General features: G+C 71.9%; 53 protein-coding genes (1 of these 53 only partly in view). 26 read left to right on the top strand and 27 right to left on the bottom strand.

What is annotated here, in order from left to right; translation table 11 throughout:
• The 3 genes from ACZ59A_RS28375 to ACZ59A_RS28365 all read left to right on the top strand — a co-directional run.
• On the top strand, positions 1-48 hold the final stretch of the coding sequence (locus tag ACZ59A_RS28375; protein ID WP_470964001.1) for a winged helix-turn-helix domain-containing protein. 516 nt of this gene lie to the left of the window's left edge; the window shows 48 of its 564 coding nt (coding positions 517-564); the start codon falls outside the window, past its left edge; it ends in the stop codon at positions 46-48.
• 123 nt (positions 49-171) lie between these two features.
• On the top strand, positions 172-774 hold the full coding sequence (locus tag ACZ59A_RS28370) for a class I SAM-dependent methyltransferase (RefSeq protein ID WP_470963999.1): 603 nt from the start codon (positions 172-174) through the stop codon (positions 772-774).
• A gap of 45 nt (positions 775-819) precedes the next feature.
• Positions 820-1,491 carry a class I SAM-dependent DNA methyltransferase gene (locus tag ACZ59A_RS28365; RefSeq protein ID WP_470963997.1) on the top strand — a complete coding sequence of 224 codons (672 nt, stop codon included), beginning with the start codon at positions 820-822 and terminating at the stop codon, positions 1,489-1,491.
• Between the two features lie 16 nt (positions 1,492-1,507).
• Here the strand turns inward: ACZ59A_RS28365 and trxA are convergent, their stop codons facing one another.
• On the bottom strand, positions 1,508-1,846 hold the full coding sequence (gene trxA, locus ACZ59A_RS28360) for a thioredoxin (protein WP_470963995.1): 339 nt from the start codon (positions 1,844-1,846) through the stop codon (positions 1,508-1,510).
• Positions 1,847-1,851: 5 nt separating this feature from the next.
• Positions 1,852-2,322 (bottom strand): MerR family transcriptional regulator, encoded by a 471-nt coding sequence (locus ACZ59A_RS28355; protein WP_470963993.1) that lies wholly within the window; start codon positions 2,320-2,322, stop codon positions 1,852-1,854.
• 90 nt (positions 2,323-2,412) lie between these two features.
• Between ACZ59A_RS28355 and ACZ59A_RS28350 the strand changes: the two genes are divergently transcribed.
• The gene (locus tag ACZ59A_RS28350; protein WP_470963991.1) at positions 2,413-3,795 is read left to right on the top strand and encodes a serine hydrolase domain-containing protein; all 1,383 of its coding nucleotides are present in this window, start codon (positions 2,413-2,415) and stop codon (positions 3,793-3,795) included.
• 24 nt (positions 3,796-3,819) lie between these two features.
• Here the strand turns inward: ACZ59A_RS28350 and ACZ59A_RS28345 are convergent, their stop codons facing one another.
• Entirely contained in the window at positions 3,820-4,275 is a 456-nt protein-coding gene (locus tag ACZ59A_RS28345) for a GNAT family N-acetyltransferase (RefSeq protein ID WP_470963988.1), read from the bottom strand.
• A complete protein-coding gene (locus tag ACZ59A_RS28340; protein ID WP_470963985.1) occupies positions 4,272-4,838 on the bottom strand; it encodes a DUF2269 domain-containing protein in 567 nt (188 codons plus the stop codon). The genes ACZ59A_RS28345 and ACZ59A_RS28340 overlap by 4 nt, the downstream gene beginning before the upstream one ends.
• A 107-nt stretch (positions 4,839-4,945) precedes the next feature.
• On the opposite strand from ACZ59A_RS28340, the gene ACZ59A_RS28335 reads away from it, so the two are divergent.
• The 3 genes from ACZ59A_RS28335 to ACZ59A_RS28325 all read left to right on the top strand — a co-directional run bounded on the left by ACZ59A_RS28335 (position 4,946) and on the right by ACZ59A_RS28325 (position 8,440).
• Positions 4,946-5,578 carry an HAD family hydrolase gene (locus tag ACZ59A_RS28335; RefSeq protein WP_470963982.1) on the top strand — a complete coding sequence of 211 codons (633 nt, stop codon included), beginning with the start codon at positions 4,946-4,948 and terminating at the stop codon, positions 5,576-5,578.
• 351 nt (positions 5,579-5,929) lie between these two features.
• A complete protein-coding gene (locus tag ACZ59A_RS28330) occupies positions 5,930-7,450 on the top strand; it encodes a globin domain-containing protein (protein WP_470963979.1) in 1,521 nt (506 codons plus the stop codon).
• A 183-nt stretch (positions 7,451-7,633) separates the two neighbouring features.
• Positions 7,634-8,440, top strand: coding sequence for a pyridoxamine 5'-phosphate oxidase family protein (locus tag ACZ59A_RS28325; protein WP_470964443.1), 807 nt, complete (start codon positions 7,634-7,636; stop codon positions 8,438-8,440).
• Between the two features lie 30 nt (positions 8,441-8,470).
• Here ACZ59A_RS28325 and ACZ59A_RS28320 read toward each other — a convergent pair whose 3' ends face one another.
• From ACZ59A_RS28320 to ACZ59A_RS28300, 5 genes are all read right to left on the bottom strand, one after another.
• Positions 8,471-8,959, bottom strand: a complete 489-nt coding sequence (locus ACZ59A_RS28320) for an NUDIX domain-containing protein (RefSeq protein ID WP_470963976.1) — start codon at positions 8,957-8,959, stop codon at positions 8,471-8,473.
• Between the two features lie 60 nt (positions 8,960-9,019).
• Positions 9,020-9,916 carry a LysR family transcriptional regulator gene (locus ACZ59A_RS28315; RefSeq protein ID WP_470963973.1) on the bottom strand — a complete coding sequence of 299 codons (897 nt, stop codon included), beginning with the start codon at positions 9,914-9,916 and terminating at the stop codon, positions 9,020-9,022.
• Between the two features lie 261 nt (positions 9,917-10,177).
• Complete coding sequence (locus tag ACZ59A_RS28310) at positions 10,178-11,305, bottom strand: cystathionine gamma-lyase (RefSeq protein ID WP_470963970.1); 1,128 nt, start codon at positions 11,303-11,305, stop codon at positions 10,178-10,180.
• The gene (locus ACZ59A_RS28305; protein WP_470963967.1) at positions 11,302-11,886 is read right to left on the bottom strand and encodes a low molecular weight protein-tyrosine-phosphatase; all 585 of its coding nucleotides are present in this window, start codon (positions 11,884-11,886) and stop codon (positions 11,302-11,304) included. Before ACZ59A_RS28305 ends, ACZ59A_RS28310 begins: the two co-directional genes overlap by 4 nt.
• A 24-nt stretch (positions 11,887-11,910) precedes the next feature.
• A complete protein-coding gene (locus ACZ59A_RS28300) occupies positions 11,911-12,291 on the bottom strand; it encodes a phage holin family protein (protein ID WP_468043157.1) in 381 nt (126 codons plus the stop codon).
• 66 nt (positions 12,292-12,357) lie between these two features.
• On the opposite strand from ACZ59A_RS28300, the gene ACZ59A_RS28295 reads away from it, so the two are divergent.
• The 3 genes from ACZ59A_RS28295 to ACZ59A_RS28285 all read left to right on the top strand — a co-directional run bounded on the left by ACZ59A_RS28295 (position 12,358) and on the right by ACZ59A_RS28285 (position 13,885).
• Complete coding sequence (locus tag ACZ59A_RS28295) at positions 12,358-12,675, top strand: cupin domain-containing protein (protein ID WP_179935451.1); 318 nt, start codon at positions 12,358-12,360, stop codon at positions 12,673-12,675.
• A 148-nt stretch (positions 12,676-12,823) separates the two neighbouring features.
• The gene (locus ACZ59A_RS28290; RefSeq protein ID WP_468043160.1) at positions 12,824-13,039 is read left to right on the top strand and encodes a DUF5326 family protein; all 216 of its coding nucleotides are present in this window, start codon (positions 12,824-12,826) and stop codon (positions 13,037-13,039) included.
• A gap of 411 nt (positions 13,040-13,450) precedes the next feature.
• Positions 13,451-13,885 (top strand): SsgA family sporulation/cell division regulator, encoded by a 435-nt coding sequence (locus ACZ59A_RS28285; RefSeq protein WP_179935449.1) that lies wholly within the window; start codon positions 13,451-13,453, stop codon positions 13,883-13,885.
• Between the two features lie 36 nt (positions 13,886-13,921).
• Here the strand turns inward: ACZ59A_RS28285 and ACZ59A_RS28280 are convergent, their stop codons facing one another.
• Entirely contained in the window at positions 13,922-15,361 is a 1,440-nt protein-coding gene (locus ACZ59A_RS28280; protein WP_470963964.1) for a YibE/F family protein, read from the bottom strand.
• A gap of 180 nt (positions 15,362-15,541) precedes the next feature.
• On the opposite strand from ACZ59A_RS28280, the gene thiC reads away from it, so the two are divergent.
• Positions 15,542-17,308, top strand: coding sequence for a phosphomethylpyrimidine synthase ThiC (thiC, locus tag ACZ59A_RS28275; RefSeq protein ID WP_470963961.1), 1,767 nt, complete (start codon positions 15,542-15,544; stop codon positions 17,306-17,308).
• Between the two features lie 244 nt (positions 17,309-17,552).
• On the opposite strand, the gene ACZ59A_RS28270 is transcribed toward thiC, so the two are convergent.
• The 4 genes from ACZ59A_RS28270 to ACZ59A_RS28255 form a co-directional block, all read right to left on the bottom strand.
• Positions 17,553-18,158, bottom strand: a complete 606-nt coding sequence (locus ACZ59A_RS28270; protein ID WP_470963958.1) for an RICIN domain-containing protein — start codon at positions 18,156-18,158, stop codon at positions 17,553-17,555.
• Between the two features lie 293 nt (positions 18,159-18,451).
• Positions 18,452-19,300, bottom strand: coding sequence for a hypothetical protein (locus ACZ59A_RS28265; RefSeq protein ID WP_470963955.1), 849 nt, complete (start codon positions 19,298-19,300; stop codon positions 18,452-18,454).
• Positions 19,301-19,488: 188 nt separating this feature from the next.
• Positions 19,489-20,583, bottom strand: a complete 1,095-nt coding sequence (locus tag ACZ59A_RS28260) for a metallophosphoesterase (protein ID WP_468043180.1) — start codon at positions 20,581-20,583, stop codon at positions 19,489-19,491.
• A gap of 231 nt (positions 20,584-20,814) precedes the next feature.
• A complete protein-coding gene (locus ACZ59A_RS28255) occupies positions 20,815-21,915 on the bottom strand; it encodes a LacI family DNA-binding transcriptional regulator (protein ID WP_468043182.1) in 1,101 nt (366 codons plus the stop codon).
• A gap of 382 nt (positions 21,916-22,297) precedes the next feature.
• On the opposite strand from ACZ59A_RS28255, the gene hisC reads away from it, so the two are divergent.
• From hisC to ACZ59A_RS28225, 6 genes are all read left to right on the top strand, one after another.
• Positions 22,298-23,377 carry a histidinol-phosphate transaminase gene (hisC, locus tag ACZ59A_RS28250; RefSeq protein WP_470963951.1) on the top strand — a complete coding sequence of 360 codons (1,080 nt, stop codon included), beginning with the start codon at positions 22,298-22,300 and terminating at the stop codon, positions 23,375-23,377.
• Between the two features lie 224 nt (positions 23,378-23,601).
• Positions 23,602-25,197, top strand: a complete 1,596-nt coding sequence (locus ACZ59A_RS28245) for a cytochrome ubiquinol oxidase subunit I (protein ID WP_470963948.1) — start codon at positions 23,602-23,604, stop codon at positions 25,195-25,197.
• A 25-nt stretch (positions 25,198-25,222) separates the two neighbouring features.
• Positions 25,223-26,224 carry a cytochrome d ubiquinol oxidase subunit II gene (gene cydB / locus ACZ59A_RS28240; protein WP_470963945.1) on the top strand — a complete coding sequence of 334 codons (1,002 nt, stop codon included), beginning with the start codon at positions 25,223-25,225 and terminating at the stop codon, positions 26,222-26,224.
• Positions 26,225-26,255: 31 nt separating this feature from the next.
• Positions 26,256-30,110 (top strand): thiol reductant ABC exporter subunit CydD, encoded by a 3,855-nt coding sequence (gene cydD, locus ACZ59A_RS28235; RefSeq protein WP_470963942.1) that lies wholly within the window; start codon positions 26,256-26,258, stop codon positions 30,108-30,110.
• Positions 30,111-30,246: 136 nt separating this feature from the next.
• Complete coding sequence (locus tag ACZ59A_RS28230) at positions 30,247-31,914, top strand: sensor histidine kinase (RefSeq protein WP_470963939.1); 1,668 nt, start codon at positions 30,247-30,249, stop codon at positions 31,912-31,914.
• 157 nt (positions 31,915-32,071) lie between these two features.
• Positions 32,072-32,911, top strand: a complete 840-nt coding sequence (locus tag ACZ59A_RS28225) for a hypothetical protein (RefSeq protein WP_470963936.1) — start codon at positions 32,072-32,074, stop codon at positions 32,909-32,911.
• Positions 32,912-32,968: 57 nt separating this feature from the next.
• Here the strand turns inward: ACZ59A_RS28225 and ACZ59A_RS28220 are convergent, their stop codons facing one another.
• A complete protein-coding gene (locus ACZ59A_RS28220) occupies positions 32,969-33,862 on the bottom strand; it encodes a Cof-type HAD-IIB family hydrolase (RefSeq protein ID WP_470963933.1) in 894 nt (297 codons plus the stop codon).
• A gap of 100 nt (positions 33,863-33,962) precedes the next feature.
• Here ACZ59A_RS28220 and ACZ59A_RS28215 point away from each other — a divergent pair, with 100 nt between their 5' ends.
• From ACZ59A_RS28215 to ACZ59A_RS28185, 7 genes are all read left to right on the top strand, one after another.
• A complete protein-coding gene (locus tag ACZ59A_RS28215) occupies positions 33,963-34,874 on the top strand; it encodes an LLM class flavin-dependent oxidoreductase (RefSeq protein ID WP_470963930.1) in 912 nt (303 codons plus the stop codon).
• Positions 34,875-34,994: 120 nt separating this feature from the next.
• The gene (gene htpX / locus ACZ59A_RS28210) at positions 34,995-35,903 is read left to right on the top strand and encodes a zinc metalloprotease HtpX (RefSeq protein ID WP_470963927.1); all 909 of its coding nucleotides are present in this window, start codon (positions 34,995-34,997) and stop codon (positions 35,901-35,903) included.
• 6 nt (positions 35,904-35,909) lie between these two features.
• The gene (gene pspAB / locus ACZ59A_RS28205) at positions 35,910-36,500 is read left to right on the top strand and encodes a PspA-associated protein PspAB (protein WP_468043200.1); all 591 of its coding nucleotides are present in this window, start codon (positions 35,910-35,912) and stop codon (positions 36,498-36,500) included.
• A 70-nt stretch (positions 36,501-36,570) separates the two neighbouring features.
• On the top strand, positions 36,571-37,605 hold the full coding sequence (locus ACZ59A_RS28200; RefSeq protein ID WP_470963924.1) for an ABC transporter ATP-binding protein: 1,035 nt from the start codon (positions 36,571-36,573) through the stop codon (positions 37,603-37,605).
• Positions 37,595-38,494, top strand: coding sequence for an ABC transporter permease subunit (locus ACZ59A_RS28195; protein ID WP_470963921.1), 900 nt, complete (start codon positions 37,595-37,597; stop codon positions 38,492-38,494). Before ACZ59A_RS28200 ends, ACZ59A_RS28195 begins: the two co-directional genes overlap by 11 nt.
• Positions 38,491-39,417, top strand: a complete 927-nt coding sequence (locus ACZ59A_RS28190) for an ABC transporter ATP-binding protein (RefSeq protein ID WP_470963918.1) — start codon at positions 38,491-38,493, stop codon at positions 39,415-39,417. Before ACZ59A_RS28195 ends, ACZ59A_RS28190 begins: the two co-directional genes overlap by 4 nt.
• Positions 39,418-39,431: 14 nt before the next feature.
• The gene (locus ACZ59A_RS28185) at positions 39,432-40,157 is read left to right on the top strand and encodes an ABC transporter permease subunit (RefSeq protein ID WP_470963915.1); all 726 of its coding nucleotides are present in this window, start codon (positions 39,432-39,434) and stop codon (positions 40,155-40,157) included.
• Between the two features lie 18 nt (positions 40,158-40,175).
• Here ACZ59A_RS28185 and ACZ59A_RS28180 read toward each other — a convergent pair whose 3' ends face one another.
• The 5 genes from ACZ59A_RS28180 to ACZ59A_RS28160 all read right to left on the bottom strand — a co-directional run bounded on the left by ACZ59A_RS28180 (position 40,176) and on the right by ACZ59A_RS28160 (position 45,254).
• Entirely contained in the window at positions 40,176-40,388 is a 213-nt protein-coding gene (locus ACZ59A_RS28180) for a hypothetical protein (protein WP_470963912.1), read from the bottom strand.
• Between the two features lie 134 nt (positions 40,389-40,522).
• On the bottom strand, positions 40,523-41,809 hold the full coding sequence (locus ACZ59A_RS28175) for a CynX/NimT family MFS transporter (RefSeq protein ID WP_470963909.1): 1,287 nt from the start codon (positions 41,807-41,809) through the stop codon (positions 40,523-40,525).
• 57 nt (positions 41,810-41,866) lie between these two features.
• Positions 41,867-42,577, bottom strand: a complete 711-nt coding sequence (locus ACZ59A_RS28170; RefSeq protein WP_470963906.1) for a FadR/GntR family transcriptional regulator — start codon at positions 42,575-42,577, stop codon at positions 41,867-41,869.
• Between the two features lie 118 nt (positions 42,578-42,695).
• Complete coding sequence (locus ACZ59A_RS28165) at positions 42,696-43,448, bottom strand: hypothetical protein (protein WP_470963903.1); 753 nt, start codon at positions 43,446-43,448, stop codon at positions 42,696-42,698.
• A 261-nt stretch (positions 43,449-43,709) separates the two neighbouring features.
• The gene (locus tag ACZ59A_RS28160) at positions 43,710-45,254 is read right to left on the bottom strand and encodes an MFS transporter (RefSeq protein ID WP_470963900.1); all 1,545 of its coding nucleotides are present in this window, start codon (positions 45,252-45,254) and stop codon (positions 43,710-43,712) included.
• A 135-nt stretch (positions 45,255-45,389) separates the two neighbouring features.
• Between ACZ59A_RS28160 and ACZ59A_RS28155 the strand changes: the two genes are divergently transcribed.
• Together ACZ59A_RS28155 and ACZ59A_RS28150 are read left to right on the top strand one after the other, a co-directional pair.
• A complete protein-coding gene (locus tag ACZ59A_RS28155) occupies positions 45,390-46,406 on the top strand; it encodes an Lrp/AsnC family transcriptional regulator (RefSeq protein WP_470963897.1) in 1,017 nt (338 codons plus the stop codon).
• A gap of 199 nt (positions 46,407-46,605) precedes the next feature.
• A complete protein-coding gene (locus ACZ59A_RS28150) occupies positions 46,606-47,055 on the top strand; it encodes a phospholipase (RefSeq protein ID WP_468043221.1) in 450 nt (149 codons plus the stop codon).
• Positions 47,056-47,134: 79 nt separating this feature from the next.
• Here ACZ59A_RS28150 and ACZ59A_RS28145 read toward each other — a convergent pair whose 3' ends face one another.
• The 7 genes from ACZ59A_RS28145 to ACZ59A_RS28115 all read right to left on the bottom strand — a co-directional run bounded on the left by ACZ59A_RS28145 (position 47,135) and on the right by ACZ59A_RS28115 (position 55,289).
• Entirely contained in the window at positions 47,135-47,947 is an 813-nt protein-coding gene (locus ACZ59A_RS28145; RefSeq protein WP_470963894.1) for an HAD family hydrolase, read from the bottom strand.
• A complete protein-coding gene (gene serS / locus ACZ59A_RS28140) occupies positions 47,944-49,221 on the bottom strand; it encodes a serine--tRNA ligase (protein ID WP_470963891.1) in 1,278 nt (425 codons plus the stop codon). Before serS ends, ACZ59A_RS28145 begins: the two co-directional genes overlap by 4 nt.
• 598 nt (positions 49,222-49,819) lie before the next feature.
• Complete coding sequence (gene pheA / locus ACZ59A_RS28135) at positions 49,820-50,755, bottom strand: prephenate dehydratase (RefSeq protein WP_470963889.1); 936 nt, start codon at positions 50,753-50,755, stop codon at positions 49,820-49,822.
• 78 nt (positions 50,756-50,833) lie between these two features.
• Positions 50,834-52,111, bottom strand: a complete 1,278-nt coding sequence (gene efeB, locus ACZ59A_RS28130; RefSeq protein WP_470963886.1) for an iron uptake transporter deferrochelatase/peroxidase subunit — start codon at positions 52,109-52,111, stop codon at positions 50,834-50,836.
• The gene (locus tag ACZ59A_RS28125) at positions 52,108-54,156 is read right to left on the bottom strand and encodes a copper resistance CopC/CopD family protein (RefSeq protein WP_470963883.1); all 2,049 of its coding nucleotides are present in this window, start codon (positions 54,154-54,156) and stop codon (positions 52,108-52,110) included. Before ACZ59A_RS28125 ends, efeB begins: the two co-directional genes overlap by 4 nt.
• A 6-nt stretch (positions 54,157-54,162) precedes the next feature.
• The gene (locus tag ACZ59A_RS28120) at positions 54,163-54,630 is read right to left on the bottom strand and encodes a copper chaperone PCu(A)C (RefSeq protein ID WP_470963880.1); all 468 of its coding nucleotides are present in this window, start codon (positions 54,628-54,630) and stop codon (positions 54,163-54,165) included.
• Complete coding sequence (locus ACZ59A_RS28115; protein ID WP_470963877.1) at positions 54,627-55,289, bottom strand: SCO family protein; 663 nt, start codon at positions 55,287-55,289, stop codon at positions 54,627-54,629. The genes ACZ59A_RS28120 and ACZ59A_RS28115 overlap by 4 nt, the downstream gene beginning before the upstream one ends.
• Positions 55,290-55,435 lie beyond the last annotated feature (146 nt).

Raw genomic sequence — 55,435 nt, 5'->3', positions numbered from 1 at the left:
CTCTTCCCCCTGCTTCCGCACTCCCCGGACGGCGCGGACCAGGAGTGAGCGGCGTGGCTCGCGATTTGCCGTTTCCGCAAGAAACTTTGTCATACGGGCGTGGGCGCGGCCACGGTGTGCGAACAGGCCGTGGGCGACCGGCGCCACGGCCCCCTACCGAAGGCAGGGCCGATGGACGCACAGTTCTGGGACGACATGTACCGCGGCGCCGACCAGCTCATGAGCGGCAACCCCAACGGCGTGCTCGTCACCGAAGTCACCGACCTGGCGCCGGGGCGGGCGCTCGACGTCGGTTGCGGTGAGGGTGCCGACGCCCTCTGGCTGGCCCGGCGCGGCTGGCAGGTCACCGGGACCGACATCTCCCGGACCGCGCTGGACCGCGCCGCCGCCGCGGCCGCGGACCTCTCCGGCCGGGTGGCGTGGACCCGGACCGACCTGGCCGTCACGCCGCCCCCGGCCGCCGCGTTCGACCTGGTGTCCGCCCAGTACTTCCCCCTCCTGCGCCAGCCGGAGCACACCGCGCTGCGCGGCCTGCTCGACGCCGTCGCCCCCGGCGGCACCCTGCTCTTCGTGGGCCACGACCTCGCCGACGTGCCCGCCCGCATGGAGAACGGCATCGTCCCCGGCGACTACTACCAGCCAGCTGAGATCGCCGGGCTTCTCGGCCACGACTGGACGGTCCTGGCCGACGAAACCCGGCCGCGCACCGCGCCCGCCCCGCCCGGCACCCACCACACCCACGACACCGTCCTGCGCGCCCGGCGCCTGCGGTAAGCCGTCCGCCGAAACCGCCGCCGCGGAGCGCTAGTCTCCCCGTCCATGACCGAGCCGAGCGACCTGCTGACCACCCGGACCTTCTACGACGCCGTCGCCGCCGACTACGCGGAGATGTTCAAGTCCCCGCTGGACGACAAGCCGCTGGACCGCGCCATGCTCGGCGCGTTCGCCGACCTGGTGCGGCAGGGCGAGGCCGCCGGGCCGGTCGCCGATCTCGGCTGTGGTCCGGGGCGGGTGACGGCGTATCTGCACACCCTCGGGCTGGACGTCTTCGGCGTCGACCTGTCCCCGGGGATGCTGGCGGTGGCCCGGCGGGAGTATCCGGAGCTGCGGTTCGACGAGGGGCCGATGGCCGGGCTGGACCTGCCGGACGGCGCCCTCGGCGGGATCGTCGCCTACTACTCCCTCATCCACACCCCCGCCGAGCGGCTGCCCGCGGTGCTGGCCGAGTTCCACCGGCTGCTGGCTCCGGGCGGCCATTTGCTCGTCGCCTTCCAGGTCGGCGACGAACTGCTGCGCGTGGTCGAGCCGTTCGGCCATCCCGTGTCGCTCGACGTCCGCAGGCTGTCGCCCGACGAGATCGCCGGGCTGCTCGACGGGGCCGGGTTCGCCGTACGGGCCCGGCAGGTGCGCGAGCCGGAGGGCCGAGAGAAGGTGCCTCAGGCCTTTCTCCTGGCCCGTAAGCCGGGGGCACGGCCGGAGGAGACGGCGTAGCCCGCCCGGCGGCGGCTCAGAGCACGTCGTCCAGTTCCTGCAGCAGCCGTCGCTTGGGGCGGGCTCCGACCATGGAGCGCACCGGTTCGCCCGCCCGGAACAGCATCAGCGTCGGCATCGACAGCACGCCGTACGCCACCGTCGTCTCCGGGTTCGTGTCCACGTCCAGCCGGACCACCCTCAGCCGGTGTCCCTCCTCCCGGGCGATCTCCGCCAGCACCGGCTCGATCATGTGGCACGGCGCGCACCAGGAGGCGGTGAAGTCCACGAGGACCGGCAGCCCGGCTGTCAGCACCTCCTCGGCGAAGGTGGCGTCCGTGACCGTGGCCACTTCCCTGGCCTGAGTCCGTGTCATCTCATTCATCCCCTTTGTTCCCTTGGATTCGTTTCGTCGCTCGCGGGCGGGTCGTACGGGGTCAGCGCGCAGCGCGGCTCCGGCGCTCCGCCGGGTGCCGTCGCCGCTGCCTCCAGCGCCGCCCGGGCCCGCTCCGCATGGGCGAGCTGCGCCCCGACCTGCCGCCGTACGTCGCTCAGCCGCGCGATGCAGTCGTCCAGTTCGGCCAGCTTGCGCCGGTAGACCTCCAGCGACGCGGGGCAGGCGTCACCGGCCGGATGGCCGGAGCGCAGGCACTCCACGAACGGCCGGGTCTCCTCCAGGCCGAAGCCGAAGTCCTGGAGGGTGCGGATCTGGCCGACCAGCCGGAGGTCGTCCTCGTCGTACGCCCGGTACCCGTTGCCGGAGCGCCGCGCGGGCAGCAGTCCGATCGACTCGTAATAGCGCAGGGTGCGGGTGGTGGTTCCCGCCCGTTCGGCCAGCTCTCCGATCCGCATGCACTCGACCGTAGACCTTGCCGCCGACGTCAAGGCCAGACCTTTTCCGTCGCCCCTGACGGTGCGGAATCCGGCCCGTAGGGTGCGGGCATGACCGCATCCGAGGATTTCGCGGAGCTGCTGCCCGCCACCCGCCGCGCCTTGCTCCACCGGATCGCCGTCGGCCAGTCCGAGGGCCGGTCGCCCTCGCTGGTGGGGGCCGTGGTGCGGGAGGGGCGGCTGGTGTGGACGGGGGCGCGGGGCCGTACGGACGGGCAGGCGCCCGACGCCGACACCCAGTACCGGATCGGTTCGCTGACCAAGACGTTCACCGCGGTGCTGGTGATGCGGCTCCGCGACGAGGGGCTGCTGGACCTCGGGGATCCGCTGGCCAAGCATCTTCAGGTGCCCGAGGCCGAGGGCGCCACGATCGCCCAGCTCCTCGCCCACACCTCGGGGCTGGCCGCCGAGGCGCGCGGTCCGTGGTGGGAGCGCACACCGGGGGCGCTGCGCCCCGACACGGCGGATCTCTTCGGCGAGCGCCCCCTCGTGCACCCCGCCGGACGCCGCCACCACTACTCCAACACCGGCTTCGCGCTGCTCGGCGCGCTCGTCGAGCGGCTGCGCGGCGCGCCCTGGGGTGACGTCCTCGTCCGCGAGGTGCTGGAGCCGCTGGGGATGGCGCGTACGTCCGTCGAGCCGCGCGCCCCGCACGCCGAGGGCTGGGCCGTCCACCCCTGGGCCGATGTGCTGCTGCCGGAACCCGCCGAGGACACCGGGCGGATGGCGCCCGCCGGACAGCTGTGGTCGACCGCCGCCGACCTGGCCCGCTTCGCTGCCTTCCTGCTGGACGGGGACGAGCGGGTGCTCGGCGCCGCGACGCTCGCCGAGATGCGCGCCCCCGCCGCTCCGCCCGAGGGGGACTGGGACGGCGGCTATGGCCTCGGGGTGCAGCTCGCGCGCCGCGAGGGCCGGTTCCTGTACGGCCATGTCGGGTCCATGCCCGGCTTCCTGGCCACCCTGTGGGTGAGCGAGGACGACCGGCTGGCCGGGATCGCGCTGGCCAACGTCACGACGGGGCCCTCGGTCGCCTCCGTCGCCGCCGACCTCGTACGGATCACCGCGGAGCACGAGCCGCGGATCCCCGAGCCCTGGCGGCCGCTGCCCGAGGCCGATCCGGCGCTGCTGGCGCTGACCGGGCCCTGGTACTGGGGTCCCACGCCCTTCCTGCTGCGGCTGCGCGCCGACCGCGGCCTGGAGCTGTCGCCGGTCGGCGGAACGGGCCGCGGCTCGCGCTTCCGGGCCGAGCCGGACGGCACCTGGACCGGCCTCGACGGCTACTACGCGGGGGAGACGCTGCGCGTGGTCGCGGGGCGCGAGGACGGCGCGCCCGGCCATCTCGACCTCGGCACCTTCGTGCTGACGCGGGAGCCGTACGCCCCCGAGGACGCGGTGCCCGGGGGTGTCGACCCGGACGGGTGGCGTCCGCTGTAGCCGGTGCGGCGCTCCGGCACGTGGTCAGTCCAGCGGCAGCTTGAAGCCGATGTGGCTGGCCTCGAAGCCGAGCCGCTCGTAGAAGCGGTGTGCCTCGAGGCGGGTCGTGTCCGAGGTGAGCTGCACCAGGACACAGCCCTGGCGGCGTGACTCGTCGACCGCCCACGCGATCAGCTCGGTGCCGAGGCCGTTGCCGCGTTCGTCGGAGTGGATCCGTACGGCCTCGATGATCGAGCGCGTGGCGCCGCGCCGGGAGAGCCCGGGCACCACGGTGAGCTGGAGGGTGCCGACCGTACGCCCGCCCCGGACCGCGACGACCAGGTGCTGGTTGGGGTCCCGGTCCAGCCGCTCGAACGCGGCCCGGTACGGAGCCGGGTCGTCCGGTGACTCCCGCCGGGCGCCCAGGGGGTCGTCGGCGAGCATGGCGACGATCTCGGGTATGTCATCGGCGGTCGCGCGCCGGATCTCGAAGTCGGTCACGCACGCGAGCCTACGCGGCCGCCCACAGCCCCTTCACGGCCGCGACGGGCGGCGCCGGTTCGGGCCGCCGGGCGCCGCAGCCGCCGCCCCCGCGCGGTCATGCCCCACGGCTTGACCACCGAGATCGCGGTGAGGAAGGCGTAGATGCCCAGGCTGACCGACGGCGCCAGGATCAGATCGGTGGCGGCGCCGACCGCCCGGCCCGCCGTGACGTCGGCCATGGCCGAGTCGATCCGGGCGCGCAGCGCGAGGGCGGTGGCGGCGGTGGTCGCCAGCGTCAGCCACCACTTCACGTACACCCAGCGGTACCGGGCCAGCCCCCAGGGCGTGCCGAGGGACAGCACCACTCCGCTGATCAGGGAGAGCAGGCTGACCGGGATGAGCAGCCAGTCCCCGAGGACGTTCATCGACCGGTACGCCCCGTCGGCGGCCACGGCGGACCCGGCCGTGGCCCCGGTGATACCCAGGGCCAGCACGCCGAGCGTCAGCCCGAGCCAGCCGACGGAGACGACCACATGCACGACGAGGAGGGCCCGGCGCACGGGCCGTTTCAGCTGTTGCATGCGCGTAACCGTCCCGCCCCCGGGCCGTCCGCCGCGTCTGACGGCGGGAGTATCCGCGGCTACTCCCGGGATCGGGGAGTGACCGGATGGCTCTACGCTCGGTGTCCATGACCAGACTGCATCTGTTCGATCTGGACGGGACGCTGATCCATGGTTCGGCCGCGGCCATCGAGATATCGCGGCAGCTCGGCGTGGAGCGGGAGATCGATGAGCTGGAGCGGAGTTTCGCGGCGGGCGGGCTGTCGACGGCGCGGTTCGCGGAGCTGGCCTGTGCGCTGTGGGGGGAGCTGACGCAGGCGCAGGTGGCGGCGGCGTTCGAGGGGGCGCCGTGGCTGACGGGGATTCGGGAGGTGTGGGCGGACATCCGGGCGCGCGGGGAGCGGTGTGCCGTGATCTCGCTCTCGCCCGGGTTCTTCGTGGAGCGGCTGCTGGAGTGGGGCGCGGACGCGGCCCATGGGTCGGCCTGGCCGTCGGTGCCGTTCCGGGAGCGGCTTGATCCCGCGGGCATCCTGACCCCGTCCGCTAAGGTGCGGATCGCCGATGAACTCTGCGGGAAGTTCGGGTTGACCAGGGCGGACTGCGTCGCTTACGGAGATTCGATGTCGGATGCCGAGCTGTTCGCGGTGGTGCCGTTCTCGGTCGCGGTGAACGCGGATCACCATGTGAGCGAAATCGCATCCAGTCGATATCGCGGCAACGATCTCCGAGAGGCCTACGAATTGGCGGGTAACTGCACGTAACTACGGGTAATTACGTACGTTGCCAGGTGTAACGGATGCGGCATCCATAGGGCTTGTGAATTCATCCGGGCCCGGTAGGGTCGGGGCAGTTCCGTCCCACGAAGCTGTGACGGGGCCACAACCGGGCAACCCGCTCCAACCAGCATATCGGGAACACAGCCCCTGTTACCCGGACTTCGGGTGAAGTTCTCGGGGTGCGGAAGGAGCGTGGCATGCTGCCCGGAACGGAGTACGGAGCGGGCCGACAGGACCAATCTCACGTGAACCAGTCGACCAGAGCGGGGAATTGCGGGCACATTCCGCCAGCGGAAGTGCGAAGACCGACAGAAAGATGTTCGAGGCGAGGCAACCATGGACGCTCCGACCACCACATCGTCGGCCGGTAACGACGGCGGGGGAAACAGTGGCGACTGGGGTTGGTTCACCCCGAGCAGGAAACAGCCCGATGACCAGCCCGGTTCCCCCGAAACGGACGGCGCGGCCAACCGCCCGGTGAGCCCGATACGCCGGGCCGGTACGGAGGCGGAGCGCCGCCCGGCGCCCCCCGCACCGGCCCCCGCGTCTCCCATGCCCCCCGCCTTCCCCGTCGCCCCGGCGTCCGCCGTGCCGCCCGCGTCCGCCGTGCCGCCCGCCTCCGCGGTGCCGCCCGGGTCCGGGCGCGAGGAGCATCAGCGGCCCGACGAGGCACCGGCCCCGCAGGGCGCGCGCCCGGCCGCCGAATCCGTCTTCACGGCCCCCGAGACCGCCTCGCCCGACGCGATCCTGCTGCGCCGCACCATGGCCGAGATCGAGCCGGTGAGCGACAAGGTCACCTCGTACTTCTACGCGCTGCTCTTCGTCCAGCACCCCGAGCTGCGGCCGCTCTTCCCGGCCGCCATGGACGCCCAGCGCGACCGGCTGTTCAAGGCGATCCTCACCGCCGCCCGGCTCATCGACGACCCGGACATCCTCACCGACTTCCTCTCCCGGCTCGGCCGCGGGCACCGCAAGTACGGCACCCAGCCCGAGCACTATCCGGCCGTCGGCGAGTGCCTGCTCGCCGCGCTCACCCGGTACGCGATCAGCACGTGGAGCGAGGAGGCCGAGGCGGCGTGGGTCCGGGCCTACACCGCGATCTCCCAGATCATGATCGACGCGGCGGCCGAGGACGAGCTGCGCGCCCCCGCCTGGTGGCAGGCAGAGGTCGTCGGGCACGAGTCGCGCACGGCCGACATCGCCGTCGTCACGGTCCGCCCGGACCAGCCGTATCCCTTTCTCGCGGGCCAGTACACCTCGCTGGAGACGCCCTGGTGGCCGCGGGTATGGCGGCACTACTCGTTCGCCTCCGCGCCCCGCGCGGACGGGCTGCTGTCCTTCCACGTGAAGGCGGTACCGGCCGGGTGGGTCTCCTCCGCGCTGGTGCACCGCGCCCGTCCCGGCGACGTGATCCGGCTCGGACCGCCCGCCGGTTCGATGACGGTGGACCACTCGACCGACAACGGGCTGCTGTGCCTGGGCGGCGGCACCGGCATCGCGCCGATCAAGGCGCTCGTCGAGGACGTGGCCGAGCACGGCCGCCAGCGGGCGGTCGAGGTCTTCTACGGTGCCCGCAGCGACCACGACCTCTATGACATCGACACCATGCTGCGGCTCGCCCAGCGGCACCCCTGGCTCTCGGTCCGTCCGGTGGTCTCCGACGGTCCGACCAGCGGACTCAGCGGCAGGCTTCCCGACGCCGTGCGGCAGTACGGCCCGTGGAACGCGTTCGACGCGTACCTCTCCGGCCCGCCCGGGATGATCCGCAGCGGGGTGGACGCGCTGGTGGGCGTCGGCGTGCCGTCGCATCGGATACGGCACGACTCCATCGAAGAGCTGATGGCTGCGGCGGAGTAGGCGCCGGAGCACGGCAGACATACGGCGAACGCAGAACGGGGACGAGGGACCGTGGACGATGTCGGGCACGAGCGGGCGGCCGCGTCGGCACCCGGCCACCGTGCGGAGCGCTTGGAGCCCCCGGAACCCCCGGAACGGGCGGACCGTCCGGGGAGCGACGGTGAGCACCTCCTCCAGCAGCGCCTGGGCACGGCCGACCGCGCCGACCGCTTTTACGACGAGCAGGTGCTGGACCACCTCAACGTCCGGATGCGGGAGTTCGTCGCGCGCCAGGAGATGTTCTTCCTGGCCACCGCCGACGGGCACGGGGAGTGCGACAGCACCTTCCGGGCCGGGCCGCCCGGCTTCCTGAGAGTGCTCGACGTACGCACCCTCGCCTACCCCGAATACCGGGGGAACGGCGTGCTGGCCAGCCTCGGCAACATCGAGGAGAACCCGCACGTCGGCATCCTCATGGTCGACTTCTTCCGCGACCGGATCGGGCTGCACGTCAATGGCCGGGCCCGGGTGGTCGAGGACGAGCGGATGCGCGCCCGCCACCCCGGTCTGCCGGTCGACCCGGTGCCCGGCCGCCGTGCGGCCGTCTGGGTCGAGGTGACCGTCGAGGAGGCGTACATCCACTGCGCCAAGCACATCCCCCATCTGCAGAAGGTGCCCGAACGGCGGCGCGCCCGCGCCGCGGACAGGGCGGCCACCGACCGGCCCCGGGACCCGGAGCAGGGCCGGGCCTGGGGGACGGACGACGTCAAGCGCAAGGGCGGCGACTTCTTCGGTGCCGCCGCCGAGGCGCGCGAGCGGCGCCGTACGCCCCCCGCCGAGCCCCCTCTCACGCCGACCGTCCCGGTCCCGGCGCAGGCTCCGGCACCCGAGCCCGCGGCATCGGCCGCGCGTCCCGGTGAGTGGCTGGAAGAGGCCGAGCGGGTGCTCGCCGACGCACGCCGACGGGCGGCGCGGAAGGGACCGCAGCCGTTCAGCGGCTGGTTCCGCTGAGCGACCGAGGCCGGCCGGTGTCGGCTGCGGTCAGCCGAGGTCGCCCGCGAGCAGGGCGAGCACGCCCTCGACGTTCGCGTCGAGATAGGCGCGCAGCGACGGCGGGACCATCCCGACGGAGGCGATGCCCTCGCGGGTGAACGGGATCCGTACCACCTCGTACTCCCCGCAGGGCTCCTCCACCTCCGGGCCGTGCCGTCGGCTGAGGTCCATCGAGGCGAGTCTGCAGACGAAGAAGTGCTGCACCTTGACGCCGTCCGGGGCGCCCCCTTCCGGGTGCGGAACGGTGTCCACGAAGGCGGGCACCACATCCGTCACCTTCGCGCCCAGCTCCTCGTCCACCTCGCGGTGCAGGGCCTCCACGACGCTGGAGTCCTCGGGCTCCACACCGCCGCCGGGGGTGATCCAGTACGGCTCCTGACCGGGCTTGGTCCGCTTGATCAGGATCATCCGCGGGTCGGTGTCGCCGTCGAGCAGGATGGCGCGGGCGGTGCGCTTGACCACGGGTCGTTCGGTCATGGAGGACATCTGCCGCAGCAGTCCCCGGCTGAAACCCCATACTCACCAGTCGACAGGGGCTCACCAGTCCACGGCGGCGCGCAGCAGCCACTCATGCGCCCGGGCGACGTGCGGTACCGCGAGCCCACCGGTCCGCACCACCAGGAAGTAGGTGCGCAGCGGCGGCACCGGCGGGTTGAGCAGCGCCACCACCTCCCCGGCGTCGAGGGCGTCCATGCACAGATAGCGCGGCAGTACGCCGAGCCCCGCGCCCTCCGCGACGCACGCCAGCACCGCCCGCAGATCGGGGGCGATGACCGTGCCGGAGGTGACCGGGCGGGTGTCGAATACGGCCGACCAGTAGCGGCTGACCAGCGGCAGGGTCTCGTGCACCTCGACCACGGGCAGCGCCTCCAGCGCGCTCGCGCCCTTGACCTGGAGCACCGCGGAGCCGCCGAGCCGGGCCGCCCAGCGCGGGGACGCGATCAGCACGTGCTCCTCGTCGCACAGCGGGGTCGCGGCCACCGCCCGGCCGCGCGGCCGGGCGGTGGTGATGGCCAGGTCGTGGTGGCCGGCCCCGAGCCCCTTGAACAGCTCCTCGGAGCTGCCGAACGCGCACCGCAGCGCGAGCCCCTGGGTGACGAGCGTGGTGAGCGCGGGCAGGGCGCGCAGCGTGGTGAACTCCGGGGGACCGGCGATGTGCAGGGTGCGCAGGGGGGAGTGGTCGTCCAGCCCGGCCTCGGTGATCTCCACGAGCGCGTCGAGGTGCGGCGCGGTCTTATGGGCCAGCTCCTCCCCGACGGTGGTGGGGATGACCCCGCGCGCCGTACGGAGGAACAGCGGCCGTCCCAGCTGCCGCTCCAGGGTGCGTATCTGGCCGGTGACGGCGGGCTGGGAGAGCCCGAGCAGCGCCGCGGCACGGGTGAACGACCCGGCGCGGTGCACCGTGACAAACGTGCGTAAGAGGGCCAGATCCATGCGGTTCCCCTCGCGTCGACGCACCCCCGCCGCATGCCAACTATAAATATGCCGATAGGTCCATGTCGCTACTGTGATTGGACACTGACGCTGAGTCAACTAGCCTTGTTCAAGCGGTTCTCCACGAGAAGAACCGGGGCGTCTCAAGCCACGAGGGGGGAGGCTTGAGACGCCCGTCAGGCGTACCCGCACGCACCCGCGCGCCCCTCGCGCGCAAGTCGTACGGCGAGTTTCGGCCGCCTTCGGTCGCCTCGCGCACCGTCAGTCGTGCGCGGCGTCGAGGGCGCGCAGTACGTCCGCGATCAGATCGTCCGGGTCCTCGGCGCCCACCGAGAAGCGGATGAAGCCCTCGGCCACCGCGTCCCCGCCCCACCGGCCGCGCCGCTCGGCGGTGGAGCGCACGCCGCCGAAGCTGGTGGCATCGTCGGCCAGCCGCAGCGCGGCGAGGAACCGCTCCGCGTGCTCCTTGCCGGGCAGGGCGAAGGAGACCACGCAGCCGAAGCGCCCGCCGCGCATCTGCCCGGCCGCGACCGGGTGCGCCGGGTCGTCCGGCAGCCCGGGGTGGCGCAGCCCGGTGACCTCCGGCCGGTCGCGCAGCGCCCCGGCCAGCGCGAGGGCGGTCCGGGCCTGCCGGTCGACGCGCAGCGGGAGGGTGGCCAGGGAGCGGTGGGCGAGCCAGGCCTCCATGGGGCCGGGGATCGCGCCGACGGTTTTGCGCCAGCCGCGCACGGCGGCGGCCAGCCGCGGGTCGCGGCAGGTGACGTAACCGAGCAGGACGTCGCCGTGGCCGGTGAGCGCCTTGGTGCCGCTGGCCACGGAGAAGTCCGCGCCCAGCTCCAGGGGGCGCTGGCCGATCGGGGTGGCGAGGGTGTTGTCGACGGCGACCAGCGCGCCGCGCGCGTGCGCGGCCTCGGCGAGCCCGCGGATGTCGCACACGTCGAGGCCGGGGTTGGACGGGGTCTCCAGCCACAGCAGCCCGGTGGCGTCGTCCAGCGCCGTCAGCTGGGCGTCGTCGGCGGTCGGGGCGGTGCGCACCTGAACGCCGAAGCTCCGCAGCCGCTCGCCGAGCGCCGGGAGCAGCTGGTAGCCGTCGGACGGCAGGACGGCGGTGTCGCCCTGCCGCAGCTGGGACAGCAGGACGGCCGCGATGGCGCCCATGCCGGACGCGAAGACGACGGTCTCGGCATCGGCGTCCGGGGACTCCAGCTCGCTGATCGCCGCCTCCAGCCGGGACCAGGTGGGGTTGGCGTCGCGGCCGTAGGTGAAGGGCCCGGCGGCGTCGCCGGGGAGGTGGTAGTGCGCGGCGAAGACGGGGCCGGGCAGCGCCGGTTCGTAACGCTCCGCCTCGGGCAGTCCGGCGCGTACGGCCCGGGTGCCGTCGCCGGTCATGCGCGCTCCTCGCCGGACGCGGCGGCCGGACCTGTTTCGGCGGCCGGACCTGTTTCGGCGGTCGTACTCGCTGCGGCGGTGTCGAGGGCCTCGGCGACCGCGTCCAGCAGTCCGCCGCTCGCCGCCTCGATCATCTCCAGCACCTGTTCGAAGTCGTCCGTACCGCCGAAGTACGGGTCCGGTACGTCGAGCCCGCCCGCGGCGTCCCGGTCGGCGTCCGGGTCGTAGTCGCGCATCAGCCGCACCTTCGCGGCGTCCCGCGGGGTCGGCGCCAGGGCGCGCAGCTCCCGCAGATGGCCGCTGTCCAGCGCGATCACCAGATCGAGGTCGGCGAACCACGCGGGCTGGAACTGGCGCGCGATGTGATCCTGCTCATAGCCGTGGTCGGCGAGCACGGCGATCGCGCGACGGTCGGCCCCGTCGCCCTCGTGCCAGGGGCCGGTGCCCGCGCTGTCCCAGGCGACGAGGCCGTCGAATCCGGCCTCCGCGGCCTGGGCGCGGACGATGGATTCGGCCATCGGCGACCGGCATATGTTGCCGGTGCAGACGAAGCAGACACGAAAGGGCGACGGGACTCTCATACCTGTCATCATCCCCGGCCGCGGTCAGTCCTTGTCATCGGGAAGGATGACGTGCAGCGCCCAGGCGACTATGGAAACGATCAGGCCACCGAGGACGGCCGTGCCGAAGCCGTCGACATGGAAGGCGAGATCGAATTTCCCGGCCAGCCAGGACGTGAGCAGCAGCATCAGGGCGTTGATCACCAGGGTGATCAGCCCGAGGGTGAGGATGAACAGCGGAAATGCCAGCAGTTTGACGATCGGCTTCACCACTACGTTCACCACGCCGAAGAGCAGTGCGACGAGAATGAGGGTGATTGTCTGACGTCCGGTGTTCTCACCGGTCAGCGTGATGTCCTTGAGCAGCCAGATGGCGACGCCGAGGGCGCCGGCGTTGGCGAGCGTCTTGACGAGCAAATTCTTCATGGTTGAGATCGTCGCAGACAGGCCCGGAGACGGGCAGGGGCATGGCAGGCAGGGGTGGAGAAGCGAATGAAGGCGTTCCGGCTGGACGAGCTGGAGGCGGAGCGGGCCGCGAACGAGGGCGCGTATCTGCAGTTCCTGCGCGAGCGGAACATGTCGGTCGGGCTGTACGCGCTGAACGCGGGCCAGGCCGATCCGCAGGCGCCGCACGGCCAGGACGAGGTGTACCTGGTGATGAGCGGCCGGGCGTCGATCACGGTGGGCATGGAGACGACCCAGGTGGCGCGCGGCAGTGTGGTGTACGTACCGGCGGGCGTGGCGCACAAGTTCCACCACATCACCGAGGACCTGCGCGTCATGGTGGTGTTCTCTCCCCCCGAAAGCTGACGGGAACGCTCCGGATCCCCTACGGGTACGGTCAGGGACGGACGGGGGATGGAAGCCCTCCGTCCGGTTCCTGCCCGCCCTAGCATCGAGGGCAGGGGGACCGGTGCCGGAGACCGGCCCGCCAGCCAGGAGAAGCAAGGAGCACAACGTGGCCGCGAAGGGCATATTCCAGGGCTTGCCGTGGTGGGTGATGTGGATCGCGGTGCCGGTTCTCGTCCTCGCCGTCTTCGGCGGGCTGATCACGAGCGTGATCGGTTTCGTCATCGGGCTGCTCTTCAAGGTGCTGCTGCTGGTGGCGCTGGTCGGCGGTCTGATCTACGTCGTACGGAAGTTCACCTCCTCCTCGTCACGCAACGACTGGTGACCCGGCGGCCGGTGACCGGCTGCCGTTGACCCCGGTTGTTGACCCCGGTCAGTGACCCCGCGGCCCGCGCGGCGGGTACGCCGCGCGAGGGATACCGCGGGGCCAAACATCGGCCCCACGGCACCACTGTGGTTAGAGTGCGAGTCCGCGACGTTCCCCATCTCGGCGTCTGCCTCGCAACAACACCCCGGGGGTGCCTGTTGACGACAGCGAACATCGACACGGCCGTTGAACCGGCCCTGATCGCCCGCGCACCGGGCCGGCGTCGCCCGGCCCCGTGGGTTCCACCACGGCAACACTGGCCATTTCCGTTCCCTCACATGAGGCAAAGCGACTCCGCCCCGCAGTCGAGTCGCTACGCTCCAGAGTCGGCCAAGTCTGAACTACCCGGGGCGGCGAACGATGCGTGACATGCGTGACACAGTCCAGGCGGAAGTGACGATGACCTTTCTGGTCTCGCAGGAACTGTCCTTCCGGATCCCGGTCGAGCTGTCGTACGACAGCGGCGATCCCTACGCGGTCGAGATCACCTTCCACTTGCCCGGCGACGCGCCGGTCAGCTGGGCCTTCGCCCGTGAACTGCTGCTGGACGGGCTCAGTAAACCCTCCGGCGAGGGCGACGTGCGGATCGCACCGGCCTCGCCCGAAGGGCTCTCGGACGTGTTCATCCGGCTTCAGGTGGGGTCCGAGAGGGCCCTGTTCCGGGCCGGGGCGGCGCCGCTGGTGGCCTTCCTGGACCGTACGGACCGGCTCGTCCCGTTCGGTGAGGAGCCCGCGGCCTGTGATCCGGTCGGCGATCTCGACGCCGAACTGGACCGCATCCTGGCCGAGGACCGGTACGCGTAGCGCCGGTACGGGCCCGTACGCGTACGTACGAGCCGGTCAGCGTGCGCGCGCCCGGCGGCGCCGTCCGCGCCCCCGGCCGCCTCCGCCGGCCCTGTCGCCGCTCGTCCCGCCTCCGCTCGGCTTGTCGCCGTCCGGCGTGTGGTCCGCGGAGACCACCAGTACGGCCAGCGCCGTGGTCACCGGCACCGAGGCGACCAGCCCGATGCTGCCCACCAGCGTGCGGACGATCTCCTCCGCGACGATCTCGCTCGTCGCCACCGTTCCCACTCCGCTGTCCGCGATCGAGAAGAGGAGCAGCAGCGGAAGCGAGGCGCCCGCGTACGCCAGCACCAGGGTGTTCACGACGGACGCGATGTGGTCCCGCCCGATGCGCATCGCGGCCGCGTAGAGCTTGCGGCGGCTCGTCGTGGGGTCCGCTTCCCGCAGCTCCCACACCGCCGAGGTCTGGGTGACCGTCACGTCGTCCAGCACCCCCAGCGAACCGATGATCACCCCTGCCAGCAGCAGGCCCTTGATCTCGATGCCGGGATAGAGGCTGTGCACCAGGCCGGTCTGGTCGTCGGTGTTGCCGGTCAGCGACGCCCAGCCGATGAACAGCGAACCGAGCGCGCCGATCAGCAGCAGCGAGACCAGGGTGCCGAGCACCGCGACCGAGGTCCGGGCGCTCAGCCCATGGCACATATAGAGCGCGAGCAGCATGATCGCGCTGCCCCCGACGACCGCGACCACCAGCGGATTCGAGCCCTGGAGTATCGCCGGGAGGATGAACAGCGTCAGCACTCCGAAGCTGATCGCCAGCGCCACCAGGGCGAAGACGCCGCGCAGTCGGCCGACGGCCACGACCGCGAGCGCGAACAGCCCGGCGAGCAGCGCCATGGGGAACGAGCGGTTCACGTCCGAGACCGAATACTGGAGGTTCTTCGGCGCCTTGGGCGCGTACGACAGCTTCAGCTCCTGCCCGGCGCTGAACTTCCGTGAGGCGTTCGGCTGGACGATTTCGGGGAATTCACGGCCTTTGTCCTTGCCCGAGGTGACCTCGATGGTGGCCTTCTCGCAGATGGTCTTCCCGCCGCCGCTCCCGCCACCCGTGGCTCCGCTCGCCCCGCCGCCGGGCGGCTGGGCGCCGCCCGGCGCACCCGGTTCGGTGGGTGCCTGCGGCTGCGCGTTGACGTCGGCACAGTCGACCTCCTCCACCTTCACCACCCGGCCGGAGACCGTCTCCTGGTCAAAACCGAGCCCGCTGCGGCCCTGCGTCGTGTGGTCGGGGCCGCCCGGCCACAGCGCGACCAGCCCGGCGACCACGGCGATGGCGAACGGGATCAGCACCACCGCGATGACCTTGCGGAGGCGTGCGGAGACGGGGGCGGCCGGGCCGTGCGCGTGGCCGTGGCTGTGGCCGTGGGAGTGGCCGTGGGAGTGGGCCTTGCCGGACGGGTGGGGCTGCTCGGGTGGGTGGTCCTGCTGGGTCGCGGTCACCGTCGCATCATCGCAAGAGTGGCAGGCCCCCTGTTCAGGGATGCGGGGAAACCGTTAGCGTGAGGGCACCTTTGCAATCGCGGGAGCTCGGAGCACCGGGCTGAGAGGGCGCTGACGCGAACCAGCTGCGCCGACCGCTGAACCTGTTACCGGGTAATGCCGGCGTAGGGAGTGGGTCTCATGACTCAGCAGGATGCACACATGCGCGACAACGCCACCGATTTCGGCTGGCATAAGGGATATGTCACGGGTTCCCGCCCGGACATCCAGGTCCCGGTCCGCCGAGTGCACCTCACCAATGGCCAGGACGTGACGCTGTACGACACGTCCGGTCCGTACACCGACCCCCAGATCGACACCGACGTCCGCCGCGGCCTCGAGCCGCTGCGGCAGAACTGGATCATCGCCCGCGGCGACACCGAGGAGTACTCCGGCCGTCCGGCCCGGCCCGAGGACGACGGGCTCAAACACACCGCGCCCCGCGGTGGCCTGCGCAACCTCGACGCGGTCTTCCCCGGACGGCCGCGCCAGCCGCGCCGGGCCCGCGACGGCGCCGCCGCCATCACCCAACTCGGCTACGCCCGCCGGGGCGAGGTCACCGCGGAGATGGAGTACGTGGCGCTCCGCGAGAACGTCTCCCCCGAGGTCGTCCGCGAGGAGATCGCCGCGGGCCGGGCCGTACTGCCCGCCAACGTCAATCACCCGGAGAGCGAGCCGATGATCATCGGCAAGCGGTTCCTGGTGAAGGTCAACGCCAACATCGGCAACTCCGCCGTCACCTCGTCCATCGAGGAGGAGGTCGAGAAGATGACCTGGGCGTCCCGCTGGGGCGCCGACACGGTCATGGACCTTTCGACCGGCCGCAACATCCACACCACCCGGGAGTGGGTGCTGCGCAACTCCCCGGTGCCCATCGGCACCGTGCCGCTCTATCAGGCGCTGGAGAAGGTCGACGGCAAGGCCGAGGAGCTGTCCTGGGAGGTCTACAAGGACACCGTCATCGAACAGGCCGAGCAGGGCGTCGACTACATGACGGTGCACGCGGGCGTACGGCTGCCCTACGTGCCCCTGACCGCGCGCCGCAAGACCGGCATCGTCTCCCGCGGCGGCTCGATCATGGCCGCCTGGTGCCTGGCCCACCATCAGGAGTCGTTCCTCTACACGCACTTCGAGGAGCTGTGCGAGATCCTCGCGGCGTACGACGTCACCTACTCGCTGGGTGACGGGCTGCGCCCCGGATCCATCGCCGACGCCAACGACGAGGCGCAGTTCGCGGAGCTGCGCACGCTCGGCGAACTCAACCGGACCGCCAAGGAGCACGGCGTCCAGACGATGATCGAGGGCCCGGGACATGTCCCGATGCACAAGATCAAGGAGAACGTCGACCTCCAGCAGGAGATCTGCGAGGAGGCCCCCTTCTATACCCTGGGCCCCCTCACCACGGATGTCGCGCCCGCCTATGACCACATCACCTCGGGGATCGGCGCCGCGATGATCGCCTGGTGGGGCACGGCGATGCTCTGTTACGTCACCCCCAAGGAGCACCTGGGGCTGCCGGACCGTGACGACGTGAAGACCGGCGTGATCACCTACAAGATCGCCGCCCACGCCGCCGATCTGGCCAAGGGCCACCCCGACGCCCAGGCATGGGACGACGCGCTCTCCGACGCGCGCTTCGAGTTCCGCTGGGAGGACCAGTTCAACCTGGCCCTCGACCCGGACACGGCACGCTCGTTCCACGACGAGACGCTTCCGGCGGAGCCCGCCAAGACGGCGCACTTCTGCTCCATGTGCGGGCCCAAGTTCTGCTCCATGAAGATCAGCCACGACATCCGGCGCGAACACGGCGCCGCGATGGACGAGGCGGAGGCGGAGGCCGGAATGGCGGAGAAGTCCCGCGAGTTCGCCGCCGCGGGCAACCGGGTCTATCTGCCGATCGCGGACTGACCGGCCCTGCTCTACGGCCGCCGGGCTCCGGAAACACACTTTCCGGAGCCCGGCGGCCCGGCCGTTGTGGCGCCGGTCCCGCCCGGCACAGCAGGATGCGACCGTCACCTGGTGCGTGGTCCGCCTCGGGGCACAAGCCTGCCAGCCCTGATCTGGGCGCCGCTGTCGCCTTCTCGTACGGCGGTCGGCTCAAGGGCGCCTGCCCAGGGCTGATACCGGTCAGGCGCCCATGGTGGCTCTCGGATCACCTTTGTTCCGGCACCGGGTTGGGGATGACCCGCCAGAGCTGGGACGTGGACGCCACCGCGCGGTTGAGCTCCAGGTACGTCCAGGTCTTGTCGCCGTGGTTCTCCAGGGTGAGCGCTCTGGAGAGGTCCCCCACCGGCTTGATCATGATTCCCGCGTTGTCGTCGTGGGGCCAGTTGGGGCGGTCGGCGTCTCGCACCGTCGCCGGGTCGTTCTGGAACTTGAATTTCTGCTTGGTGTCACTCTTCGAGCAGTTTTGGAGCGTGGCTCCGGTCTTGAGGTCGGTATTCGCGACGCTGACGCACTTATCGGAGGCCCGATGCCGGATCATCCAGTCCGTGCCCGGCTGCACATCGATGAGTTCCCACGTGAAGAAGTGGTCCTCGTAGTCCCTGCGATTGGCGGTCACCTTGGCTCCGACACCGGTGCCGCCCCCGTAGGTCTCCCACCGCATGCCCGCCTCACGGCTCACGAGGTAGACGTCGTCGACATCCGTCACCACGTCCCTGGGCAGGGACGACGGGCTCGAAGCGCCCGCCGGGACCATCCCTGACGTGAGCACCATCGCCGCGCCGACGGCACAGAGCGCCGCCGCCCGGGTCACGGATTTCGCGTGTAACGCACGGCCCATCATCGTTCTCCCCTCGTGGGTGATGAATTCAGTGAAGGGCTTTCTCGTGTGTCACCGGATAGGTGATCCGTGGCCGCCTCGGCAGCAACTCGCAAGCTCTTCTCGCTCATTGTTGCGGGGTGAATTTTGTTCGTCGTCACCCACAAGGGTGGTCCCCGCATTGCTCTATTCTCACGAAAGGGGTCGTCCAGCCGTACCCGAGTTTTATTGCGGGGCCGGGCCGATCCGTTCACGCGGGTGCCGGCGCCCACCGGTCGGGCGAGCGGCTAGTCCGGCTGGTTCTCCGGGCCGCCGTAATCGGGGCTGGTGTAGTCCGGGCTGGTGTAGCGGGGGCGGGCCCTGGGGCCCTCGTCGTCGGTGCTGAAGCCCGGGCGGCTGTAGCCGAGGTGGGGGGTGCGGCCCGCTTCGGAGCGGCCGGGGACGTAGGCGGTCCACGGGGTGGGGGCCGAGGGGTTGGCCAGGGCCTCGTGGAGGAAGGGGAGGACGCCCCGTTCCAGCAGGGCCTGGCGCCATGCCTCTCTGGCGCGGTCCACCTCCTCCAGCTGCTCGGCCAGGGCCTCGCCGCGGATCGCGCTGGAGCCGTTGCGCAGCGCGGTGATGAGGAGGCCGACGGCGGCGAGCAGGATGCCCGCGGCGGTGAGCGCGGCGAAGAACCAGCCCGCGGTGATCATCGGCTGGGAGATGGACGGCGCCGGGTCCAGAACGTGCAGCACGTAGCCGACGAGGAGGAAGATGATCGCGGCGGTCCCGGCCAGCACCGGGGCCAGGACGGCGAGCATGGGGACCAGCCCCGCTCCTGAGGCGTCCAGGACGGCGCCGGTGAACCCGGCGGAGTGCGCGTGGTCGCCGTCGTCCTCCGGCGCCCCGGGCATCGCCAGGGGCGGGGCGGGCTGGCGCAGCTTGGTGCGGGCGAGGACGTAATCCTGGTATTCGGCGGCCGCGCACGCGGTGATGGCGGACGAGGCGCTGAGCGCCATGGTGCGCAGCTGCTCGGCGGTGAGCCGCTGTCCTATGCCCTTCAGATCCGGTCGGTGGTCCGCGGTACGCAGCACCTCGTCGAGAACTCGCTCGAACTCCGGGCGGTCCTCGGCGAACAGGTGCGGAGCGCTTTTCATGGTGCATCCCCCGATACTCCGTAGGGCCTTGGTGCCGGCTTTCACCGGCAGTCGGGCGGAAACGGAGGAGAGCCTGCGACGGATAAACCGATGGTAGAGCCGATCCGGCGCGGGGTGACAGCAAGTTTCGCGATTTGCTCAGCTCCGGTGGCGCTCTCCGGTCGTTCTCCGACGCGTCCGCATCACCCTCAGGCGCCGAGCGGCAGTTGCACGACCAGCAGTTTCCCGGCCATGGTGACGCCGCCGTCCATCGCGACCGCGAGATTGTCCGCGTACACATGCGGGCCGTCGACCGCGGGCGCGCCATCGTCCTCGCCGTCCTCCGAGCCGACTTCGCCCAGCAGATACGGGATCGGGCTGTGCCCGTGAACGATGCGCTCCCCGCCGTAGGCGCCGAGCAATTCGCGGACGGCCAACGGTCCGGTGTCCTCGTCGCGGAAGGCGAAGCGCTTGGTGAATTTGCGGAACAGGTCCCAGCACTCGTCCGCGTCACTGCGCTGGAGGGTCTCGGTGACGGTGTCGTTGACGGCCTCGATGGAGTCGCCGTACTCCAGATAGGCGGTGGTGTCGGAGTGCACGAGCAGATGCCCGTCCTCCTCGGCCATCGCGTCCAGCCGTGACATCCACTGGAGGTGATGGTCCTCCAGCCGCTCCATGTCGGTGCGCTGGCCGCCGTTGAGCAGCCAGGCGGCCTGGAAGGAGGCGGTGCCCGCGCCGGAGTGGACGGGGGTGTCGCCGAACCGCTTGGCGCCGATGAGGAGCAGTTCGTGATTGCCCATCAGCGCCTTGCAGTAGCCGCCCGCGGCGGCGGCCTCGGCGGACAGCTGCATCACCAGGTCGATGACGCCGATGCCGTCCGGGCCGCGGTCGGTGAAGTCGCCGAGGAACCACAGCCGGGCGTTCCCGGCCGCCCAGCTGCCCTTGTCGTCGATCAGGCCCTGGGCGGCGAGCGCCTCGCGCAACTCGTCGTGGTAGCCGTGGACGTCGCCCACGACGAACAGCGGGCCGGGGCCCTCGTCGTCGAGCGGGTCGGCGTCGGGATCGGTCACCGAGGTGAGGGCGATCGTCGGCCGGTCCTGCGGGGGCACCAACTGGGTGTCCGCGATGGTGTGCCCCGGGCCCAGCACCGGCAGCCGCTCGGTCGGGGTGTACCCGTCCGGCAGCGGGTCGGGTGCGGGTGCGGGCGGCACCGGACCGGGCGGCGTGGACGCCCCGTACGCGGGCACGGGCGGCACCGCCGCCGTGGTCCCTGCCGTGGCTTCCAGACCGGCCCCCTGAGTCATCGACCCCTCCACCATCGCGCCGCCGTGCCACCTTGTGGACCTTGCCTGGTCGACGGCGGTCCGCGGTGTCGTCCGCCCATCATAGGAATGACCGAGAGGGCTTGTGACGCACCAGGGTGCCGTCAATCGGTACTCGATCCCGCTCGGACGGTCTTTTATCCCGGATTGGCCCGGTAGGGGAAGCCCATGAGCCTCAGGTCCTCCTCGGGTCATCCTTGAGTCACTCTCAGATCATCCTCCGGCGCGGCTGCGCGGCGGGCTGACGGTCGTACGCGGCGGACGGCGCTGGGACGACGTCCGCACGATCAGTTCGGTGGGTATCACCTGCTCGAGGGGGCGGTCGCTGTCGAGCCCCTCGATGGCGTCGATGAGCAGCTGCACCACGGCGGTGCCGATCCGGCGCGGTTTGAGTGAAAGCGTCGTGATGGGCGGCTCGGTGGTCCGGTAGACCGTGGATTCGCTGCAGCACACCAGCAGCAGGTCCTCGGGGACGCGCAGCCCGTAGCGGCGGGCGGCGGCGAGCAGATCCGTGCCGTTGGGGTCGAAGAGCCCGTAGACCGCGTCGGGGCGGTCCGGGCGGGCGAGCAGCCGGTCGGCGGCGACGGCCCCGGCACAGGGGTCGTGGGCCGGGTACGCCTCGTAGACCGGATCCTGGCCCACCCGCTCGCACCAGTGCAGATACGCCTCGGTCGACAGCCGGGTGTAGGTGTCGGTGGTGGTGCCCGTGAGCAGCCCGATGCGGCGGGCCCCGGCCTCGGCGAGGTGGTCCAGGAGGCCGAGCACGGCCGCCTCGTGGTCGTTGTCGACCCAGGCGGTCACCGGCAGGGTGCCGGCCGGGCGGCCGTCGCTGACGACCGGGAGGCCCTGGCGGAGCAGCTCGGCGACCACCGGGTCGTGGTCGGACGGGTCGATCACGATGGTGCCGTCGAGGGCGACGTTGGACCACACGTCGTGGCGGGAGGTGGCCGGGAGGATGACCAGCGCGTAGCCGCGGGCCAGCGCGGCGGAGGTCGCGGCCCGCGCCATCTCGGCGAAGTAGGCGAACTCGGTGAAGGTGAAAGGTTCATCCCCGTACGTGGTCACGGTCAGGCCGATGAGCCCTGACTTGCCGGTACGGAGGGTACGGGCCGCGGCGGACGGGCGATAGCCCAGCCGCTCGGCGACCTCGCGGACGTGGCGGCGGGTGGCATCCGGGAGCCGTCCCTTGCCGTTGAGCGCGTCGGAGACGGTCGTGATCGAGACCCCGGCGGCGGCGGCCACGTCCCGGATGCCCGCCCTGCCTAACCGGCGGCCGGCCGACCGGCTCACCTGGTGCTTCCCTGCTGCTGTCATGGCCAGCCGATAGTAGGGCCCGGGCACCCGGTCTGCGCGATTCCGCCATCGGTATTCGGAAGGCACGTTTCTGCATGAGCGCTCTGCCCAATTCCCTTGGAAAGAAAGCCAGTTGGGGTGTCCGGGAGGGGTCTGATCGCCTCTGGCATATCCACACCTGGCGATTGCGCGATGTCTCGAAGAGGTCTCAACTCACCTGCACGAGGGATGCGCGCCACGGCGCTCGCCACCGGCGCGCGCACATGAGCGGGGCGCTCCCCCCGGGGGTACGCGGGCGCCCCCGGCGGGTACGCGGGGCGGGGCAATCCTCATAAGGTGTGCACTATTGCCGTGTGCGAAGCCTGCGCACGGAGCCGAAGGGAAGGGCCGAGGAGGACTGCCGGTGAGTGAGAAGAACCCCAAGCTGCGGGCCGAGCTGGACGGGATTCCGACGTACAAGCCCGGTAAGCCGGCCGCCGCGGACGGCCCCCGGTCCTTCAAGCTGTCCTCCAACGAGAACCCGTATCCGCCGCTGGCCGGGGTGCTGGAGACGGTCGCGAACTCAGCGGCGTCGTTCAACCGCTACCCCGATCTCGCCTGCACCGCGCTGATCGCCGAGCTGGCGAGCCGCTTCGACGTACCGCTGGAGCATCTGGCCACCGGGACCGGTTCGGTCGGCCTGGCTCAGCAGATCGTCCAGTCGACGGCCGGGCCGGGCGACGAGGTGATCTACGCCTGGCGGTCCTTCGAGGCATATCCGATCATCACTCAGATCGCGGGCGCGACCTCGGTGCGGGTCCCGCTGACCGACGCGGAGGTCCACGACCTGGACGCGATGGCGGAGGCGATCACCGACCGCACCCGGCTGATTTTCGTCTGTAACCCCAACAACCCGACCAGCACCGTGGTGCGCCGGGCGGAGCTGGAGCGGTTCCTGGACCGGGTGCCGTCCGATGTGCTGGTGGTGCTGGACGAGGCGTACATCGAGTTCATCCGGGACGTCTCGGTCCCCAACGGCATCGACCTCTACCGCGAGCGGCCGAACGTCTGCGTCCTGCGGACCTTCTCCAAGGCGTACGGCCTGGCCGGGCTGCGGGTCGGCTTCGCGATCGCCCATGAGCCGGTCGCGGCGGCGCTGCGCAAGACCGCGGTTCCCTTCGGCGTCAGCCAGCTCGGCCAGGACGCCGCGGTCGCCTCGCTGCGCAGCGAGGACGCGCTGCGCGAGCGGGTGGAGGCGCTGGTCACCGAGCGGGCGCGGGTGGTCGGGGCGCTGACCGGGCAGGGCTGGACGGTGCCGGACTCGCACGCGAACTTCGTCTGGCTGCGGCTGGGGGAGCGTACGGCCGACTTCGCGGCGGCGTGCGAGGCGGCGGGCGTGGTCGTGCGGCCGTTCGCGGGCGAGGGGACGCGCGTGACGATCGGCGAGCGGGAGGCGAACGACCTCTTCCTGCGGGCCGCCGAGGAGTTCCGCAAGGAGCTGTGAGCGCGGCGCCCGCCCCCGTCGGTCCGCCGCCGTCGGCCCGGTGCTGTCAAGGGTCCGGGCGGGCCCTCCCGTAGCGGCGAAGGATACCCAGGCATGTTCCCTTCGGCCCCTCCCACCCCAGGTGGAAGGGGCCGAAGGCGTGTGCGTATCATTGCTTGTGAATGTGAATACGTTCACAAGCTCGCCTCCGGGGGAGCGCGGCAAGACCGTAAGGAGAGATTCTCGTGGAGCTGGCTCTGGCGCCGGAGACCCTGGCGCGATGGCAGTTCGGGATCACGACCGTCTACCACTTCCTGTTCGTGCCCCTGACGATCTCTCTTGCGGCGATCACCGCCGGGCTGGAAACCGCCTGGGTGCGCACGGGCAAGGAGAAGTACTTCCACGCCACCAAGTTCTGGGGCAAGCTCTTCCTGATCAACATCGCGATGGGCGTCGTCACCGGCATCGTGCAGGAGTTCCAGTTCGGCATGAACTGGTCCGACTACTCGCGCTTCGTCGGTGACGTCTTCGGTGCCCCGCTCGCGATGGAGGCGCTGCTCGCCTTCTTCTTCGAGTCCACATTCATCGGCCTGTGGATATTCGGCTGGGACAAGCTGCCGAAGAAGATCCACTGCGCCTGCATCTGGATCGTCTCGCTCGGCACCGTCCTGTCGTCGTACTTCATCCTCGCCGCCAACTCCTGGATGCAGCACCCGACCGGCTACGCCATCGACAAGGCCACCGGAAAGGCCCGGCTGACCGACATCTGGGCGGTGCTGACCCAGGACACCACCCTGGTCGTGGTCTTCCACACCCTCACCGCCGCCTTCCTCACCGGCGGCGCCTTCGTCGTGGGCATCGCCTCCCTGCACCTGTGGCGGGCCAAGCGCAAGCAGCTCCGCGGCGAGGAACCCGGGTCGAAGGAGAAGAAGCAGATCGGGGCGATGCGGGCCAGCCTGCGGGTCGGTCTGATCGTGGCCGTCATCGCCGGAATGGGCACCGCGATCAGCGGCGACTCGCTCGGCAAGGTGATGTTCGAGCAGCAGCCGATGAAGATGGCCTCGGCGGAGGCGCTGTGGGACACCCAGGCGCCCGCGCCCTTCTCCGTCTTCGCGGTGGGCGACGTCAGCAAGGGGCACAACAGCGTCGAGCTGGAGGTCCCCGCGGCGCTGTCCTTCCTCGCGCACAGCAACTTCACCGACGCCGTCCCCGGCATCAACGACGTCGCCCAGAAGGAGGCCGCCGCCTACGGCGGTCAGCCCGAGGACTACATCCCCAGCATCTTCATGACCTTCTGGGGCTTCCGGCTGATGATCGGCTTCGGCATGACCTCCTTCGCCGCCGGTGTCATCGGGCTGTGGACGACCCGCAAGAAGCGCTGGCTCGACCCCGCCTTCCGCACCGCCGACGACGAGGTCCCCCGGCTCATGCTCACCAGGAACCGCGAGATGAGCCCGGTGCTCACCAAGTGGTCCTGGCGGATCGGCATCCTCACCATGGGCTTCCCGCTGATCGCCAACTCCTTCGGCTGGATCTTCACCGAGATGGGCCGCCAGCCCTGGGCGGTGTACGGGCTGATGAAGACCTCCGACGCGGTCTCCCCCGGGGTGAGCCAGACCGAGGTCCTCATCTCCCTCGGCGTCTTCACGCTGCTGTACGGCGTGCTCGCCGTGATCGAGGTGCGGCTGCTGGCCAAGTACGCCAAGGCCGGGCCGGACACCGACGAGAAGCCGCCCGCCGAGGACCCCAAGCTGCGGCTGCCCTCGGGTGGACCGGGCGGCCCGGGCGGCGGGTCCGCCGCGGAGGACGACGCCGACAAGCCGCTGACCTTCGCGTACTGACGCGTCACGACGGCCGGAGAGACTCATGCACCTTCACGACTTCTGGTTCCTGCTGATCGCCTTCCTGTGGACCGGCTATTTCTTCCTCGAAGGCTTCGACTTCGGCATCGGAGTGCTGACCAAGCTGCTCGCCCGGGACCGCACCGAGCGCCGCGTGCTGATCAACACCATCGGGCCGGTCTGGGACGGCAACGAGGTCTGGCTGATCACGGCGGCCGGCGCCACCTTCGCCGCCTTCCCCGACTGGTACGCGACCCTCTTCAGCGGCTTCTATCTGCCGCTGCTGGCCATCCTGGTCTGCCTGATCCTGCGCGGTGTCGCCTTCGAGTACCGGCACAAGCGCGCCGAGGACCGCTGGCAGCGCAACTGGGAGCACGCGATCTTCTGGTGCTCGCTGCTGCCCGCGTTCCTGTGGGGCGCGATCTTCGCCAACATGGTGCACGGGGTGCCGATCGGCCCGGACAAGAACTACACCGGCGGCCCGGGCGACCTGATCACTCCGTACGCCCTGCTCGGCGGCGTCGTCACGCTGGTGCTGTTCACCTTCCACGGCGCGGTCTTCGCCGCGCTCAAGACGGACGGGGACATCCGGGCGCGGTCGCGGCGGTACGCGGCCTGGCTGGGCCCGGTCGCGGCCGTGGCCGCGCTGCCGTTCCTCGGCTGGACCCAGGCCGACAGCGGCAACGGGCAGAGCGTGGTGGCGGTGGTCGTCGTGGCGGCGGCGCTGGCCGCGGCCCTGGTGATGAACGCGCGCGGGCGCGAGGGCTGGGCGTTCGGCCTGTCCGGGGTGGCCATCGCGGCGTCGGTCGCGATGCTCTTCCTGGCGCTTTTCCCGGACGTCATGCCGTCCTCGCTGGACCCGAAGTGGAGCCTGACGGCGGCGAACGCGGCCGCCAGCGCCTACCCGTTGAAGATCATGACGTGGGTCGGGGTCATCATGATGCCGCTGATCATGGCCTACCAGGCGTGGACGTACTGGGTCTTCCGCAAGCGCATCGGTACCCGGCACATCCCCGCCGCCCACTGACGCGGCCGCTGCTTCAGGTGGTGTGTTTCACGTGAAACCAATCGACCCCCGACTGCTCCGGTACGCGCGGGCGACCCGGTTCTTCCTGGCGGCCTCCGTGGCGCTGGGGCTCGTCGGGGCCGGGCTCGTCATCGCGCAGGCCATGCTGATCGCCGAGATCGTGGTGGGCGCGTTCCAGCGCGGCGAGGGCACCGGCGCCCTGACGTCGCCGCTGATCTGGCTGGCGCTGGTCGCCGGGGGCCGGGCCGCCGTCTCCTGGCTGACCGAGCTGGCCGCGCACCGGGCGAGCGCCGCGGTCAAATCGGAGCTGCGGCTGCGGCTGCTGGACCGGGCGGTACGGCTGGGGCCCGGCTGGCTGGACTCCCAGCGCACCGGGGAACTCACCACCCTCGCCACCCGTGGCATCGACGCGCTGGACGACTACTTCGCCCGCTATCTGCCCCAGCTGGGTCTGGCGGTGGTGGTTCCGGCGGCGGTCCTCGCCCGGATCGTCACCGCCGACTGGGTCTCGGCGGTGGTCATCGTCGCCACCCTGCCGCTGATCCCGCTGTTCATGGTGCTCATCGGCTGGGCCACCCAGTCCCGGATGGACCGCCAGTGGCGGCTGCTGTCCGGGCTGTCCGGCCACTTCCTCGATGTCGTCGCTGGACTGCCGACCCTCAAGGTCTTCGGCCGTGCCAAGGCCCAGGCCGCCGCGATCCGGTCCATCACCGCCGACTACCGGCGGGCCACGCTGAAGACGCTGCGGCTGGCCTTCCTGTCCTCCTTCGCCCTGGAGCTGCTGTCCACGCTGTCCGTCGCGCTGGTCGCGGTCGGCATCGGCATGCGGCTCGTCCACGGCGAACTCGACCTGTACACCGGGCTGATGGTGCTCGTCCTCGCGCCCGAGGCGTATCTGCCGCTGCGTCAGGTGGGCGCGCAGTACCACGCGGCGGCGGAGGGCCTGGCGGCGGCGGACGAGGCGTTCGCCGTGCTGGAGCGGGAACCGGCAGCGGCCGGTGGCCCGCCCGCGCCCGACGCCCGGGACGCCGTGCTCGCGGTCGACGGGCTGACCGTCCGTCACCCCGGGCGCACCGCGCCCTCCCTGGCCCCGGCCTCGTTCGAGGTCCGCCCCGGAGAGACCGTGGCGATCACCGGCCCCAGCGGCGTGGGCAAGACGACCCTGCTGAACGTCGTGCTCGGCTTCGCGGAGCCGTCCGAGGGCCGGGTGCTGCTCGACGGCCGCGACCTGGCGTCGCTCGACCCCGAGAGCTGGCGCCGTCAGATCGCCTGGGTGCCGCAGCGCCCCTACCTGTTCGCGGGCACCATCGCGGACAACGTACGGCTGGCGCGGCCCGACGCCGACGACGCGGCGGTGCGCGACGCCCTGCGGGAGGCGGACGCCCTCGGCTTCGTCTCCGCGCTGCCGGAGGGGGCCGGGACCCGGCTCGGCGAGATGGGCGCGGGACTGTCCGCGGGCCAGCGCCAGCGGATCGCCCTGGCCCGCGCCTTCCTGGCCGACCGCCCGGTGCTGCTGCTCGACGAGCCCACGGCGAACCTCGACGGCGCGACGGAGGCGGCGGTCGTCGACGCGGTGCGGCGGCTGGCGCAGGGCCGTACGGTCCTCCTGGTCGTCCACCGCCCGGCCCTGCTGCCGCTGGCGGACCGCGTGATCGCCCTGCCGGGGACCGCGGACGCGTCCGCGGTCGCGGCCGGGTGCGGGGACGGCGGGCCGGGTGTGGGCCGGGGTGGGTCTGGCGACTCGGCGTGGTTTGGGGTGGAGGCGGTTGACCCGGCTGCCGGTGCGTCGGCGCATGCGGGTGCGGGCGAGCGTGAGGTTGCCGTAGACGGGGGCGGCGCTGTGGATGCCGCGTGGGCGGCTGGGCCCGCGCGTGCCGGGGCGCGCCTCGCGGGGCCGGACGACGCGTCGGCAGCGGCGAGCGGAGCCTCAGCCGCCCCTGACGTGGGCTTGGGGCGGCAACCGGACGGCGCGCGCCCGGAGCCATCGGCGTTGGGTACGGACAACGCGCACTCGGAGACCGCGGCGGCGAGCGGGGGCGGGCCCGCCGTGTCGTACCCCTCGGCTGGGGGCTGCCCGGACACCGCGACGGAGCGGACCGGTGCCGCGTTCGGGGCGCTTCGGCGGGTGCGGTCCGGTGCGCGGGGCGGGCGGGGGCGGTTCGGGCTGGCGCTGCTGCTCGGGAGCCTCGCGCTCCTGAGCGCCGTGGGGCTGATGGCCGTGTCCGGCTGGCTGATCTCGCGGGCGTCCCAGGAGCCGCCGGTGCTGTATCTGATGGTGGCGGTCACCGCGACCCGGGCGTTCGGCATCGGCCGGGCCGTCTTCCGCTACGCCGAGCGCCTGGTCTCGCACGACGCCGTGCTCCGGGTGCTGGCCGAACTGCGGGTCGCCGTCTACCGGCGGCTGGAGCGGCTGGCGCCCGCGGGGCTCAAGGAGACCCGGCGCGGGGATCTGCTCTCCCGGCTGGTGGCCGATGTGGACGCCGTCCAGGACTACTTCCTGCGCTGGCTGCTGCCGGTCGGCGCGGCGCTGGTCGTGAGCGCCGCCTCGGTCGCGTTCACCGCCTGGGTGCTGCCCGAGGCCGGAGCCGTGCTCGCGGCCGGGCTGCTGGTGGCCGGGGCCGTGGTGCCCGCCGTGTCGGGCGCGCTCGCCCGGCGCGCGGAGCGTCGGCTGTCGCCCGCGCGCGGCGCGCTGTCGGCGCAGGTCGTGGACCTGCTGGCCGGAACCGCCGAGCTGACGGTCGCGGGCGCGCTGCCCCGTCGGCTGGACGCGGTGCGCCGGGCCGACGGGGTGCTCACCGGGATCGCCCGGCGGGGCGCCGCCGCCACCGGCGCGGGCGCCGGGCTGTCCGCCCTCGTCTGCGGTCTGACCGTGGCCGTCGCGGCCTGGGCCGGGGTCGGGGCGGTGGCCGACGGGCGGATCCACGGGGTGTGGCTGGCCGTCGTGGTGCTGACGCCGCTGGCCGCCTTCGAGGCCGTCGCCGGGCTGCCGCTCGCGGTGCAGCACCGGCAGCGGGTGCGGCGGGCCGCCGAGCGGGTGTACGAAGTGATCGACGCGCCGCTTCCGGTCCGGGACGGCGGCGCCGAGGAGCCACCCCCGTCGGCCTTTCCGCTGGTGGTGCGCGGGCTGTCGGCGCGCCACGCGGAGCAGCGCACCCGCGCGCTGGACGGGTTCGACCTGGAGCTGCAGCCGGGCCGCCGGGTCGCGGTCGTCGGCCCCTCCGGTTCCGGCAAGACCACGCTGGCCCAGGTGCTGCTGCGGTTCCTGGACGCCGAGGACGGTACGTACACCCTGGCGGGCCGGGACGCGGCGGCCGTGGACGGGGACGCGGTGCGGCGGCTGGTCGGGCTGTGCGCCCAGGACGCGCACATCTTCGACAGCTCGCTGCGGGAGAACCTGCGGCTGGCGCGCACCGGGGCGAGCGACGACGAGCTGCGCACGGCGCTGGCCGCCGCCCGGCTGCTGGAGTGGGTGGACGGGCTGCCGGACGGTCTCGACACCCACGTCGGCGAGCTGGGCGCCCGGCTCTCCGGCGGCCAGCGGCAGCGGCTCGCGCTGGCCCGCGCGCTGCTGGCGGACTTCCCGGTGCTGGTGCTGGACGAGCCCGCCGAGCACCTGGACCTGCCGACGGCCGACGCCCTGACCGCCGACCTGCTGACGGCGACCCGGGGCCGTACGACCGTGCTGATCACCCACCGGCTCGCGGGCCTGGAGGCGGTCGACGAGGTGATCGTGCTCGACGGCGGCCGAGCCGTACAGCGCGGTACGTACGGGGAACTGGCCGCGGTGCGCGGGCCGTTCCGCCGAATGCTGGAGCGCGAGGCGGCGGAGACCGCGACGCGGCGCGTGGCCGAGTCGCCCCCGCTGCGCTCGGGTGCCCCTGCCTGACCGGCCGGGGCCCGACGGTGCCTCCGGCGCCGGGGCGACCGCGTCCGACCGGCTGGCGGGGGCCTTCCGGCGGTCGGCCGGGGAGGGCTTCGGCGCCCCGGAGGCGGATCGGGCGCCGAAAAAATAGGCTCGGACCATGGCGGCCTCGGTACCTTCACCGGACCCCCTGGACATCGCCGCGGAGGCGACCCGTGGGCTCCAGGGGCTGTCCACCGAGCTGACCGCGCGCGTTCCGCGGCTGCTGGAGGCGATGCGCTCCATCGGCACCGGGCTGGAGCTGCGCGTCGTCCTCGACCGCATCGCCGAGACCGCGGCCGAGCTTGCGGGCGCCCGGTGCGCGGCGATCGGCGTGAACGACGCGGTGGGCCAAGGGCTCGCCGAGGTCATCACGTACGGGGTGACCGAGGCCGACCGGGAGCGGTGCGGCGCGCTGCTCAGCGGCCGGTCCGCGGGGGCGGGGCTGCTGTCGGACGAGCCGCTGCCGCGATCCTTCCTCGGGGTGCCGATCCGGGTCGGGGACGAGGTCTTCGGCCATCTGTGCCTCGCCGAGAAGCGGGACGGCGGGGAGTTCAGCGTGCCCGATCTGCACCTGGTCAAGGTGCTGGCGACGGAGGCGGGGATCGCCATCGGCAACGCCCGCCTCCACCAGGCGACGCGGCAGCGCGAGCGGTGGATCGACGGGTCGGTGGCCGTCACCCACTCCTTGTTGTCCGGCGACGCCGAGGACGCCTTGGTGGTCGTGGCGGAGAAGGCCCGTCAGCTGGCCGGTTCGGCGGCGGGCATCGTGCTGGTGCCGGAGGAGGGCGGCGGGCTGGAGATCGTGGCGGTGGACGCCGCGAACCCTCCGGAGGGGGCCGCGCTGCTCGGCACCGTCGTCCCGGCCCGCTCCCCGGCCGTGCCGCGGCTGCTGGCCGGGCAGCCGGTCTTCCTCGACGATCCGGCCTCCGCCGTCCTGGGCCGCTACGGACCGAGCATGATGCTGCCGCTGAGCAGCGGCGACCGGGTGCTGGGGGTGCTGGCCACCCCGCGTGGCCCCGGCGCCCGGCCGTTCACGGCCACCGAGCGCAGGCTCGCCCTCCAGTTCGCGGCGCAGGCCGCGGTCGCGCTGGTGCTCGCTGAGGCGCAGCGCGACCGGGAACGTCTGGCGGTGCTGGAGGAGCGGGACCGGATCGCCCGGGATCTGCACGACCTGGTGATCCAGCGGCTGTTCGCGACGGGGATGCTGCTGGAGAGCGTGCGACGGCACGCGGCGGGGCCGGAGGTGGAGGAACAGGTCGAGCGGGCCGCCGGTGAACTGGGCGCCACCATCCGGGAGATACGGACGGCGATCTTCGCGCTGCAGCAGGGCCCGGAGGGGGCGCCGTCCGGGCTGCGTACGCGGGTGTTGCGGGAGGTCGGGGCGGCCGCGGTGCCGCTCGGTTTCCAGCCGTCGCTGAGCTTCCTCGGCCCGGTCGACACCAGGGTCGGCGAACCGGCCGGTTCCAGCCTCGTCGCGGCGCTGCGCGAGGCGTTGTCCAACGCCTTCCGCCATGCCCGGGCGGCGCGTATCGAGGTGGTCGTGGACGTGACGGCGCGGCTCGCCGACGGGCGCCCGGCGGTGCGGCTGACGGTCGCGGACGACGGGGTGGGCGTTCCGGCGGGCGGGCGGCGCAGCGGGCTCGCGAACCTGGCCCGGCGGGCGGAGGCGCTGGGCGGGTCGAGCAGCTACGGGCCGGGGTTCGGAGTGGAGGACGCGTCGGAGAACGGGCCGGGCCGGGGCGGTACGACGGTGGTCTGGCAGGTGCCGTTGCAGGAGCGTACGTAGCCCAGGCGGCCCAACTCCTCACCTACGCGGTCCAACTATCAGGCCGTCAGAATGCGCGGCGCCGAACTCGCGGGTGGGATGAGCCTCGCGGGCCGCCCTCGGTCCTTCGTATCCCTTCGCACTCCGCGACATTTCTTGCGGGGAAGGAAGTCATGACGTGAACAGCCAGAGCCCTACTCCTCAGCGATCCCGGACGCGCCGCCGGGTCTTCTTTGCCTCCGTCGCGACCGCGGCGGCCATTTCCAGCCAGCTGCTGACCATGGCGCCCGTCCAGGCGGATGACACCACGCTGACCGGCGGTGGCGGCCACCCCAAGCCGCCGAAGCCGCCGACCATCATCCACGGGGTGCAGGAGTTCACCGCGGACGGCACCTTCACGCCGCCGCCGGGAGTCACCTCGGTGCACATCCAGGCCTGGGGCGCGGGCGGCGGCGGTGGTGGCGGTGGTGGCGCCAGCAGCGCCGCCGCGGGCGGCACCGGCGGTGGCGGCGGGGCCGGCGGTTTCACCTGGTGCGTCATCCCGGTCACGCCGTTCGCCACCTACACGGTTGACCTGGGTACCGGCGGCACCGCCGGTCCCGGCGGTGCCGGCGGTACCGCGACCGGCACCACGGGTACGGCCGGTGGTAACGGCGGGCCGACGAGCCTGGCCTCCATCCTCGGCCCGCAGCTCATCGCCGGCGGCGGTCTCGGTGGCGGCGCCGGCGGTGGCGCGACCGGCGCGACCGTGGGTACGCCGGGCACCGGGGGCGCCGGCGGCACCGGTGCGTGCAACAGCATCTACGTGGTCAACCGGACCGGTGAGAGCGGCGAGGACGGCGACGACGGCGGTGAGGGCGGCGAAGCGGTCGACGGCATCGTGGGCCTTCCGCTGACCAACACCAGCGCGGGCGGCAACGGCGGCGCCGGCGGTACTCCCAGCGGCGGCTCCGCCCCGGGCACCGCGGGAGGCAACGGCACCACGGGCGGCAACGGGTACGCCGTCGTCTTCTGGTAAACCGACCCCGGTCGGACACGACCGCCCCCGGCCTCGGTGGCCGGGGGCGGTTCCGTTTCACCGTTCCGGCTGTCCGGCGAGGATCCGCTCGATGACGGCGGCGACGCCGTCCTCGGTATTGGCGCCGGTGTGGTGCGTGGTGGCGGCGAGCACGTCCGGGTGGGCGTTGGCCATGGCGTACGAGGTGCCCGCCCAGGTCAGCATCTCCAGGTCGTTGGGCATGTCGCCGAACGCCACGACCTCCGCCGCGGCGATGCCGCGCTCGGCGCAGCACATGGCCAGCGTGGACGCCTTGCTGACCCCCAGCCCGCTGACCTCCAGCAGGGCGGACGGGCTGGAGCGGGTGAAGGCGCCGTGCTCGCCCGCCTCGGTGCGGGCCAGCCGGAGGAAGGCGTCGGGCGCCAGTTCCTTGTGGTGGGCGAGCAGCTTGAGGACCGGGGTGTCGGCGTGCGGGAAGCCGTCGTCGAGCAGCTTCTCGGCGGGGGCGATGATCGCGCCCGGGTCGAGGTGGAAGGGCGGGTATTCCGGCTCGTAGAAGATGCCGCCGCTGCGCTCGACCGCGAACGACGTGCCGGGGGCGGCCCGGCGCAGCGTCTCCACGACGGCCAGCGCCCGGTCGGCGGACAGCGGGCGGACCTCGACCAGCAGCCCGCCCTGGTGGAGGTCGACCACGGCGGCGCCGTTCGCGCAGATCGCCAGGCCGTGTCCGTGCACATGGGCGCTGACCACGTCCATCCAGCGGGACGGGCGGCCGGTGACGAAGAACACCTCGATGCCCGCCCGCTCGGCCGCCGCGAGGGCCGCGACGGTCCGGTCCGAGACCGTCTTGTCGTCCCGCAGCAGGGTGCCGTCGAGGTCGGTGGCGATCAGCCGGGGGCGGGGCGTGGCGGAGGCGGAACGGTCAGGGGCCGGGTTCTCGGGCTGCTCGATCGCTGGGGTCACGGCAACCATCCTCCCGCATGGGCCGCTCATCGGTGCGGGAAGGGCGCTCGACTGGGGCCCGTACGACCTTGCGCTGCTGCTGTCAGAGGTACCGCTTAGGCTCGACGCCATGCGAGTGAGCACCGTGATCCTGCCCGTCCACCGCTGGGCCGACGGCGGCAGGGAGCTATGGCAGCGCGCCGAGGAGCTGGGTTTCCACGCGGCGTACACCTACGACCACCTGTCCTGGCGCAGCTTCCGCGACGGGCCCTGGTTCGGGGCGGTGCCGACGCTGACGGCGGCCGCCGCGGCGACCTCCCGGCTGCGGCTGGGCACGCTGGTCACCTCCCCCAACTTCCGGCATCCGGTGACGCTCGCCAAGGAGCTGATCTCGCTGGACGACATCTCCGGCGGGCGCGTCACGCTCGGCATCGGCGCGGGCGGCTCCGGCTTCGACGCGACGGCGCTGCTGCGCGGCGGGGAGGAGGCGTGGACGCCGCGGGAGCGGGCGGACCGGTTCGGCGAGTTCGTCGAGCTGCTCGACCGGCTGCTCACGCACGACGTGGTGAACTACGAGGGCGAGCACTACAGCGCGCACGAGGTGCGCAACATCCCCGGCTGTGCGCAGCGCCCCCGGCTGCCGTTCGCGGTCGCGGCCACCGGCCCGCGCGGGATGCGGCTCGCGGCGCGGTACGGGCAGGCGTGGGTGACCACGGGCGATCCGAAGCTCTTCGAGACGGGGACGCCCGCGGATTCGCTGGCCGCCATCGGCCGCCAGATCGAGCGGCTGGGCAAGGCCTGCGCCGACGCCGGGCGGGACGCGGACGGGCCGGACAAGATCCTGCTCACCGGCTTCACCCCGGAGGGGACCGGGCCGCTCAGCTCGGTGGACGCCTTCGTCGACTTCGCGGGCGAGCACGCGCGGCTGGGCATCGACGAGATCGTGCTGCACTGGCCGATCGCCGACTCGGTCTTCGCGGCCGATCCCGGGGTCTTCGAGAAGATCGCCACGGAGGGTGTGGAGCGGGTCGCCGCCCTCTGACCCCGCCTTCCGGTACATCCTGTTGCATGCCATGGACGCCGTATATGCCGCGAAGGCCGGAATGAGGAGCAGAATCGGGGTAGAGAGACTCCCGCTGCCGCAGTGACTGTGGAGGCACCCATGTCGCGTACCCGCTATGCCCCCGACCGTGGGCTGACCACCCGCATGGTCGTGACGATGTTCTTCATCGGCCTGCTCTACGTGGTCTTCGTCGGTGTGCTGATCGCGCTGCTGCGCGGTGCCTGGCCGCTGATCCTGCTCATCGCGGGCGGGCTGTTCGTCGCGCAGTTCTGGTTCAGCGACAAGATCGCGGCGTTCAGCATGGGCGCCCGGGAGGTCACCCCGGAGCAGGCGCCCGAGCTGCACGGTGCGGTGGACCGGCTGTGCGCGCTGGCCGATATGCCGAAGCCGCGGGTGGCGATCGCCGACAGCGATGTGCCGAACGCGTTCGCGACCGGCCGCAGCCAGAAGAACGCGCTGGTGTGCGCGACGACGGGGCTGCTGCGGCGGCTGGAGCCGGACGAGCTGGAGGGCGTCCTCGCCCATGAGCTGTCCCATGTGGCGCACCGCGATGTGGCGGTGATGACCATCGCCTCGTTCCTCGGCGTGCTGGCGGGCATCATGACCCGGGCCGCCCTGTGGGGCGGGCTGTCCCGCAGCAGCCGCAACAACAACGTGGGCATCGCGGTCCTGCTGATCCCGCTGGTCAGCGCCGTGGTGTACGCGATCAGCTTTCTGCTGACCCGGCTGCTGTCCCGCTACCGCGAGCTGTCCGCCGACCGGGCCGGGGCCCTGCTGACCGGCCGTCCCTCGGCGCTCGCCGCCGCCCTCACCAAGGTGACCGGGCAGATGGCCAGCATCCCGACCCGCGATCTGCGCAAGGCCGAGCCGTTCAACGCCTTCTTCTTCGCCCCGGCGCTCTCCGGGCAGAGCCTCAGCAGCCTGCTGTCCTCGCACCCGACGCTGGAGCAGCGGCTCGGGCAGCTCGGGCGCATCGCCGCCCAGCTGGGCCAGCCGGGGCGGAGCTGAGGGCGCATGGGACTCCTCGACATCATCCTCGGCCGCAGCAAGCCCGTACGGCCCGACCTCGACCAGCTCTTCGGGCTGCCGTCGGCCGCGGTCACCCTGGAGGCGGGCGCCGGGCTCACCCCGACGGGGCTCGGGTCGGTGTGCTTCGCCAGCGTCGAGGGCGGCGCCTTCGGGCGGCTCCAGCAGGACGTACGGGAGCTGCTGGACGCGGACACCGACCGGGGCGGGGTGCCCGTCGAGTTCAGCCAGGACGGCTACGGCTATACGTGGCTGCTGGCCCGGCAGCCGCCGGACGACGTGGCGGCCCTGGTGAACGACCTGCACGCGGTCAACACCCTGCTCCAGGACGGGGGGTTCGGCCCGCAGCTGCTGTGTTCGCTGCTCGGGTTCCATGAGGCGGCGGGGCGTTCGCTCGCGCTCGTCTATCTGTACAAGCGCGGCACGTTCTATCCCTTCGCACCGCTCCCGGGCGCCGCCGAGAAGCGGGACAACGCGCTGGAACTCCAGGTGCGGGCGCTGCTCGGGGACGATCTGCGGATCGAGCAGGACCTGAGCCGCTGGTTCCCGGTGTGGGGCGCGCCCGGACTCCAGTCCTGACCCCCGCCCCCCTACGGGGGTGTCAGACCGGAGGACTAGGGAAAAGCAGCCATCTGGGGTGACGTGGACTGTGGCTCACACCACTACCGTCGAACACGTGACTGTGATCGCCACCGAAAGCTTGAGCAAGCGGTTCCCCAGGGTCACCGCGCTCGACCGGCTGTCCGTCGACATCACACCGGGCGTTACGGGCCTGGTGGGTGCCAACGGCGCCGGCAAGTCGACTCTGATCAAGATCCTGCTCGGTCTGTCGCCCGCCAGTGAGGGTCGCGCCGCCGTTCTCGGCCTCGACGTGGCCACCGAGGGCAGCGCCATCCGCGAGAACGTGGGCTACATGCCCGAGCACGACTGCCTGCCGCCCGATGTGTCGGCGACGGAGTTCGTCGTCCACATGGCGCGCATGTCCGGGCTGCCGCCGTCCGCCGCTCGCGAGCGCACCGCCGACACGCTGCGCCATGTCGGGCTGTACGAGGAGCGATATCGCCCCATCGGCGGCTACTCGACGGGCATGAAGCAGCGCGTCAAGCTCGCCCAGGCACTGGTGCACGACCCGAAGCTGGTCCTGCTGGACGAGCCGACGAACGGCCTCGACCCGGTCGGCCGGGACGACATGCTCGCCCTGATCCGCCGCATCCACACCGACTTCGGCATCTCGGTCCTGGTCACCTCGCACCTCCTCGGTGAACTGGAGCGGACCTGCGACCACGTGGTGGTCGTCGACGGCGGCAAGCTGCTGCGCTCCAGCTCCACCAGCGACTTCACCCAGGTGACGGCCTCCCTCGCGGTCGAGGTCACCGACACCGACGAGCACCCGGACGGCACCGCCGCGCTGCGCGCCGCCCTCGACCGGGCCGGGCTCACCGCCTCGCCCGCGCGCCGCGGCGCGGACGGGGCGCCCGCCTCCGACCATCTGCTGCTCGTGGACGTCGCGGGCGAGGAGACGTACGACACGGTCCGGGACGCCATCGCCGGTCTCGGCCTCGGCCTGGTCCGCATGGAACAGCGCCGCCACCGCATCGCGGAGATCTTCAGCACCGACGACGGCCACGAGGACGCCGGAGACGGGACCAGCAAGGGAAACGGAGGTGCCGTCGATGCCGTCTGAGACCGTGCCCCAGCAGCGCGCCGACGTCATTCACAACATCGGCTACCGCCACTACGACGGCCCCCGGCTCGGCCGTGCGTACGCCCGCCGCTCGCTCTTCTCGCAGAGCCTGCGCGGCGCCTACGGCCTCGGCCGCTCGGCGAAGTCCAAGGTCGCGCCGATGCTGCTGTTCGCCGTGATGTGCGCGCCCGCGGCGATCATCGTCTCGGTCGCCATCGCCACCGACCTGAAAAAGCTCCCGGTCGAGTACACCCGGTACGCGATCATGCTCCAGGCGGTCATCGGCCTCTACATCGCCGCCCAGGCCCCGCAGGCCGTCTCCCGCGATCTGCGCTTCAAGACGATCCCGCTCTACTTCTCGCGCCCGATCGAGACGGTGGACTATGTGCTGGCCAAGTGCGGGGCCATGGCCTCCGCCCTCTTCCTGCTCACCGCCTCGCCCCTGGTGATCCTTTACGTCGGGGCCCTGCTCGCCAAGCTCGACTTCGCCGACCAGACGAAGGGCTTCGCGCAAGGACTGGTCTCCGTGGGTCTGCTCTCGCTCCTCTTCGCCGGTATCAGCCTGGTCGTCGCCGCGATCACCCCGCGGCGCGGCTTCGGCGTCGCCGCCGTGATCGCCGTCCTGACCATCTCCTACGGCGCGGTGTCCACCGTCCAGGCCATCGCGTACGCCCAGGACGCCACCGGTGCGGTGCGCTGGCTCGGGCTGTTCTCGCCCATCACGATCATCGATGGAGTGCAGACGGCGTTCCTCGGCGCCAGCTCCTCGTACCCCGGCGGCTTCGGCCCGGGTGCCGGGCCCGGCGCCGTCTACGTCCTCGTCCTCCTTGGCCTGATCGCCGGCTCGTTCGGGCTGCTGATGCGCCGCTACCGAAAGGTCGGGCTGTGACCACGATCGCCATCGACAACGTCTCGCGCTGGTTCGGGAACGTCGTGGCCGTCAACGACGTGACCATGACCATCGGCCCCGGGGTCACCGGGCTCCTCGGCCCCAACGGTGCGGGGAAGTCCACCCTCATCAACATGATGGGCGGCTTCCTGGCCCCCTCCACCGGCAGCGTCACCCTCGACGGCGCCGCGATCTGGCGCAACGAGCAGGCCTACCGCCACATCGGCATCGTCCCCGAGCGCGAGGGGATGTACGACTTCCTCACCGGCCGCGAGTTCGTCATCGCCAACGCCGAGCTGCACGGGCTGTCCGACCCCCGGGCCGCCGCCCGCAAGGCGCTCGACACCGTCGAGATGGACTACGCCGGGGCCCGCAAGATCTCCACGTACAGCAAGGGCATGCGCCAGCGCGTGAAGATGGCCTCCGCCCTGGTCCACGAGCCGTCGGTGCTGCTCCTCGACGAGCCGTTCAACGGCATGGACCCGCGCCAGCGGATGCAGCTGATGGAGCTGCTGCGGCGGATGGGCGCGGAGGGCCGCACTGTGCTGTTCTCCTCGCACATCCTGGAGGAGGTCGAGCAACTGGCCTCGCACATCGAGGTGATCGTCGCCGGGCGGCACGCCGCCTCCGGCGACTTCCGCAAGATCCGCCGCCTGATGACGGACCGTCCGCACCGCTACCTCGTACGGTCCAGCGACGACCGCGCGCTCGCCGCCGCCCTCATCGCCGACCCGTCGACCACCGGGATCCAGGTGGACGCGAGCGACGGCGCCGACGGCGGACTGCACATCCAGGCCGTCGACTTCACGCGCTTCACCGAACTGCTGCCCCGTGTCGCCCGTGAACAGGGCATCAGGCTCCTCACGGTCTCACCCTCCGACGAGTCCCTGGAGAGCGTGTTCTCCTACCTCGTCGCGGCCTGAAAGGAGCCCCTGCGATGCCCGCTCTCTACCATCCCACCGTCGCCCGGCTCACCTACCGAGCCCTGCTCGGCCGCCGCCGCGCGCTGATCCTCTTCGTGCTGCCCGCGCTGCTGGTGGCCATCTCGCTCGCCGTACGCATGCTCACCGGCGTCGACGACTCCACCGCCAACTCCATCCTGGGCGGCTTCGCGATCGCCACCATGGTCCCGCTGATCGGCGTGATCGCCGGGACCGGGGCGATCGGACCGGAGATCGACGACGGCTCGGTCATCTATCTGCTGGCCAAGCCGGTGAAGCGGCCCACGATCATCGTCACCAAGCTGATCGTCGCGATCGGCGTCACGGTCGCCTTCTCGGCCCTGCCCACGCTGCTGGCGGGCTTCATCCTCAACGGCAACACGCACAACCTGGCGGTCGGCTACGCCGTGGCCGCCGCCGTGGCATCCGTCGCCTACAGCGCCATCTTCCTGCTGCTGGGCACGATCACCCGGCACGCGGTCGTGTTCGGCCTGGTCTACGCCCTCGTCTGGGAAGCCTTCTTCGGCAGCGTGGTGGCCGGGGCCAAGACCCTCAGCGTCCAGCAGTGGTCGCTGGCGATCGCCCAGAAGATCACGGACGAGGCGGTCACCTCGGACGTGGGCCTGACGACCGGCGTCGTCCTGCTGATCGTCGCGACCGGCGCCGCCACCTGGTTCGCGGGGCACAAGATGCGCTCCCTCACCCTCGCCGGGGAGGAGTGAGCGTCCTCCTCAGGGCACCTACGGCCGCCAGCGGTTGACGAGGCGGCCGGTCTCCCCCGTGGCGGCGGTCGTCGTGACGACCGCCGCCGTGGTGTGTCCGGGGGCGGCGTTGGCCTGGTCGAGGGCGGAAGCCACGGCCGCGGACGAGCCGAGGGTTACGGTCGCGACCGCACCGGCCACGATCCACGGCGCCCGCAGCATCCGCCGCCACTTCGTGCTCACACCGCTCATGCCGCTCATCTCGTCCTCCGATCGTCGCCGGTGCCCGATGACAGCGAGCGTGACGGCCGGAGTTGTCCGTTTCCCCTTTGCCGCCTGCGGATGAGCTGTGAACGCGGGGACGTGGGGAAGGGGCGCGCGGTCCGTCAGGACGCGATCTTGCGGTCGCGCCCCGCGCCCAGCCCCAGCAGGCCCAGCGCCGTGCACACCGCGAGCATCAGCAGGAGCGGCAGCGTCCAGCCGCCGGTGGCCTGGTGCACCGCGCCGAGCGCCAGCGGGCCCGCGGCGGCCAGCAGATAACCCCAGGTCTGCGCCATCCCCGACAGCCGCGCCGAGGTGTGGGCATCCCCGGTCCGCAGCACCATCATGGTGAGCGCGAGCCCCACCGAGCCGCCCTGCCCCACGCCGATCAGCGCCGCCCACGCCCAGGCCCCGGGCACCGGGGCCACCAGCAGTCCGGCGATCCCGGACGCCATCAGCCCGGCCACCACGACCGCCAGCAGCCGCTGCGCGCGCATCCGCCCGGCCAGCAGCGGCACCACGAACGAACCGGCCATCTGCACCAGCGTGCTGAAGGCGAAGACCAGGCCGGCGGTGGCCTTGCCCATGCCGTGGTCGGTGAGGATCGTCGGCATCCAGGCGATGGTGACGTACGCGACCAGCGACTGCAGCCCCATGAACAGCGTCACCTGCCAGGCCAGCGGCGAACGGGACAGCGCCCGGCCGTCCCCGGCCCGCGCCGGTGCCGCCGCGGGCTGGCCATGGTGTGTACCGCGCCGCGCGAGCACCGCCTGCGGAACCCACAGCACCGCCGCGACCGCGGCCAGCAGCGACCAGGAGGCGAGCGAACCGCGCCAGCCGCCGAGCACGTTCTCCAGTGGGACGGCGGCCGCGGCGGAGGCGGTCGCTCCGGCGATCATCGCGGTCGAGTAGAGGGCGGTCATCACCGCCGCCCGGTCCGGGAAGTCCCGTTTGATCAGGCCGGGCATCAGCACGTTGAGCAGCGCGATCCCGCTGCCGACCAGGGCGCACCCGGCGAACAGCGCGACCAGCGGCGGCGCGACGCGCAGCAGGACCCCGCCGCCCAGCAGCACCAGCGCCGCCAGCAGCGCCGTCTCGGTGCCCCAGCGCCGGGCGAGCCGCGGCGCGAGCGGCGAGGCCAGCCCCATGAAGATCAGCGGGATCGTGGTCACCAGGCTGCCCGCGGTCGCGCTCAGCCCGAAGTCGCCGCTGATCTCGCCGAGCAGCGGGGAGACCCCGGCGAGCGAGGCGCGCATGTTGAGGGACGCCAGCACGATGCCGACCAGGACGAGCGCCGGATGGGCGCGCAGCGTCCGCCGGGCGGCGGCCACCTCCGGGGTCGGCCGCAGATCCGTCTCGGCGTCGACGAGCAGCGGCTCGGCCTCGGGGGCGGGGGTGTGCGGGCGTGACAAGGACAGCTCCGTTCCATGGTGGGGGTGTTGGGGTGGTCGGGTGGTCGGCGGGGTGGCTCAGCCCGCGTCGAGCAACGTCTCGACGGCGCGCTTCGGCGTCTCCAGCAGGGCCCGCGCCGCGCCCTCGGCCGCCGTCGGATCGCCCGACGCGATGGCGTCGACGAGGGCGTGGTGGTCGCCGGGCACGATGCGCGGCATCTCGCGGTCGCCGAGCGACGCCACCAGCGCCTCGCGCACCGAAGTGCTGAACCAGCCGTACGTGGCGCTCAGCGCGGCGTTGTGCGCGGCCTCGACCACCGCGGTGTGGAACGCGACGTCATGCGCCGCGTACAGCTCATGGCTCCCCGACTCCGGCTGCCCCTCGGCGTCCTCGAAGGCCGCCTGCGAGGCGAGCGCCGCGCGCATCCGCTCCAGATCGGCGGGCCGGTGCCGGAGCGCGGCGAGCCGGGCGCCCTCGGCCTCCAGCGCGATACGCAGCTCCAGCACGTCCCGGATCCCGGCGCGCCGTACGTCCCGCATGACCTCGGCCGGGTCGGTGGTGGAGACCACGAAGGTGCCCTCGCCCTGCCTGGACTGAAGCATTCCGGCGTGCACGAGGACGCGAACCGCCTCGCGGACCGTGTTCCGGCCGACCTGAAGCTGCTCGGCGAGCGCATGCTCGGTCGGCACGCGGTCACCGACCCTCCACTCGCCCTCGGCGAACTGCGCGCGCAGCTGCTCCACGACGGTGTCGACGAGCGACTGCCGCCCGGCGGCACGCAAGGCCATGACCTGTGACTCCTCTTCGATTCGACCGGTTGCCCAGTCATCCTACAATCTATCTAGATGCCTATGCCACCTAAATGCTCGGGTCCCGGGCGGCTACCACCGCCCGGGACCCTGTCGGCTACTGCCGACGCCGCCTCTTACCCCGCGCCGAACGCCCCGGCTCCACCGCGGTCTTGAGCCGGGCGACATCCCGGCGGACTTCCTTCATGTCCTCGCCGAGGTCGCAGAGCCGCTCGCTCATGGCGCAGATCACCCGCCCATGCGCGTCGAGCCGCTGGTCCATGCCGTCCAGCCGGGCCGACATCCTGGCCAGCCACGGGGTCAGCTCCCGCAGCGCGGAACCGACGTCGGCCAGCCGCGATTCGACGGCGTCGAGCCGGGTGCCGATCGGCCCCTCCAGCAGCCGCTCGGTGAGGATCTGTTCGAGCGGGGGCCGCCCCGCGCCGGATCCCTGCCCCGCCCGGGCGCGCTCCTCGACGTCGAGCAGATACGTCCGTACCCGCCTGGCGATATCGCTGTCACGCAGCAGCATGGCCACGTTGAGCACGGCGCGGCGGGGGTAGAGGGTCAGCTGCGTGATGGCCTGTGGATAACTCGGATCCCATAGGTCCGAATTGGACCTATGGAAGACTTGCAGGTCAGGGCCTCGGAGTGTGTGCATCCCGTTGCCGTGGAACTCCTCCCGGTGCCGTTTGGCCAGGCTCTTGATGGCTTCTTCCCCAACCTCGAAGTAAGCCGCGACGATGCGTGTGGTGACGTGAACCCCATCGGGGAGCATGGCGAGGATCTTGACCTTGTCGAGGACGTCGGTCCGTTCGATCACGCTGTCGCGCAGCGCGCGCGACTCCAGCAGTGCGGTCTCGGGTGGCATGGCTGTGCCTTCCGGTGTGGATACGGGTGTGGTCGAGCCCCACTAGCCAGGGGCCGATGGCCGCCCGTATCCAGGGACCAGGAGCGGAGGCTGCCATACCTCTTTCGGACCCAACCGCTGTGTCATCCAGCGATCCGTCGCCCGGCCGAAGCTCGAACTCGCGTTGCCGCCGCGCATAACGCGTATCTAGAACAACGATCCGACTGCAGCAGGGTTACGCGACTCCGTCGTGTTGACGGCGCCGGGGACGGAAGCGGGCGCTTACGCCGCGATCGGCTCCGTCGGGGAGGGGTCGGGCTGAGGGTTCGGTGTCGGGGGCTTCGGGCGGTCGCGGACGACGGTGAGGACGAGGAGGCCCGCCGCCAGGGCCGTGATGCCGGAGATCAGGCAGATCCGGTCGAGGCCGGAGGCGAACGACTCGTGGACCAGGGTGCGGGCCGCGGCCGCGTGGTCCGGTGGGGCGGCGGCGATGACGGCGTCGGCGTGGCCGCCGCTGATCGCGTCGGCCGCCTGGCCGGAGGCCCGGGGCGGGACGGTGCCGCTGTCGGTGACCGCGTCCCGGACCCGCGTCGCGAAGACCGTGCCCAGGACCGCGATGCCGAGCGCGTATCCCAGCTGGCGGAAGGTGTTCACCGCGCCGCTGGCCATGCCCGCCCGCTCCGGCGGGGCGGCGCCGAGGGCCGCCGACACCAGGACGGGCATGGCGAGGCCGATGCCGAGACCCGCCAGCGCCAGGCCCGGGGCGAAGGACGTCCAGTCCGAAGAGGCGTCCACCAGCGTGGCGTTGACGAGTGCGCCCGCGCCCACCAGCAGCAGTCCGCCGCCGAGTGTGCGCCCCGGCGCGACCTTGTCCATCAGGCGCCCGCCCGCCGCGCCGACGATCAGCGAGACCCCCGCCATCGGCGTCACCGCGAGCCCCGCCCGTACCGGGCTCATGTCGAGTACGGACTGCAGCCACAGCCCGGCGTAGGTGAGGTAGGGGAAGGCCGCCGCCTGGAGCAGCAGGGCCGCGGCCATCAGCACCGCGAAGGACGGGCGGCGCAGCAGCCGCAGGTCGAGCAGGGGCTGACGGGCCCCGCACTCCACGACGACGAAGACGATCAGCGCGAGAGCGGCACCGGTCAGGGAGAGGACCGTTCCGGTGTCGGACCAGCCCTCCTCGCCGCCCCGCATCAGCCCGTACGTCAGCGCACCGGCGCACGCGGTGAAGAAGGCGGCGCCCGGCCAGTCGATGCGCGCTCCCGGCGCGCCGCGCGATTCGCCGACCGTACGGAGCGTGATCCAGACCGCGATGGCCGTCAGCGGCAGGTTGACGAGGAAGATGGCCCGCCAGTCGACGTACTCGGTGAGCACCCCGCCCAGCACCGGACCGGCCGCCGCGGCCGCCCCGCTCATGCCGCCCCACACCCCGAAGGCGACGCCGCGGGCGCGTCCGGAGTAGGTGGCCATCAGCAGCGGGGTGTTGGTGGCGAACATGGCCGCCGCCCCGGCGCCCTGGACCGCGCGGGCGGCGATCAGCACCCCGGCGTCGGGGGCGAGCCCGCAGGCCAGCGAGGACAGCGCGAAGACGGTGAGGCCGAGCAGATACAGCCGCCGACGGCCGAAGAGGTCCGCCGCCGAACCGGCCACCATGAGCAGCGCGGCGAGCGCCAGCGCGTAGATGTCCATCACCCACTGGAGGGAGGTGAAGGACGCGTCCAGTCCGTGCGCCACCTGCGGCAGCGCGGTGTTCACGATGGTCACGTCTATCAGCAGCATGAAGTTGCCGAGTGTGATGGCGGCCAGCGGCCACCATGTGCTGCGCATGGGGAATCTCCGAGAAGTAGCAGGGGGCGGGCCCGATGCCGGAGCCCCGTGGCCCATACGGTCACCGTGGCACCGGCTTCGCCTCCAGCCAGCGCCGCGCCAATGGCGTTATGCGACATCGGTTAGCTTTGGCCGGTGAAATCCGACGCGTACGACGATCTGGACCGGGCGCTGGTGCACGCCCTCCAACTCGACGGCCGGGCCCCGTTCAGCCGCATCGCCGAGGTGCTGGGCGTCTCCGACCAGACCGTGGCGCGCCGCTACACCCGGCTGCGGACCACGGGGGCGATCCGGGTGCTCGGCCTCACCGATCCGGCGGCGGTCGGCGAGGTGATGTGGATGGTGCGGGTGCAGTGCCTGCCGGACGCGGCCCTGACGGTGGCCGAGGCGCTGGCCCGCCGCCCCGACACCTCCTGGGTGACCGTGATGTCCAACGGCACCGAGGTCGTGGCCATGGCCCGGGCGGAGTCCGGCTGGGACAGCGAACAGCTGCTGCTGGGCAAGCTGCCGCGCACGCCCCGGGTGGTGGGGGTGAGCGCGCACTGTGTGCTGCACGAGTTCTTCGGCGGGCCGAAGGGCCTGGTCATGAAGTCCGGTTCGCTGACCGCCGAGCAGGTCGCACTGCTGAGCCCGCCCACCGCGGAACCCTCCGAAGGGGAGCCGGGGGAGTCGCGGGAGCCGCTGGGCGCCGACGACCGGAAGCTGCTGGCGGTCCTCGCCCGGGACGGCCGGGCGCCGCTGGCCGAACTGGCGGCCGCCACCGGCTGGTCGCAGTCGACGGTGCGCCGTCGGCTCGCCGCCCTGCGCGCCGACGGCACGCTGTACTTCGACGTCGACTACGGCCGCGCGGTGTTCGGGCAGGAGATCGCGACCGGGCTGTGGCTGTCGGTGCCGCCGTCGGAGCTGGGCGCCATGGGGCAGGCGCTCGCGGACCATCCCGAGGTGGCGTTCGCGTGCGCGACCACGGGGCCGAACAATCTGTTCGCGACCGTGGTGTGCCGCGATGTACCGGCGCTCTACGCCTATCTGACGACGCGGGTCGCCGCGCTGCCCGCCGTACGGCACATGGAGACGTCGCCGATGATCCGGAAGATCAAGGGACCGGGTCCGCTGCCCGCCTCACCGCACAACCCGCCGCGGCGCATTCCGTGAACTGTCCCTGATCCGGGGCCGCTTGGAGGAACCTCCGAACCTCCGTTGGTTGAACTCTGTTCATGCATACGCCTGTCTAGATCTTGACGCTTGTCAGGAACCTGCCGAATTCTGGATGTGCGCCACCTCACACCTCCCGCAACCCGTGTCCCACGCGGGTGGTTTGAGCTGCCGTCAGCAACCAACGGAGGGAACCGAAATGCGTCGTCTCGTCACGAGTCTTGCCACCACCGTCGTCACCGCGGCCGCCGCCGTCGCCCTGGCCGCCCCCGCCCAGGCCGCCCCCGCCGACAAGGCGCAGGTGCTCGCGAGCTGGACCCAGACCAGCGCCAGCAGCTACAACACCTGGCTCGCGGCCCGCAACAACCAGGGCGCCTGGGCCGCGTACGCGTTCGACTGGTCCACCGACTACTGCAGCAGCTCCCCCGACAACCCCTTCGGCTTCCCCTTCCAGACCTCCTGCGCCCGCCATGACTTCGGGTACCGCAACCACAAGGCGCTCGGCATCTTCGACGCCAACAAGGCCCGTATCGACAGCGCCTTCTACGAGGACCTCAAGCGGGTGTGCTCCGCCTACTCCGGTGCGCAGAAGACCGCCTGCGACGGCACCGCGTGGACCTACTACCAGGCCGTGAAGAACCTGGGCTGACGCCCCGGACCCCGTATGACGACGGGCGGCCCGCCGTGGGCCGCCCGTCGTCATACGTCATCCGTCTTCAGCCAAAGGCTCAGCCGAGGAGCCGCTCCAGCACCACGGCTATGCCGTCCTCCTCGTTGGAGGCGGTGATCTCGTCGGCGACGGCCTTCAGGCCGTCGTGCGCGTTGGCCATCGCGACACCGTGCTTCGCCCAGCCGAACATCGGTATGTCATTGGGCATGTCGCCGAACGCGATGGTGTCCGCCGCCGTCACCTTCAGCCTGCGGGCCGCCAGCGAGAGGCCCGTGGCCTTGGTCAGCCCCAGCGGCAGCAGCTCCACCAGACCCGCGCCCGCCATCGTCACCCCGATCAGACCCCCGGCGGCGATCCGCGCGGCATCCGCGAGCGCGTCGTCGCCCAGCTCCGGGTGCTGGATGTAGAGCTTGCTGATGGGCGCGGACCACACCTCGTCCCGGTCGCTGAACGAGTTGAGCGGCATGTCCCCGTGCCCCACCCGGTATCCCGGGCCGAACAGCACCTCGCCGTCGAGCCCGTCGCGGGCCGCGGCCAGCAGCAGCGGACCGATCTCCGCCTCGATCTTCTCCAGCGCCAGCATGGCCACCTGGCGGTCCAGCGTGACGGAGGTCAGCAGCCGGCGCTCGCCCGCGTGGTAGACCTGCGCGCCCTGGCCGCACACCGTGAGCCCCTCGTAGCCGAGGTCGTCCAGTATGTGCCGGGCCACCGGCACGGTGCGCCCGGTGACGACGATATGGGCGGCTCCGGCCGCGGTCGCCGCGGCGAGCGCGGCACGGGTACGGGCCGAGACGGTGTGGTCGGGCCGCAGCAGGGTGCCGTCGAGATCCGTCGCGACCAGGGGATACGGAAAGGTGGTGGCGGCGCTCACCGGGCGACCGGTGCCAGGACCTCGCGCCCGCCCAGGAACGGCCGCAGCACCTCGGGCACCCGCACCGAACCGTCGGCCTGCTGGTGGTTCTCCAGGATCGCGACGATGGTCCGGGTGACCGCGCACAGCGTGCCGTTCAGCGTCGCCAGCGGGCGGACCTTCTTGCCCTCGCGCATCCGGATCGACAGCCGCCGCGACTGGAACTCGGTGGTGTTGGACGTCGAGGTCAGCTCGCGGTACTTGCCCTGGGTCGGGATCCACGCCTCGCAGTCGAACTTCCGCGTCGCGGACGAGCCCAGGTCACCCGAGGCCAGATCGACCACCCGGAACGGCAGTTCGAGCGAGGTCAGCCACTGCTTCTCCCACTCCAGCAGCCGCTGGTGCTCGGCCTCCGCCTCCTCCGGCGTGGTGTAGACGAACATCTCGACCTTGTCGAACTGGTGCACCCGGAAGATGCCCCGGGTGTCCTTGCCGTACGACCCGGCCTCGCGGCGGAAGCAGGAGGAGAAGCCCGCGTAGCGCCGCGGCAGCTGCTCCGCGTCCAGGATCTCGTCCATGTGGTACGCGGCGAGCGGGACCTCGGAGGTGCCGACCAGGTAGAGGTCGTCCTTGTCCAGGTGGTAGACGTCCTCCGCGGCCTGGCCCAGGAAGCCGGTGCCCTCCATGGCCTTCGGCTTGACCAGCGCCGGGGTGAGCACGGGGGTGAAGCCCGCCGCGCCGGCCTGCGCCATCGCCGCGTTCACCAGCGCGAGCTCCAGCAGCGCGCCGACGCCGGTGAGGTAGTAGAAGCGCGAACCGGAGACCTTGGCGCCGCGCTCGGTGTCGATGGCGCCGAGCAGCTCGCCCAGCTCCAGGTGGTCCTTGGGGGTGATGCCCTCGGCCGCGAAGTCGCGCGGGGTGCCGACCGTCTCCAGGACGGTGAAGTCGTCCTCGCCGCCCACGGGGACGTCAGGGTGGACCAGATTGCCCAGCTGGCGCAGCAGGGTCTGGGTCTCCTCGGCCGCCACGTCCTGCTCGGCGTCGGCCGCCTTGACCGCGGCGGACAGTTCACCGGCCTTCTTCAGCAGCTCGGCCTTCTCGTCCCCGGATGCCTTGGGGATGAGCTTGCCGAGCGCCTTCTGTTCGGAGCGCAGCTCGTCGAAGCGGACACTGGAGGACCTGCGCCGCTCGTCGGCGGCCAGGAGGGCGTCGACGATGCCGACGTCCTCTCCACGGGCGCGCTGGGAGGCGCGCACTCGGTCGGGGTCCTCACGGAGCAGGCGAAGGTCAATCACCCCCCCAGGTTACCGGTGTGACCTCGGGGGCTCGACGCGATATTCCGGTGTGCCCCTTTTTGCCCCCATTTAGGGCTGTGGGAAAACCTGGGAATTCCTGTGGGGGGCGGCGTCAAGGAATGCGTGCGCATTCCCCGAAAAGGGGCAAAGAGATGACTGGCTTGCCCTGCGTGCGGGGCGAGTTGGCGATCCGTTGTCCACAGGGTTGTTGGGATACTCGGGAGTTATCCACAGCCTGTGTGTGAGATCTGTGGATGTCGAGGTGATCGTTTAGTCCGCCGAGTGCTCGGCGATGGATTCCCCTATCGAATCGCGTTCACACACTCTTTGAGAGAGGAATCCCTCACTCCAAAGAGCGGATCAAGGGAATTGCGGTGACGGATTCCGCAATGTCCGGTGTTGTGAGCCGATGAGGTGACTGTGGTGATGTGTCGACATTGCCGGATTGGTGGTGTCGACTTGTCCCCAGCGTGCGGCCGAGCCTGTGGATAACTTTTCCGTGAAGATGACCCGGCACGGCGTTGACCGGCCCCGGGCCCGACGTCCCGGCCGCGCTCAGCCCCCGTACGCGGTCCCCTTCACGCGGTCCCGAGCGGGCTCAGCCCCGCCCGTCCTGGCAGCGGGCCAGCCACTCCGCCGCCTCCGTGAACGCCTCGTCCGAGGTGCCGTGGCGCAGCGGCGCCAGGTCCGCCGCGTCCACCCCCGCACGCGGGTACGAGCCCAGGAAGCGGACCTTCGGGCAGACCCGCTTCAGCCCCATCAGGGCCGAGCCCACCCGCCGGTCCGTGATGTGCCCCTCGCAGTCCACCGAGAAGCAGTAGCGGCCGATGCCCTCGCCGGTCGGGCGCGACTCGATCCGCATCATGTTGACGCCGCGTGCCGAGAACTCCTGGAGCAGCTCAAGCAGCGCGCCCGGGTGGTCGGCGCCGAGCCAGATCACCACGGACGTCTTGTCCGCGCCGGTCCGGGCGGCGGGCCGGGCCGGGCGGCCGACCAGCACGAAGCGGGTCATCGCGTTCTCCGCGTCGTGGATGTCGGTGACCAGCGGCTCCAGACCGTACTTCGGCCCCGCGAACGCGCCCGCGAACGCCGCGTCGTAGCGCCCCTCCTGCACCAGCCGCGCGCCGTCCGCGTTCGAGGCGGCCGACTCCCACAGGGCGTCCGGCAGGTTCGCCGCCAGCCAGTTGCGGACCTGCGGCTGGGACACCGGGTGCCCGGTCACCGTCTTGACGTCCGAGATCGTGGTGCCCGGCCGCGCCAGCAGCGCGAAGCTGATCGGCAGCAGCACCTCGCGGTAGATCGTCAGCGGTTCGCCGGTGGCCAGCTCGTCGAGGGTCGCCGTGACCCCGCCCTCGACCGAGTTCTCGATGGGCACCAGGGCGGCCGCCGCCGCGCCGCTGCGCACGGCGTCCAGCGCCGCGGGCACCGAGACCATCGGGACCAGCTCGCGCGTGGCAGCCTCCGGCAGGGACCGCAGCGCGGCCTCGGTGAAGGTGCCCTCGGGGCCGAGGTAGACATACTGACTGGCCGACATCACGGTGGCTCCCTGTGATCGTATGAGAGCCGCCACGATACCCAGCGGCTTCCGGGGCCGAGGCGGTTCATCCCCCGCTCACCCTTCCAAGAGTGCCTGACCCACGTACCCGTCCGGCGCGCAGCCGCCCGGCACCGCGAAGAGCGCGCTCGCCTCGTGCCGCAGGAACCGGGACAGATCGTCCCCGAGGTCCAGCTTCCGCTGCACCGGTACGAACCCCTTCATCGGATCCGCCTGCCACGCGATGAACAGCAGCCCCGCGTCCGGCGCCCCGTCGTCGCGGAAGCCGTCGTGGTACGAGAACGGGCGGCGCAGCATCGCCGCGCCCTGGTTCGACTCGGGGGCCGCGACCCGTACGTGGGCGGCGCCCCCGATGGCCAGCCCGCCCTCCGCGTTCAGCTTGTCGAGCCGCACCGGGGTCGTCTCGGTGCCGCCGGACAGCGGGGCCCCGTCCGACTTGCGGCGGCCGACGACCTTCTCCTGCCGCTCCCGGGAGAGGTTGTCCCAGGAGTCGAGCAGCATCCGGATCCGGCGCACCACGGCGTACGAGCCGCCCGCCATCCAGGCCGGGTCCCCCTTGTCCGGTACGAAGATCCGCCGGTCGAAGGTCGGCTCCTCCGGCTTGGGGTTGTTCGTGCCGTCGACCTGGCCCATCAGATTGCGCACGGTCATGGGGTGGCCGGTGGCTCCGGGGGCGCGGTTGAAGCCGTTCATCTGCCAGCGCAGCCGGGCGGTGTCCCCGGCCTCTCGCTGGAGCGCGCGCAGCGCGTGGAAGGCGACGAGCCCGTCATCGGCGCCGATCTGGACCCACAGGTCGCCGTTGCTGCGCTTCGCGTCGAGCGCGTCGGAGGCGAAGTCGGGGAGCGGAGCGAGTGCCTCCGGGAGCTGGTCCTTCACACCGGCCTTGCCGAAGAAGGAGCGGCCGAAGCCGAAGGTGACCGTGAGGGAGGACGGTCCGGCGTCGAGCGCGATGCCCGTGTCGTCCGGCGGCGTCCTGCCCTCGGCCAGCTCGCGCGCCGTCCTCGACCAGCGGCGCAGCAGCGCGGCGGCCTGTCTGCGGTTCGCGCCGGGCGCCAGGTCGAAGGCAAGGAGATGGCCGTGGGCCTGCAGCGGGGTGGTGATCCCCGCCTGGTGTTTGCCGGAGAAGGGGACGGCCGTCGAGCCGACCGAGCTGAGCGGCCGGGGCGTATCCCGCGTCGCCTCCGCGGCGTACGCGCCGGCCGCCCCGCCGGCGACGAGCCCGGCCGCGCCCGCGGCGCCGGCCGAGCCCAGCAGTCGGCGCCGGGACACCCCGGCGGGGGCGGCTTGCTGGTCTTGTGGGGTTTCGTCGGTTTTCGGGGCTTGCTGAGTGCTCATTGCGCGATCTTCACGTTCCTGGTCTCCGTCACCTGGTCGATGTCGGAGGTACGTACGGTGAGGGACAGCAGCCACTTTCCGGCCATGGGGAGCTGGACGCTCTGGGCGTTCCAGTGTCCGGTGGAGCGGTGCTTGAGGGGGATCGACAGCGGGCCGAGGCCCTTCTGCTTGAGAGTCAGCGCGACCTTCACCTCCGGCACGTCGATCGGACGGTCGGCGAAGTCGCTGATGAAGACGTTGAGGGCGTTGTCGCCGGGCAGCGCCGGGTCGAGCATGACGATGGCCTTGCCGCGGCCGCTCTTGGGGCCGGTGTTGTACGGGATCGACACGCTCACCGGATCGACGTTCAGCCCGCCGGGGTCCACGGCCGCGGCGGCCGCGGGCTTCCCGGTATCCGCCCGGCCCGGCTGGGTGCCGCTCAGCACGGTGGTCACCGCGAGCAGCACCGCGGCCACGACGGTCTCGGCGATCACGGAACGGCGCAGTCCGCTGCGCTGCGGGTCAGCGTCGCGCTCCCGCCGGGTGGCGGTCCGGTCCTTGGCCGCCCGCTGACGGGCGAGCTGGGCGGTGCGTACGGGGTCGTCGTCGGCCCCGGAGCCCTCGGCGGCGCCTTCACCGGCGTCGGACGCTCCGGCGTCGGACGCCCCGGCGTCGGACGCTCCGGCGGCGCCGGTACGGACCGGCTGCCCGGCCTTCACCATCGCCTTGGCCTCGCCCTCCGCTTCCGCCGCGGCGGAGACGGCGGAGGAGGCGACTTCGGCCGTGGCGTCGCCGAGACGGCTGGTCCAGCGGCGCGAGAAGGCGGCGATGCCGACGAGCACCGCCACCAGCGCCACCTTGATCAGCAGCAGCCGCCCGTAGTCGGTGCCGGTCAGCGCCTTCCAGGAGCCGACCTGCCGCCACGACTGGTACAGCCCGGTGAGGACCAGGGCGACGACGGAGCCGAAGGCGAGCCGGGAGAAGCGGACCACGGCCGCCCGCTCGATCGGCACGCCCGCGCGGAGCGTCACCGCGAGCGAGGCGAGACCGCCCAGCCACACCCCGACCGCGACCAGGTGGATCACGTCGACCGGCATGGCCAGCTGGCGCTGGATGCCGACCGAGGCGTGCTCGGCCATCGCCCAGGTCGCGGCGAGGCCCACCGTGACGACGACGCCGCCGAAGCCGAGCCCGAAGGCGAGGTCATGGCGGCGCTTGGCGTCCTCCTCTTCCGCCTCGGTGTGGCGGGTGTACGAACCGAAGAGCACGGCCAGGAAGACCGCCGCCACGCCGAGCAGCAGCAGCCGGGACAGCAGCGCCGCGCCCGGCTTGGTGTCGAGGACGTCGCCGAGCCCGCCGAGGTCGAAGACCTTGCCGAGCCCCTCGGAGCTGGCGTACGGCCCGCGCAGCAGCAACAGCATCAGGGTGGCCCCGAAGAGCGTCGCCCAGCCGCCGACCGCGATCTTCCGGACCGGCCGGGAGGACCGGCACACCCCGGCGAACACGCAAGCGCCGACCAGCGCCGCGAACCCGCCGTAGGCCGCGTACCGCCCGATGCCGTACAGCGTGGTGACCGTGCTGTCGCCGCTCTCGCCCGACGGCGCCTTGACCGAGGTCTTGGACGGCGCGCCGATGGAGAAGGTGAACGCGCCGCTCACCGGGTGGCTGTCCTCCGAGACCGCCTTCCACGCCACTGTGTAGGTGCCGTCGGGCAGCCCGGAGCGCAGCGCGACCGCCGCGGTCGACGACTTGCCGTCCACATGCGCCGTCTTCCCGGCGTCCACGCGCTTGCCCTTGGGGTCGAGGACGCGCACCGCGTCCCGGCCGAGCAGCACGCCCTCCGTGAAGGTGAGCGCGACGTCCGACGGCGCGGACTTCACCACCGCTCCCTCACCGGGGCTGGTGGAGGTGAGCGCGGCGTGCGCGGACGCGGGCCCGGCACCGAAGCTCAGCGCGCACAGCAGCGCAGCGAGCAGGGCGCCGAGGACCGACAGCAGCCGCCGCGCGGTGACGGAGGTCCGGACACCGGTCCGGGGCCGGACGGTCGGGGAGATCAGCGAGGGCATCGGCTGTCAGTCCTTGGGACGGTACGTCATCGGCTCGACCGGGACTTTGATCTTGATGGCGTCGGACGTGGCGAAGTGCAGGGTGAATTCGACCTTCTCACCGACCTTCGGCTTGTGGGTCAGTTTTGTCAGCATCAGATGATCGCCCCCGCTGGACAGCCTGAGTTGGCCGTTCGCGGGCACGTCGAGCGAGCTGACCTGCTTCATCTGCGTGCCCTTGGTGGTGTGCAGGGTGACGTCGCGGGCGAGCGGGGTGGTGATGGACGTCAGCTTGTCGGCGCCGCCCCCCTTGTTCGTCACGGTCAGGAAGCCCGCCGCCATGTCGCCCATCGCGGGCCGCGGGATGTACGCGCCGCCGACGGACAGCTCGGGGCGGTCCCCGCTGCCTCCGTCGTCGCCGCCGCAGGCGGTGAGCGTGCCGGTCAGTCCGAGGGCGAGGGCGGCCGCGGCGGCGGCCCGGTGCCGGGCGGTCACGGGTTCTCCCCCTTGATGATCTTCGGGAGGTCCTTGGCGTACTGCTGGGGCGAGGTCGACGTGGTGTAGATCCAGTGCCCCTTGTCGTCCTTCGGCGAGAAGCCCAGCACCTGGGCGCCGTGGTTGACGGTGAGGCTGCCGTCCTTCTCCTTCTTCGGCTTCTCGATGAAGATGCCGAGCGGCTTGGCTCCGGCCTGGATGGTGTCGAAGTCGCCGGTCAGCCCGACGAAGTCCTTGCCGCCCTGGGCGTCCAGCCACTTCCGCATCCGCTGCGGGGTGTCGCGCTCCGGGTCGGTGGTGACCATCACGACCCGCAGCTTCTCGCGCTCGGCCTTGGACAGCTTGGACACGGCGATGCCGAGGTTGCTCATGGTCAGCGGGCAGACGTCCGGGCAGTGGGTGTAGCCGAAGAAGAGCAGGGTCGGGTGGCCCTTGGTCTCCTTGAGCAGGTCGTACTTCTTGCCCTCGGTGTCGGTGAGGACGAGGTCGGGCTTGGCCTTGGCGTCGTTGTTCAGGACGATCGCCTGTCCCGTCTTCTGCCCGCCCGAGACGCTGGCGGCGCTGTCCCCCTTGTCCCCGCCGTCGCCGGAGCCGCCGCAGGCGGTGAGGGTGAGCGCGACGGCGGCGACGAGGGCGGAGCCCAGGATCTTGGTGCGCATGGAGCTGTTCTCCAAAGAGATCGATGGATCGGTGGTGCGTGGGTGGTGGGGGGGGGGGGGGGGGGGGGGGGGGGGGGAGGAGGAGGGGGGGGGAGGGGGGGCCCGCGAACCAGAGGGTGGCGAGGGTGGAGGCGTCGTAGACGCTG

It is taken from the genome of Streptomyces sp. NPDC040405, from assembly GCF_055595765.1.
The sequence above is the reverse complement of the archived record's forward strand: the minus strand, read 5'-3'. Positions and strand labels throughout refer to the sequence as shown.

What these genes read in the sequence shown, in the direction of transcription:
- ACZ59A_RS28265 (WP_470963955.1), bottom strand. Translation starts at nt 19,300, where the DNA reads ATGAAAAGCGCTCCGCACCTGTTCGCCGAGGACCGCCCGGAGTTCGAG.
- ACZ59A_RS28315 (WP_470963973.1), bottom strand. Translation starts at nt 9,916, where the DNA reads ATGGATCTGGCCCTCTTACGCACGTTTGTCACGGTGCACCGCGCCGGG.
- ACZ59A_RS28320 (WP_470963976.1), bottom strand. Translation starts at nt 8,959, where the DNA reads ATGACCGAACGACCCGTGGTCAAGCGCACCGCCCGCGCCATCCTGCTC.
- trxA (WP_470963995.1), bottom strand. Translation starts at nt 1,846, where the DNA reads ATGACACGGACTCAGGCCAGGGAAGTGGCCACGGTCACGGACGCCACC.
- ACZ59A_RS28185 (WP_470963915.1), top strand. Translation starts at nt 39,432, where the DNA reads ATGCCCGCTCTCTACCATCCCACCGTCGCCCGGCTCACCTACCGAGCC.
- ACZ59A_RS28195 (WP_470963921.1), top strand. Translation starts at nt 37,595, where the DNA reads ATGCCGTCTGAGACCGTGCCCCAGCAGCGCGCCGACGTCATTCACAAC.
- htpX (WP_470963927.1), top strand. Translation starts at nt 34,995, where the DNA reads ATGTCGCGTACCCGCTATGCCCCCGACCGTGGGCTGACCACCCGCATG.
- cydB (WP_470963945.1), top strand. Translation starts at nt 25,223, where the DNA reads ATGCACCTTCACGACTTCTGGTTCCTGCTGATCGCCTTCCTGTGGACC.
- pheA (WP_470963889.1), bottom strand. Translation starts at nt 50,755, where the DNA reads ATGTCGGCCAGTCAGTATGTCTACCTCGGCCCCGAGGGCACCTTCACC.
- ACZ59A_RS28370 (WP_470963999.1), top strand. Translation starts at nt 172, where the DNA reads ATGGACGCACAGTTCTGGGACGACATGTACCGCGGCGCCGACCAGCTC.
- ACZ59A_RS28125 (WP_470963883.1), bottom strand. Translation starts at nt 54,156, where the DNA reads ATGCCCTCGCTGATCTCCCCGACCGTCCGGCCCCGGACCGGTGTCCGG.
- ACZ59A_RS28330 (WP_470963979.1), top strand. Translation starts at nt 5,930, where the DNA reads ATGGACGCTCCGACCACCACATCGTCGGCCGGTAACGACGGCGGGGGA.
- ACZ59A_RS28230 (WP_470963939.1), top strand. Translation starts at nt 30,247, where the DNA reads ATGGCGGCCTCGGTACCTTCACCGGACCCCCTGGACATCGCCGCGGAG.
- ACZ59A_RS28350 (WP_470963991.1), top strand. Translation starts at nt 2,413, where the DNA reads ATGACCGCATCCGAGGATTTCGCGGAGCTGCTGCCCGCCACCCGCCGC.
- ACZ59A_RS28260 (WP_468043180.1), bottom strand. Translation starts at nt 20,583, where the DNA reads ATGACTCAGGGGGCCGGTCTGGAAGCCACGGCAGGGACCACGGCGGCG.
- ACZ59A_RS28165 (WP_470963903.1), bottom strand. Translation starts at nt 43,448, where the DNA reads ATGCCACCCGAGACCGCACTGCTGGAGTCGCGCGCGCTGCGCGACAGC.
- ACZ59A_RS28355 (WP_470963993.1), bottom strand. Translation starts at nt 2,322, where the DNA reads ATGCGGATCGGAGAGCTGGCCGAACGGGCGGGAACCACCACCCGCACC.
- ACZ59A_RS28310 (WP_470963970.1), bottom strand. Translation starts at nt 11,305, where the DNA reads ATGACCGGCGACGGCACCCGGGCCGTACGCGCCGGACTGCCCGAGGCG.
- ACZ59A_RS28365 (WP_470963997.1), top strand. Translation starts at nt 820, where the DNA reads ATGACCGAGCCGAGCGACCTGCTGACCACCCGGACCTTCTACGACGCC.
- ACZ59A_RS28300 (WP_468043157.1), bottom strand. Translation starts at nt 12,291, where the DNA reads ATGAAGAATTTGCTCGTCAAGACGCTCGCCAACGCCGGCGCCCTCGGC.
- pspAB (WP_468043200.1), top strand. Translation starts at nt 35,910, where the DNA reads ATGGGACTCCTCGACATCATCCTCGGCCGCAGCAAGCCCGTACGGCCC.
- thiC (WP_470963961.1), top strand. Translation starts at nt 15,542, where the DNA reads ATGACTCAGCAGGATGCACACATGCGCGACAACGCCACCGATTTCGGC.
- efeB (WP_470963886.1), bottom strand. Translation starts at nt 52,111, where the DNA reads ATGAGCACTCAGCAAGCCCCGAAAACCGACGAAACCCCACAAGACCAG.
- ACZ59A_RS28335 (WP_470963982.1), top strand. Translation starts at nt 4,946, where the DNA reads ATGACCAGACTGCATCTGTTCGATCTGGACGGGACGCTGATCCATGGT.
- ACZ59A_RS28215 (WP_470963930.1), top strand. Translation starts at nt 33,963, where the DNA reads ATGCGAGTGAGCACCGTGATCCTGCCCGTCCACCGCTGGGCCGACGGC.
- ACZ59A_RS28220 (WP_470963933.1), bottom strand. Translation starts at nt 33,862, where the DNA reads ATGGTTGCCGTGACCCCAGCGATCGAGCAGCCCGAGAACCCGGCCCCT.
- ACZ59A_RS28180 (WP_470963912.1), bottom strand. Translation starts at nt 40,388, where the DNA reads ATGAGCGGTGTGAGCACGAAGTGGCGGCGGATGCTGCGGGCGCCGTGG.
- ACZ59A_RS28255 (WP_468043182.1), bottom strand. Translation starts at nt 21,915, where the DNA reads ATGACAGCAGCAGGGAAGCACCAGGTGAGCCGGTCGGCCGGCCGCCGG.
- ACZ59A_RS28285 (WP_179935449.1), top strand. Translation starts at nt 13,451, where the DNA reads ATGCGTGACACAGTCCAGGCGGAAGTGACGATGACCTTTCTGGTCTCG.
- ACZ59A_RS28170 (WP_470963906.1), bottom strand. Translation starts at nt 42,577, where the DNA reads ATGGCCTTGCGTGCCGCCGGGCGGCAGTCGCTCGTCGACACCGTCGTG.
- ACZ59A_RS28150 (WP_468043221.1), top strand. Translation starts at nt 46,606, where the DNA reads ATGCGTCGTCTCGTCACGAGTCTTGCCACCACCGTCGTCACCGCGGCC.
- ACZ59A_RS28305 (WP_470963967.1), bottom strand. Translation starts at nt 11,886, where the DNA reads ATGAGAGTCCCGTCGCCCTTTCGTGTCTGCTTCGTCTGCACCGGCAAC.
- ACZ59A_RS28160 (WP_470963900.1), bottom strand. Translation starts at nt 45,254, where the DNA reads ATGCGCAGCACATGGTGGCCGCTGGCCGCCATCACACTCGGCAACTTC.
- ACZ59A_RS28115 (WP_470963877.1), bottom strand. Translation starts at nt 55,289, where the DNA reads ATGCGCACCAAGATCCTGGGCTCCGCCCTCGTCGCCGCCGTCGCGCTC.
- ACZ59A_RS28295 (WP_179935451.1), top strand. Translation starts at nt 12,358, where the DNA reads ATGAAGGCGTTCCGGCTGGACGAGCTGGAGGCGGAGCGGGCCGCGAAC.
- ACZ59A_RS28340 (WP_470963985.1), bottom strand. Translation starts at nt 4,838, where the DNA reads ATGCAACAGCTGAAACGGCCCGTGCGCCGGGCCCTCCTCGTCGTGCAT.